Origin of the sequence: Psychrobacter sp. UBA3480 (assembly GCF_002377945.1) — a bacterium.
Classification (GTDB): Bacteria; Pseudomonadota; Gammaproteobacteria; order Pseudomonadales; family Moraxellaceae; genus Psychrobacter.
The window spans coordinates 57,672-115,342 of the sequence record NZ_DFQV01000033.1 but is presented as its reverse complement, the minus strand read 5'-3'; the positions used below and the strand labels follow the sequence as shown (position 1 = coordinate 115,342).

At 39.5% G+C, this 57,671-nt stretch carries 37 protein-coding genes and 1 tRNA gene (2 of these 38 cut by a window edge); 20 read left to right on the top strand and 18 right to left on the bottom strand.

What is annotated here, in order from left to right:
- Both B2863_RS13395 and B2863_RS13390 read right to left on the bottom strand, forming a co-directional pair.
- Positions 1-1,619: the 5' portion of a heme lyase CcmF/NrfE family subunit gene (locus tag B2863_RS13395; RefSeq protein WP_201571266.1), read on the bottom strand. 412 nt of this gene lie to the left of the window's left edge; the window shows 1,619 of its 2,031 coding nt (coding positions 1-1,619); its start codon is at positions 1,617-1,619; its stop codon lies off the left edge, out of view.
- 280 nt (positions 1,620-1,899) lie between these two features.
- Entirely contained in the window at positions 1,900-3,234 is a 1,335-nt protein-coding gene (locus B2863_RS13390) for a hypothetical protein (RefSeq protein WP_296211453.1), read from the bottom strand.
- A 493-nt stretch (positions 3,235-3,727) separates the two neighbouring features.
- Between B2863_RS13390 and mrdA the strand changes: the two genes are divergently transcribed.
- The 8 genes from mrdA to scpB all read left to right on the top strand — a co-directional run bounded on the left by mrdA (position 3,728) and on the right by scpB (position 11,837).
- Positions 3,728-5,713: a penicillin-binding protein 2 gene (gene mrdA / locus B2863_RS13385; protein ID WP_191113959.1), complete on the top strand. Its 1,986-nt coding sequence runs from the start codon at positions 3,728-3,730 to the stop codon at positions 5,711-5,713.
- A 99-nt stretch (positions 5,714-5,812) separates the two neighbouring features.
- Entirely contained in the window at positions 5,813-6,499 is a 687-nt protein-coding gene (gene rsmD / locus B2863_RS13380) for a 16S rRNA (guanine(966)-N(2))-methyltransferase RsmD (RefSeq protein ID WP_296211450.1), read from the top strand.
- A gap of 210 nt (positions 6,500-6,709) precedes the next feature.
- On the top strand, positions 6,710-7,138 hold the full coding sequence (gene rplM, locus B2863_RS13375) for a 50S ribosomal protein L13 (protein WP_057761004.1): 429 nt from the start codon (positions 6,710-6,712) through the stop codon (positions 7,136-7,138).
- Between the two features lie 10 nt (positions 7,139-7,148).
- Complete coding sequence (gene rpsI / locus B2863_RS13370; protein WP_101206364.1) at positions 7,149-7,535, top strand: 30S ribosomal protein S9; 387 nt, start codon at positions 7,149-7,151, stop codon at positions 7,533-7,535.
- A 332-nt stretch (positions 7,536-7,867) separates the two neighbouring features.
- Positions 7,868-8,956 carry a lipid A biosynthesis acyltransferase gene (locus tag B2863_RS13365; RefSeq protein ID WP_296211448.1) on the top strand — a complete coding sequence of 363 codons (1,089 nt, stop codon included), beginning with the start codon at positions 7,868-7,870 and terminating at the stop codon, positions 8,954-8,956.
- A gap of 108 nt (positions 8,957-9,064) precedes the next feature.
- On the top strand, positions 9,065-10,150 hold the full coding sequence (gene trpS, locus B2863_RS13360) for a tryptophan--tRNA ligase (RefSeq protein ID WP_296211446.1): 1,086 nt from the start codon (positions 9,065-9,067) through the stop codon (positions 10,148-10,150).
- A gap of 138 nt (positions 10,151-10,288) precedes the next feature.
- Positions 10,289-11,152 (top strand): segregation and condensation protein A, encoded by an 864-nt coding sequence (locus tag B2863_RS13355; RefSeq protein WP_296211823.1) that lies wholly within the window; start codon positions 10,289-10,291, stop codon positions 11,150-11,152.
- A 124-nt stretch (positions 11,153-11,276) separates the two neighbouring features.
- Positions 11,277-11,837 (top strand): SMC-Scp complex subunit ScpB, encoded by a 561-nt coding sequence (gene scpB, locus B2863_RS13350; RefSeq protein WP_296211444.1) that lies wholly within the window; start codon positions 11,277-11,279, stop codon positions 11,835-11,837.
- A 120-nt stretch (positions 11,838-11,957) separates the two neighbouring features.
- Here the strand turns inward: scpB and lolA are convergent, their stop codons facing one another.
- From lolA to rplU, 4 genes are all read right to left on the bottom strand, one after another.
- Positions 11,958-12,644: an outer membrane lipoprotein chaperone LolA gene (gene lolA, locus B2863_RS13345; RefSeq protein WP_057761010.1), complete on the bottom strand. Its 687-nt coding sequence runs from the start codon at positions 12,642-12,644 to the stop codon at positions 11,958-11,960.
- A 375-nt stretch (positions 12,645-13,019) separates the two neighbouring features.
- A complete protein-coding gene (locus tag B2863_RS13340; protein WP_296211442.1) occupies positions 13,020-13,607 on the bottom strand; it encodes a hypothetical protein in 588 nt (195 codons plus the stop codon).
- A gap of 276 nt (positions 13,608-13,883) precedes the next feature.
- Positions 13,884-14,141, bottom strand: a complete 258-nt coding sequence (gene rpmA / locus B2863_RS13335) for a 50S ribosomal protein L27 (RefSeq protein ID WP_021813611.1) — start codon at positions 14,139-14,141, stop codon at positions 13,884-13,886.
- Between the two features lie 91 nt (positions 14,142-14,232).
- The gene (gene rplU / locus B2863_RS13330; RefSeq protein WP_057761012.1) at positions 14,233-14,544 is read right to left on the bottom strand and encodes a 50S ribosomal protein L21; all 312 of its coding nucleotides are present in this window, start codon (positions 14,542-14,544) and stop codon (positions 14,233-14,235) included.
- A 569-nt stretch (positions 14,545-15,113) separates the two neighbouring features.
- On the opposite strand from rplU, the gene B2863_RS13325 reads away from it, so the two are divergent.
- The 5 genes from B2863_RS13325 (at position 15,114) to hemB (ending at position 24,721) form a co-directional block, all read left to right on the top strand.
- Positions 15,114-16,139, top strand: a complete 1,026-nt coding sequence (locus tag B2863_RS13325) for a polyprenyl synthetase family protein (protein WP_296211439.1) — start codon at positions 15,114-15,116, stop codon at positions 16,137-16,139.
- 826 nt (positions 16,140-16,965) lie between these two features.
- Positions 16,966-18,369 carry an efflux RND transporter periplasmic adaptor subunit gene (locus tag B2863_RS13320; protein WP_296211437.1) on the top strand — a complete coding sequence of 468 codons (1,404 nt, stop codon included), beginning with the start codon at positions 16,966-16,968 and terminating at the stop codon, positions 18,367-18,369.
- Between the two features lie 34 nt (positions 18,370-18,403).
- On the top strand, positions 18,404-21,634 hold the full coding sequence (locus B2863_RS13315; protein ID WP_296211435.1) for an efflux RND transporter permease subunit: 3,231 nt from the start codon (positions 18,404-18,406) through the stop codon (positions 21,632-21,634).
- Entirely contained in the window at positions 21,631-23,445 is a 1,815-nt protein-coding gene (locus B2863_RS13310; RefSeq protein ID WP_296211434.1) for an efflux transporter outer membrane subunit, read from the top strand. Before B2863_RS13315 ends, B2863_RS13310 begins: the two co-directional genes overlap by 4 nt.
- A 268-nt stretch (positions 23,446-23,713) precedes the next feature.
- Positions 23,714-24,721 (top strand): porphobilinogen synthase, encoded by a 1,008-nt coding sequence (hemB, locus tag B2863_RS13305; RefSeq protein WP_101206356.1) that lies wholly within the window; start codon positions 23,714-23,716, stop codon positions 24,719-24,721.
- An 88-nt stretch (positions 24,722-24,809) separates the two neighbouring features.
- On the opposite strand, the gene B2863_RS13300 is transcribed toward hemB, so the two are convergent.
- Positions 24,810-25,787: a glutathione S-transferase family protein gene (locus tag B2863_RS13300; protein WP_296211432.1), complete on the bottom strand. Its 978-nt coding sequence runs from the start codon at positions 25,785-25,787 to the stop codon at positions 24,810-24,812.
- A gap of 311 nt (positions 25,788-26,098) precedes the next feature.
- Here B2863_RS13300 and B2863_RS13295 point away from each other — a divergent pair.
- Positions 26,099-26,175, top strand: a tRNA-Val gene (locus B2863_RS13295).
- A gap of 241 nt (positions 26,176-26,416) precedes the next feature.
- On the opposite strand, the gene B2863_RS13290 is transcribed toward B2863_RS13295, so the two are convergent.
- Positions 26,417-26,641, bottom strand: coding sequence for a helix-turn-helix domain-containing protein (locus B2863_RS13290; protein WP_095570171.1), 225 nt, complete (start codon positions 26,639-26,641; stop codon positions 26,417-26,419).
- Positions 26,642-26,791: 150 nt separating this feature from the next.
- Between B2863_RS13290 and B2863_RS13285 the strand changes: the two genes are divergently transcribed.
- The 6 genes from B2863_RS13285 to B2863_RS14705 all read left to right on the top strand — a co-directional run bounded on the left by B2863_RS13285 (position 26,792) and on the right by B2863_RS14705 (position 30,559).
- On the top strand, positions 26,792-27,007 hold the full coding sequence (locus tag B2863_RS13285) for a hypothetical protein (RefSeq protein ID WP_045447035.1): 216 nt from the start codon (positions 26,792-26,794) through the stop codon (positions 27,005-27,007).
- 11 nt (positions 27,008-27,018) lie between these two features.
- Positions 27,019-28,230, top strand: a complete 1,212-nt coding sequence (locus B2863_RS13280; protein ID WP_296211425.1) for an Arm DNA-binding domain-containing protein — start codon at positions 27,019-27,021, stop codon at positions 28,228-28,230.
- Positions 28,217-28,507, top strand: coding sequence for a hypothetical protein (locus B2863_RS13275; RefSeq protein WP_296211423.1), 291 nt, complete (start codon positions 28,217-28,219; stop codon positions 28,505-28,507). The genes B2863_RS13280 and B2863_RS13275 overlap by 14 nt, the downstream gene beginning before the upstream one ends.
- Before the next feature lie 10 nt (positions 28,508-28,517).
- Positions 28,518-28,838, top strand: a complete 321-nt coding sequence (locus tag B2863_RS13270) for a hypothetical protein (RefSeq protein WP_296211421.1) — start codon at positions 28,518-28,520, stop codon at positions 28,836-28,838.
- A 283-nt stretch (positions 28,839-29,121) separates the two neighbouring features.
- Positions 29,122-29,538 (top strand): TniB family NTP-binding protein, encoded by a 417-nt coding sequence (locus B2863_RS14710; protein WP_414706955.1) that lies wholly within the window; start codon positions 29,122-29,124, stop codon positions 29,536-29,538.
- A 34-nt stretch (positions 29,539-29,572) separates the two neighbouring features.
- The gene (locus tag B2863_RS14705) at positions 29,573-30,559 is read left to right on the top strand and encodes a TniQ family protein (protein WP_414706952.1); all 987 of its coding nucleotides are present in this window, start codon (positions 29,573-29,575) and stop codon (positions 30,557-30,559) included.
- Between the two features lie 71 nt (positions 30,560-30,630).
- Here B2863_RS14705 and B2863_RS13265 read toward each other — a convergent pair whose 3' ends face one another.
- The 10 genes from B2863_RS13265 to B2863_RS13220 all read right to left on the bottom strand — a co-directional run.
- Complete coding sequence (locus B2863_RS13265) at positions 30,631-31,857, bottom strand: hypothetical protein (protein ID WP_296211419.1); 1,227 nt, start codon at positions 31,855-31,857, stop codon at positions 30,631-30,633.
- On the bottom strand, positions 31,838-32,314 hold the full coding sequence (locus tag B2863_RS13260; RefSeq protein WP_296211417.1) for a response regulator: 477 nt from the start codon (positions 32,312-32,314) through the stop codon (positions 31,838-31,840). The genes B2863_RS13265 and B2863_RS13260 overlap by 20 nt, the downstream gene beginning before the upstream one ends.
- Positions 32,311-35,538, bottom strand: coding sequence for a hypothetical protein (locus B2863_RS13255; RefSeq protein ID WP_296211415.1), 3,228 nt, complete (start codon positions 35,536-35,538; stop codon positions 32,311-32,313). The genes B2863_RS13260 and B2863_RS13255 overlap by 4 nt, the downstream gene beginning before the upstream one ends.
- 1,079 nt (positions 35,539-36,617) lie before the next feature.
- Entirely contained in the window at positions 36,618-36,863 is a 246-nt protein-coding gene (locus B2863_RS13250; RefSeq protein ID WP_296211414.1) for a hypothetical protein, read from the bottom strand.
- A gap of 177 nt (positions 36,864-37,040) precedes the next feature.
- Positions 37,041-38,450: a hypothetical protein gene (locus tag B2863_RS13245; protein ID WP_296211411.1), complete on the bottom strand. Its 1,410-nt coding sequence runs from the start codon at positions 38,448-38,450 to the stop codon at positions 37,041-37,043.
- A 219-nt stretch (positions 38,451-38,669) separates the two neighbouring features.
- Complete coding sequence (locus tag B2863_RS13240; protein WP_296211409.1) at positions 38,670-42,026, bottom strand: tyrosine-type recombinase/integrase; 3,357 nt, start codon at positions 42,024-42,026, stop codon at positions 38,670-38,672.
- 2 nt (positions 42,027-42,028) lie between these two features.
- Complete coding sequence (locus B2863_RS13235; protein ID WP_296211407.1) at positions 42,029-44,395, bottom strand: site-specific integrase; 2,367 nt, start codon at positions 44,393-44,395, stop codon at positions 42,029-42,031.
- Positions 44,396-44,478: 83 nt separating this feature from the next.
- On the bottom strand, positions 44,479-44,982 hold the full coding sequence (locus tag B2863_RS13230; protein ID WP_296211404.1) for a hypothetical protein: 504 nt from the start codon (positions 44,980-44,982) through the stop codon (positions 44,479-44,481).
- A 309-nt stretch (positions 44,983-45,291) separates the two neighbouring features.
- The gene (locus tag B2863_RS13225; protein ID WP_296211402.1) at positions 45,292-57,399 is read right to left on the bottom strand and encodes a calcium-binding protein; all 12,108 of its coding nucleotides are present in this window, start codon (positions 57,397-57,399) and stop codon (positions 45,292-45,294) included.
- Positions 57,386-57,671, bottom strand: the 3' end of a protein-coding gene (locus B2863_RS13220) for a hypothetical protein (RefSeq protein WP_296211400.1). Its footprint extends 749 nt past the window's final position; only the last 286 of its 1,035 coding nucleotides appear in the window; its start codon lies beyond the right edge, outside the window; it ends in the stop codon at positions 57,386-57,388. Before B2863_RS13220 ends, B2863_RS13225 begins: the two co-directional genes overlap by 14 nt.

Here is a 57,671-nt window from a genome sequence, read left to right as displayed (position 1 = left end):
AAACCTTTTACCGTAAAGTCATAGCCTTGTACATTGACACTGTCATTAGGCCCTAATGCCACATCACGCTCGATGCTCAACGTACTGGTAAATGCCACACCGATAACTGCAATGATGACACCAATATGAGCGGTTTGCTGACCCCAATAACTCAGACGCAACTGACGTAAACCGTTTAAACGACTTGGTGCATTTTTAGTCTTGTCTTTGAAATCGACAACCATCCATAACAACACCCAAAAGCTCACGGCCAATGTGACACCGATATTTAGCATCGCTGATGGACTGGTGAAATAGGTGATAATGGCGGCCAATACCAAACTGCTCACCGCGATAACCATACCAGCACCCAATAATGGGCGGCTGTCTTGTTTCCAGCGGATATTAGAGCCCATACCCATCGCCACCAGTAGCAGCCATGTCAACGGCACAAATAGGGCGTTGAAGTATGGAGGGCCAACAGATACCTGACCTAAGTTAAAGGCATCAGCAATAATAGGATATAGCGTACCAAGTAGTACCACTAAGGTTGAAATTAGAATAATAACGTTGTTAATCACTAAAAATGATTCACGTGAGATAAGTCGATACTGACTCTCGACCGTCAAACGCCAACCACGTACAGCAAACATCAACAGACCACCACCGACGATAATACCGAGAATGACTAGAATCACTAGACCACGCGTCGGATCAGCGGCAAATGAATGCACTGAGGTAATGACACCTGAACGTACTAAGAACGTACCAAGCAGACTAAGCGCAAAAGCAAAGATCGCGAGCATAATCGTCCATGCTTTAAATACACCGCGTTTTTCGGTGACAGCAAGTGAATGCAGTAGCGCTGTTCCTGCCAACCATGGCATCAATGAGGCGTTCTCTACTGGATCCCAGAACCACCAACCGCCCCAGCCAAGCTCATAATAAGCCCACCACGAGCCAAGCGCGATACCGACTGTTAAGAAACCCCAAGCAGCCAATGCCCATGGACGCGACCAACGTGTCCATACCGCATCCAAACGCCCTTCCCACAGTGCTGCCATACAAAACGCAAATGGCACAACCATACCCACGTAGCCCATATAAAGCATCGGTGGGTGAATAATCAGACCAAAATCTTGCAATACAGGGTTTAGATCCGCGCCATCAACAGGTAGATTGGGTAATGTGCGATCAAATGGCGATGAGGTAAAGATAAGCATCGCCAGCATCATCATCTGCACGCCTGCTAGTATCACCAGCACTCGCGCACGCATAGACAACGGCAACCCACGACTAAAGTAAGAGACCAGCGCACACCAAGTGGCCATGATGGTCATCCAAAGCAGCAGTGAGCCTTCATGCCCGCCCCATGTCGCCGACAGCTTGTAGTACCAAGGCAGCAATGTATTGGAATGCTGAGTGACATAGACGAGACTAAAGTCGTTGTAATAAAAGCCTGCCATCAGCGCTGCAAATGAGGTAATCATTGCCGCAAATTGCGCCCATGCTAGACTTGGCGCCAAACGCTGCCAAGCGACGTGGTCACGCATGACGCCAATGGTTGGTAGTACCACCTGCAAAATCGCCAATATAAAAGCGGCCAGCAAGGCAAAATAACCCAATTCTGTGATTAACATACGGTCTAACCTTGTTTACCTTGGATACAATTAAGGGTTCACCGATGGCATTGCTAGCCACTGGCAAACGCTAATAGTCCTTTATGCGGTCATAGTTTACGGTTAAAAACTGAGGTTTCAATTGCTGTAGAAGCACATAAAACCCGCTACTATCATTGTGACGTATCAATATGAATGATTGATACAAAATGCTTATCTGTTGTTAATTTTACATTTTTTAGTTATTCAAAGCTTATTCGATACAGCCGTTCATGACTAATTAAAAATACTTATTGATGCATTACTGCATCGAGGGGAAAAATACTAACACTAAATGCAACCAACCTGCTAGAAAACCAGTCAAACCGCCCAAAACAATCAACGTCATCTCATCCTCACGGAAAGCTGGACGCAACAGGTTCTGAAACTCATTTGGCGTGAGCGCACGTATTCTATCGCGAAACAGACCGAATATCTTACTGGCTCGGCTTTCATTTAGCTCAGGATCTCGCAGTGGTACCATCGTTGCGACAATAGATTTATCGATAATGGTATTTTTGAGTTGTCCATAATCACGGCGTCCCAATCCCACACGTAATGTCGTGCTAATCACTGGTGACTCTAGCACCGTGTATAGATGCGATTTCATCAAATCACGCGTTTGCGCTGAGCGATCACCGTACATCATTTCATTCATGATGTTTTCTAAAGTGACCAAATCCTTTACCACAATCTCAGCAAAAACCTCAGAAACCTCCTCTTGGCGCTTCATGAAGCCGCCTTGCAAACGATACTTTGCGATATGAGGTATGATGGGTTTGATAAATGGAAAGCGACTCTGCACCGTAAACAGCTTCAAATAAGGGATAAAGTGCGGCTCTACTGGATTAAACACCATCCAAATGGCAATCCAATTGGTGAGAAAACCCCAAATTGCAGCAAAGAACGGTACGGTCCAATGCTGCGGTACCACCAAAAATATAAACATCTGGATAATACCAAATATCAGACCAATCAAAGCACTGATGTGCCAGATAAAGTCGATCTCTTTTTGTCCGACCTTTAGAAACATATTGACCATCAGGCGACGATCGTTTTCCATGGTATTGACAATCATTTTACGCATATCGACCAAGTCTTCGACATGATAAGTCAAATCTGTCACAAGCGACTGCATAATACTAGGTAGCTCTTTATGGGCTTGCGCATAGACACGGCGCTTTAAGGCGTAAGGTAGATTGCCCCACAATGCTGGCGAGTGATCCAGCATAATCTCATCAATCAATGGCTCAAGGTTTTTGTCCACCGTATCAGTGACAAACATCGCCATTTGCTCAGGCTCCATCGCCTTAAAAAACTCATCAAGCGAACCGAGTTTTGAGAGCGTCTGGTCAACGATAACCCCTGATATCTTGCCCGCTTTGCGCGGAACAATACCTTGCCAACCGATACCTGGCAGCCCGAAAAATGGGAAATTAGGAATACGAATACCCCAAAACTTGACCGGATAGAACAGCATCTTGAGCGCCATCCACACATGTACCCAAGTAACGAATGCCGTCACTGGTGGAATGGTCAGCATGGCAAAAAACTCTGGATGTTCAGCTATCGTCTGCCATAATGAATTTACGTCCATGACTTATCTAGTCCCTGACAGGTTGATTGTCGTTGCTAATACTGTCGCTACTGATAACGAGACTTTAGCAAAATGAGAACGTTTCAAAAGACGCTCCGCCCATAATAACTACTATAAAATAAATCGCCTGATTTTAGCATACTTGCCATTTATTAGCACATATAGACCAGCGGCAAGTTGTGACTAAAGATGACATGGTTCATATCGTCTGCTCCCCAACAAAAACCTAAATATAAGCCAGTTCTTGGTCAGTAGATAATCAAGACAAAATATATGACTGAGTACTGCGCCTGCTCATTTGTTCTGTTATAATTTGTAGTGCAATAACAAAGACTACCTGCGTATAAATGACTGCATAACGATTTCACCCCATACCCTTCTATGTGATTGAAACCATTTGCATTATCTTTTAGACTCACCGCACTTTGGTTAACCAACCTGCCCTCTTATTTTTCTTTTATTGACTCACTGACTGTTTGGGCTCTGCTCTTCTATGAATAAACCGATAACTCCCAATACCGAACAGGTCAACAGCACCTTTACCAATCGTATTATCATCTTTGGCATTATAATCTTGATTGGTTTGGGCGGTTTGATAACACGTTATGGGTATTTGCAAGTCTACGCTCATGATCAGTACACAACGCAAGCCGATAACAACCGTATCAAACTGATATCTGCGCCGCCTAGTCGTGGGTATATCTATGATCGTAACGGAGTAATACTGGCAGACAATCAGCCTGTATTTACAGCGATGCTCAGCCCTGATGAAGTCGAAAATCCTGAGCGCACGTTGCATCTGCTTGCGCCGATTTTTGATTTAACCGATACAGATATCACTGATATCTTGGCGCGTCTAAGTAAAAATAAAAATGACCCGGTAACGATTAAGATTGACTTAACAGAAGCACAGTTGGCTCAGTTTAGTGAACGCAAGCCATTCTTCCGCGGGGTCTCTATCCAAAGCAAGCTTACGCGCTCTTATCCTTATGATGAGCTGTTTGCTCATGTCATCGGCTATGTTGGGCGTATCAATGACAAAGAGTCAAAGCGTATCGATAAAGACCGTTACGCTGGTACCGATCTAATTGGTAAGATTGGTATTGAGGACTACTATGAAGATATTTTGCTTGGGCAACCGGGTTATCAATCGGTAGAAACAGACGCACATGGCAATATTTTGCGTCAACTGGATACCAAGCCGCCGATAGCGGGTAACGATATTACGTTGAGCTTGGATTATGGTTTGCAAACCATCGCCCAACAGCAGCTCGATGGACGCCGCGGTGCAATCGTCGCGATAGACCCAAAAAACGGTGACGTCTTGGCATTTGTGAGTAATCCAAGCTACGACCCTAACCCTTTTATATCGGGTATCTCTTTTAAAGATTATGATGATCTGCGTGAAGATTTGGATCAGCCGCTGTATAACCGTGCACTACAAGGTACCTACCCACCTGGCTCTACTATCAAGCCATTTGAGGGTTTGGGCGGTATTCATTATGGTCTACGCGATTGGAATAGCACCATCTATGACCCTGGTTATTTTAGCTTACCTGGTGACACGCATCGATTCCGCGACTGGAAACGTGGCGGTCATGGTACGGTAGATCTAAAAAAATCCATCGCGATGTCGGTCGATACTTATTATTATAAGTTGGCTTATGAGATGGGCATTCAACGTTTGCACGATTGGATGGTGCGTTTCGGTTTTGGTGAGGATACTGGTATTGATTTACCTAATGAAAAATCAGGTATCATGCCGTCACCAAAATGGAAAAAAGACACTTATGATAAAGACTGGCTACCGGGCGAAACCATCTCTGTCAGTATTGGACAAGGGTATTTCTTGGCAACGCCGCTACAGATTGCTAATGCTACAGCCATGACTGCCAGTAAAGGACAGCACATTACACCGCATTTATTAAAGAGCAGTGACGGCGCCGCGGACGTCAAAATCATTACTAAGCCAGATGGCAAAATCGACTATAACGGTAAACCGTCTGACTGGTTGCGCATGCATGATGCGATGGAAAGCGTGGTAGAAAACGGTACAGGACGCGGTATCTATACCCCGCGCTATCGTATCGCTGGTAAAACAGGTACTGCACAGGTGAAATCTATTGCGCAGGGCAAACGCTACGACAAGTCGGCGATTGATAAGCGCCATTGGGATCACGCTTGGTTTAATGGTTTTGCGCCAGTAGAAGACCCGCAGATTGCCCTTGCGGTATTGGTCGAAAATGGCGGCGGTGGTAGTGCTGTTGCAGCACCTATTGGCCGTGCTCTATTTGATTACTGGGTATTACAACGCAAGACAGATCCTGTGCTGCCACCTTCTGCTGATGAGCTAAAAGTCATTAAACGCCAAAAGGCTTTTGAAAAAGCGATGCGTGATGCCATTCGCGATAAAGAAGCAAAAGCGTTAGAAGAAAAAGAAGCCGCGGAAGCCGAAGCGGCAGCAGCGACATCTGAGTAACTAGACGTTTAAGTAACTAATAGTATAAAAAGCAAAACCTAGCAAAGAAAAGCCTAGTAAAGTAAAACCTAGCATAGAATTGGTAAGCGAGATACGATAATGAAAAAAGCCTCAAATGGACGCGCACCAAAGAATAACCGTAAGGCGAAAAGTGCGGCAGCGGGTGATGTGCGCATTATCGGTGGTCAGTTTAAGCGCCGTATTGTAAGTTTCATCGATGCAGATGGCCTGCGCCCGACCCCAGATCGCTTGCGGGAAACTTTATTTAACTGGCTACTCGCTGACATTCATGATGCCCATGTGCTCGATAGCTGTGCTGGCAGTGGCGTACTGGGGTTTGAAGCGCTATCTCGCGGCGCTGCCCACACGACATTTATCGAAATCAATCCAGCACAAAGTAACATGCTATGTCAGAGCGCTGAGCAATTACGTCTTGAGTCTACTGCTTATCAAATCATCACTGGCACTGCTGAGCAAGTATTGCGTCAAGAGCATCTGACTGCACGCCCTTTTGATATCGTATTTATCGATCCACCTTATGATCAGGATTTATGGCAGCCTATTTTGACTGCGCTTATTACCAATACCTTAATAAATACTGAAACACTAATTTATTTAGAGGCTGATAAAGATTTGTCAGCACAGCTTAAGCAATTGGAAGCGTCGCTAAATGAGAATTTAGACCCTCAATTAAGCGTTACTCAGCAACCAATCGCTTTTGAATGCTTGAAACAAACCAAAGTCGGACAAGTTGTTGCTGGACTTTATCGTCTATCATCGTCATAATTGTCGGGTTAATGAAAGCCGTTAACGTATTTTACAAATGTTTAGAACCGCTAAAAACTGGCCGACGCTGCAGTTTAATGTATATAAGGCGAAAATAAACCCCAATGCAGCTTGCAAGCGTAGGCGCTACTGCTTATAATGTGCAGTCTGTTTTTTGAGAGCCCCGTTCCCAGCTAAACTCTCAACGAATTCTAATTTTAAGGTTTTATCATGAAAACACTTAGTGCAAAACCAGCTGAAGTGACCCATGACTGGTATGTCGTAGATGCTGACGGCAAAACCCTTGGTCGCTTAGCCACTCAAATCGCAACTCGCTTACGTGGCAAGCACAAGCCTTCTTTTACTCCGCACGTTGATACTGGTGACTTTATTGTTGTCATCAATGCTGACAAAATCACGGTAACGGGTAAAAAAGCACAAGACAAAAAGTACTATCGTCACAGTGGCTACCCAGGTGGTATTAAAGAAACCAACTTCAATAAGTTGCTTGCACATAAGCCTGAAGATGTTCTACACAAAGCAGTTAAGGGTATGCTTCCAAAGGGCCCTCTTGGCTATGCGATGATCAAGAAGCTGAAACTTTATGCGGGTACTGATCATCCACATACTGCACAGCAACCTAAAGAACTAGACATCTAAGGATATACTTATGGAACGCAATTACGGAACTGGTCGCCGCAAGACGTCTACTGCTCGTGTATTTTTATCAAAAGGTACTGGTAGTATCGTTGTTAACGGTAAGCCACTTGACGAATACTTCAGCCGTGAAACTTCACGCATGGTTGTACGTCAGCCATTAGAACTACTAGACTCTGTTAACGCATATGACTTATATGTAACTGTTGCAGGCGGTGGTATTAGTGGTCAAGCTGGCGCAATCCGCCACGGCATCACACGTGCATTAATCGAAGCTGACGAAACTTTAAAGCCTGCCCTAAAAGCAGCTGGTTTTGTTACTCGTGATTCACGTCAAGTTGAACGTAAGAAACTGGGTCTACGTAAAGCACGTAAACGTCCACAGTTCTCAAAACGTTAATCAAAACTCTCTCTTATCTTTTTGCTGCTGTTGTCTTTTTCTCAGAGCTTCAGTAGCAAAGTTAAATAAGAGTCTGGTTTTGCAAAACCTTATAAGCTGGTCACAGCTTATAAGGTTTTTTTATGCCTACTGATAGCGGGTTGATTATCTGATTGTCTTCATCAAACTAGCTTTGTTTTACAGCAATAACTAACATGAGTGCCTTGTTTCAACGCTGCAAAGTAGAGCGTCTGTAGAAATTCTAACTTGCAAAGCATTAAACGCTACCCCATCATATCAGTAACTTTTTATTATTTGCCATGATGCCTCAAACCGTGCTGCAGAAGGATATTATGAAAGCGCCAGAACAATTCGACCCTAGCAAGCCATCTGCCAATAGCAGTGTGCCGCCTAGCATGAAACAGTCGGCTAAGTCGCCTGCGATACCTGCTGGCACACCGACAATTACCCAAAATCATAAGCGTACAGCGCAAGCAGATAACAAGCCATTTCAGTGGCAGTTTTTATCACCAAAGAATTGGGGCATTTGGTTATTATTCTTAATAATGCTACCGATGATATATCTGCCATTACGCTGGCAGTTTTGGCTAGGTCGTAAGCTTGGTATATTGATTTATAAAGCTGCTAGCTCACGTAGACGCGATACGCTAATCAATCTTAAGTTGGCTTTTCCAGAGAAGCCTGAAGCTGAACGTGAATTAATGGCCAAGCAAGTCTTTGTAAATCAAGGCATTGGTGTGTTTGAAACGTTATGCGCTTGGTTCAGGCCAGATATATTTACTAGAACTGTATCCATCTCAGGGTTACAGCATATTGTTAATGCGCAAAATGAGCAGCGACCAGTTATCCTGCTCGGTGCACATTATACGATGCTAGATTTGGGTGGCCTATTATGTGCACAGTTTTTCCCAGTAGATTGTATGTATCGTACACAGAACAACCCTCTATTAGACTGGTTTATTTATAATGGTCGTACCAATATTTTTGGTAAGCAAATCTCTAGTCGTGATATGCGAAGCTTAGTTACCTCTATCAAAGCGGGACACGTCATCTGGTACTCTCCTGATCAAGATTATGGTCTCAAGCAAGGTGTCATGGCGCCATTCTTCGGTGTGCCAGCCGCAACGATTACTGCATCGCGTCGCATGGCGAAACTGGGTAGCAAAGCACAGCCGCCAGCTGTCATGGCACTGCATACTTATCGGCAAACGCCTGACAACTTGCCGCGCGGTAAACGTCCCCATTATCATTTAACAATTACGCCAGAATTAGACAATTATCCAAGTAAAGATGAAGTCGCTGATGCTACTCGGGTTAATGAAGTTTTAGAAGGACTCATTCGTATTGATCCCACTCAGTGGATGTGGTTTCATCGCCGCTTCAAACATGGGCCAAACGGTCGTACCGATATCTATAAGTAAGCCTTTATTCCCAAAAATACTGGTGAAGTTTGCTATACTTTGCGGCTAATATTTTGCATTTTAGCTATGCACTGATAATAATTTAATAAACAAAATAACGGATTTTCCATGAGCAATAACAGTACTCCTGACAATCAAACTTCTGATACTTCAACTGAAGCCAAGCGCATCCTGACTGGTATCAAACCGACTGGTATTCCGCATTTAGGTAACTATGTTGGTGCGATTCGTCCAGCTATTGAGTCTATTCAAAACAGTGATCATGAAGCGTTTTTCTTTTTGGCAGACTACCATGGCATCATTGGTTGTTATGACCCTGCTATCATTCATGAATCGACGAGAGCCATTGCCGCTACGTGGATTGCTTGTGGTCTAGACCCTGAGCGTGTGACGTTCTACCGTCAGTCAGACGTGCCTGAAATTCCAGAACTTGCTTGGATTTTGAACTGCTCATGTGCCAAAGGTTTGATGAACCGCGCCCATGCCTATAAAGCAGCCGTTGATATCAATACAGAAAAAGCCGATGTCGATCCTGATCAAGGTGTCACCATGGGGCTGTTTGGTTATCCAGTACTAATGGCGGCTGATATCTTGATGTTTAATGCGACCCATGTACCTGTTGGGCGTGACCAAGTGCAGCATATCGAGATGGCGCGTGATATCGCAGGTACTTTTAATCATCGTTATAAGTCGCTTTTCACGCTACCGTCAGCAGTCGTTGATAACGATATACCGCTGCTTACTGGGCTTGATGGCCGCAAGATGAGTAAGAGCTATAGCAATACTATCCCCCTATTCGGTGAGCCAAATCCACAGGTTAGTCCTGAAAAACAGATGCATAAAGCCATCATGAAAATTGTGACTAACTCACAGCTACCTGATGAGCCAAAAGATCCTGATGATTCAGCTATCTTTGAGATTTATAAAGCATTTGCTACCACTGAAGAGATTGCTGCTATGCGTGCGCGTTATGCCGCTGGTATTGGTTGGGGCGACGCTAAGCAAGCCCTGTTTGACAAGATTAATGATGAAATCGCGCCATTCCGTGCACGTTACGAAGAGCTGATGGCCAATCCAAAAGAGCTGGAAGAAATCTTGCAGATGGGTGCGAATAAAGCCCGTCGTCATAGTCGTAAGCAACTAGACAAAGCTCGCCGTGCTATCGGCATCCGTCCGCTTGCTAAGCTTAAATAATCGTTGCTGGAATAGTCGTTTCACTGACGCAATTTATGATCAAAGCGGGTGCTAAACGTGCAAACTGAACCAAACACCAAACAGGCGGCTTTGTCTAATGCCGCCTTATCTGCTATGGCTGATTCAACTTCTGAGCCTATGGACAATCAGAGCGATCATGATAAATCAGTCAACCATGATATGTCGCTACGTATCTATCAGACGCCTGTACAGCATTTGCCAGAAGATCTATATGTACCGCCGCAAGCCTTTGCTATTTGGTTAGAGCAGTTTGCTGGTCCATTGGATTTTCTATTGTATTTGGTCAAAAAGAACAACGTCGATTTGACCCAAATGCCTATTCTGCCTATCACTGAACAGTACTTAGCTTATATCGGTGAATTGGATACCGAGCACTTTGAATTAGCAGGTGATTATCTGTTAATGGCATCAACGCTCATCGCTATCAAAACCGAACTGCTATTGCCTGCCCCTGATGCTCCAACCGACGAGCGTGATCCAAAAGCAGAACTTATCGAACGCCTCGAAGAGTACGCGCAAATCAAAGTGGTCAGTCAGCGCCTAGACAATCTAGTACGTCTAGAGCGCGATGTGTTTTTGGCCATGGTTAGTATGCCTGGTCAAGACGTTATGAATGCGGAACTGCCAAGCTACTCACCTAACTTGCTGATTGATAGCTTATTTAAAATGCAGTTACAGCCTGACTATCAAATGCATACGATCAAAGTTGATGCAGTACCCCTTGCCGATCGTATTGCCAGTATTAGCAGACAATTAAGTACAGATGGGGCGCGCTCCTTTTATGAGCTACTGGATAAGGCACAAGGTAAAATAGGCGTGGTCGTGAGTTTTGTCGCCGTACTTGAGCTTATAAAGCGGCAGTTAGTTGGTGTGGTCAATATTGAGACAGATAGCGGTATCGTCAACTCTGTTTCCAATAATTCTGATCAGAATAATATGAATAATGAATCCACAAATCTCACATTACAGTGGTTAGCCTAGTAGGCTCTAAGACTGTCTCTTAGACTACTCTCTATTAAAATCACAATATTGAAATAAGAGCATACTTTAGATGGTAGATATTGAAGACCCAAAGCAACATGACGAGACCCAAGAACCAATAACTATGACTACATCTCCATCGGTTGAGGCACAGCATGATTCTTTGGAAGAGTTGAGTAAATGTATTGAAGTACTGTTGCATGCATCAGAAGCACCGCTGACCGCTCACGCGTTAAAGAAACATTTGTCATTATCTACTAAAGAATTAAATCAAACCCTAGAGGTGCTGCAACAACGCTTAGGTACAGGTGTGCTTAGGCTACATGAGACAGCCAGCGGTTATCGCTTACAGATATCTGATGACTATAGCAGTCTAATTCAGCGTACTTTTCCCCAACGTCAGGAACGCCTTAGCCAAGCTTTACTTGAAACCCTAAGTGTCATTGCATATAAGCAACCTGTGACACGCAGTGATATCGAGCATGTGCGCGGAGTGACATTATCGAGCAATATACTGCGTCAGTTGTTTGATAAAGGATGGATTGTGGAGAAAGGTTTTAAAGATACTCTAGGTCGTCCTGCATTGCTGCATACTACTGCGCAATTTTTAGATGCGTTTGGATTAAGCCATCTAGATGAACTACCGCCTATGCCAGATATGGAAACCATACGAGTCATGTCTTAAAATTTCTGCTGAACAAACTATAGTTACTCACATAAAAAAGGACAGACCGCATAGGGTCTGTCCTTTTTATTACGTTGCTGATTTTGAACTGACATCCAAACCTAGCAATATATCGATTAATTACTGATTGATAACGTCAACACCCTTTGGTGGTGTAAATTTAAACTGACTGCTACCAATACTTGGGTTCATCTTGATACCGCTAAATTTAATAGAGGTTGTTTGACCCAAAGTATCATTCAATACCATCATAACAGGTTTGCCACCACTAAAGCTTATTGAAAGACTTTTAAAACTTGCGCTGTCTGACTTAGGATAGAGTACATAGTAGTTTTTGTTGTCATATGGCTGAGTGATTTTGAAGTTTTGATCAATTTTGCTTGGATCACCTGATAGTAGCAAAGCTGGTGTATTACCTACTTGGCTGTCGACGTTTTGCTTAGTCGCTTGCTCTAAATCCTTGTCATAAACCCACATAGAATTACCATTGGCAACGATCAGTTGCTCTGATGGTGACTTGGTTTCCCAGCGGAAGTTATTTGGACGTTGGACACTCATAGAGCCTTTAAACGTACCACTACTCGCGCCTTTAGTCGTTTGACTGAAATTAGCCGTCATACTCTTGGTATTAGTCAGCAATTTGTTCAGACGTTTAGCAGCTGTTAGGTTGTCAGCAGGAGCTGCTGTAGCCGTTTGAGTCAATGCCATCATTGGCGCTGCGATACCTAGCGATGTCATTAATACACCTGCTAAAGCGCCACTCATCATTTTTTGTTTGGTTGATTTTTTCGTAGATAAGTTCATCATAAATCCTCTCTAAAAAAGCATAATCGCTTTAAAGTTGTTGCTAAAAATAAAATGTTCTATTGAAATTTTTGTTTTCTATAAATACTGATTTTACCAAGCTAAAACTGGTAACCATCAGCAATAGCAACAGTGTGCCAGTTTTTTTATTACGCGCCTAGTCATGATTTGCAATCTTTACTACGGCTGCCATACACGCTTGTAACCAATGCAGTTACACGGTAAAAGTTTGCATTTAGCATCGTTAGTTGGCAAAACCGAGGTAATGAATACAGCTAAACCTTTAAGTAGGTAAGTTAACAGTATAAAAGAGCAAGAAATATGTCTGCTATAACCGAATGCTCATCTCAATTTTAGTAAGCAATTTCATTATTATGACTAATGGTTTCCTTGAAAGATGACGTGCTTCCTGCCTTCCATCATTAATAATGCATAAAGTAATAGATAAAAATTTGCTAGAAATCCTAAAAAAATAGCCATGATGATGAAAGTTTCAGTTCCCTCTAAATAACTTCTCATTACTTTAGAGCTACCCGCTGATGTAAAACCAAAAAACCAAATCCAGCCTAAGTTGATAGCGATAAGTAGCGATGCAGTTATAAAAATAGATCTTTTGGGATTTTCTCCCACTTCATGATTCAACTTATCTGAGTTTCTTGCAGCCAGTTTAAATTCTCTGACAACCTCGAATGACAACCCTTTTAAAAAATAAGCAGCTGTTATAGCAATAAAAATCATTATGAAATACAAGACTGTAAGGTCACTCAAAAGTCTTATTCTACCCGGTGCTAGCTCCATGGATTGAGCGAAGGGTGTTATTCCCGTAAAATCCGAGAAATAACTTCCAAACATTAACGGCGTAAAAAACACGAGCACGAATCCATAAAGATAGATGTATTTGAAAGGTGATAAGTCATTAAGGATATTTAGCATGGTCTTATGAGAAATATAGTGCTGTTTTTTCATTTTTCCTTCAAACCTATCTACGATTCATTTACTATCTCATCAAATCTTTTATTCAAACTATCCGTCTTTCATAAAAAGATATTAGTTAAGATTGTTGAAATAGTATATTTTAAGAGCTAGCGTTGAGTGATATTGTTCAAAATACCATTTCTTAATTCTTATCATTAACTTACGATACCCTACAAACGTAAAAAGCCCCTACTACCATAAGGCAGTAAGGGCTTTTTTAATTATCTGATCATTTTATCCAAAGAATGAAACGATCTAAATAGATAATTATGCGTTTTCAACCGTAACATAACGACGGTTAAATTTACCTTTGGTCGCAAACTTTACAACACCGTCATTCAGTGCAAATAAAGTATGGTCACGACCCATGCCAACGCCTTCGCCTGCATGGAATTCTGTACCACGTTGACGAACGATGATGTTACCAGCTGTGATAGCTTGGCCACCAAAGATTTTTACGCCTAGCATTTTTGGGTTTGAATCACGACCGTTACGGCTCGAACCGGCAGCTTTTTTATGTGCCATGAGAAAATCTCCTTGTTAATTTGACTTATCGCTGATGCGATAACTCTTAAGCATTTAGTGCGCTATTTAGCAATAATTGCTAAATGGATAATTAGGCATTAATCGCTTTGATTTTTAACAAGGTGTACCATTGGCGGTGACCTTGTTCTTTGTGATAATGCTTACGACGGTTGTGCTTGATGATACGGATTTTTTCGCCGCGACCATGCTCAACAACTTCAACTTCTACGCTAGCGCCGTCAACAACAGGCTGACCGATTTTGACGTTATCGCCGTCAACAACCATCAACACGTCTTCAAATTTGATTGTTTCGCCTTTTTCTGCTTTTAGTAGTTCAACTTTAAGCAATTCATCGACGACTACACGGTGCTGTTTACCACCAGTTTTGATTACTGCGTACATTGTATGACTCCGTTTAACCCGTGTGCCGTGGCTGATGTTATACCAACGCTTTTACGACGAACACGACAGGGAAAAATTAAAGGCAAGATTTTACGGCTTTTTGCTCATAAAAGCAAGCCGCGCCTCTTGTTTTTGCAAGGTGGTTACACTAATGACCATCTCTCATTTAACTATAACGGCTGCTCATCAAGGAAAGTCGATAAACGACAATGCGAATATAAACATGAGAAATAGTAATGATAAGTGATAGATTAAGCCCAACAGCGGCCATTATAACTTATGTAATCAGTTACTTACAGCCTTTTGTGAATCATTTATGTGACCAATAAGCTTAAAATGCGCTAGAGGATATATTTTTAAAACATAAGACATTTCTTATCGTTTTTATTCTATTCAATAGGCATAGTAAGCCCTATATATCATACGCTTGACCTACTTGTGCTATATACTTTAACCAACAATTTAAGCAGATAGCTATGCTATCATAAGCGAAATAACACCTTACCTATAGATAGATAAAGTCAAGGTTATACCAACTCTCTTTACTCTTATTAATATGACTATTTATTATGACTAGTACCTCTTTAAATAATACCGTGCCTGCCTCTCAATCGACGCCTAGCTATGCTGATATTCAAAGTATTGTAGCCAATGACTTTAAGGTAATGGACAAGCAAGTGTTTGGCAGTTTGAACTCAAAAGTACAACTCGTCATGAGCGTTTCGCAACACGTGATCAACGCTGGTGGCAAGCGTATGCGCCCACTGATTACCTTGCTCTGCGCACGTATGTTTGATGACAATCCATCAGAAAAAGCCATGCATCTAGCTGCTATCACTGAAATGCTACATACCGCTACCCTAGTCCATGACGATGTCATCGATGAGTCAGGGCAACGCCGTGGAAAGCCGACGGCAAATGCAACGTGGGACAACGCCACTGCAGTGTTAGTCGGTGACTATTTGATTGCGCGCGCGTTCAATCTGTTGGTTGGTTTTCAGAGCTTGCCGTTGTTGCAAGTGTTCTCTGATGGGACTTGTGACATTGCTGAAGGCGAAGTGTTACAACTACAGCACCAACATAACCCTACCGCGACAGAGGAAGATTACTTACGCATTATCGATGGCAAAACTTCACGCCTTTTCATGATGGCGACCCAAGGTGCTGCTATATTACAAGACAAGACAGAATATATGACGGCATTGGGCGATTTCGGACAGCATTTTGGTAATGCGTTTCAAATTATCGATGATGTGCTCGACTATAGTGGCGATAGTGAGGTGATGGGCAAAAACTTAGGCGATGATCTTGCTGAAGGCAAACCTACCCTACCGACTATCAAAGCACTCGAGCTACTCAAAGACAGCGACATTGAAGGCTATGAGCAGTTACGTATCGCCGTTCAAACGGGTAAGACACCAAACGCTGAGCAGCTGATTGAATTGGTACGTAGTTCTGGCTCATTGGCTTATTGTAAGCAGCGCGCGTTGGAAGAAACCAAACTGGCACAAGATGCACTGAGCATGCTACCTGACAACCGTTATCGTACAGGCTTATATCAATTGACTGAACTCGCTAGCGCCCGATTACTATAATTAAAACTGAGTCGTCTGTGTTATTAACTGATTAAGACGACTCTTTTTTTGACAGAATTTTTTAGCATGGATTTTTATCAATTTCTTTAGCAATTGATAAATAAAAGCCCATAAATTAAAAACTACCCTCTTAAAAACTAGCATGTCAGCCAAATCGTTACCTTTCTTTAAGTTTCATACATCCTTGCAGTACTATAATCGTATAAGGCTTTTTGGCAGTCGGTTAAAGTTTGACAACGCTTGGTAGAGAGATACTGATAGTTATTTTTTATGACTGTAATTAGGGGTTGCTAAAATTGTCATTTTGTTGACAAAGTCGATTTTCTATCGTTTAAAAACCTTAGTTACTATAGGGTTTTAGATTTATAACAAAAGTTTACAATATATTTTGATACTAGGTTGTGCATGGTTCTATTAGCTGTTAATAGAGACGACGCTTACTATGACGGTAATCTATTAATTCGTAAACTGTAATATTACCGCTTTTCGGTCCAGCTTGTATCGCAAACTACTTGACTGTGGGGTTACCCCAATAGTTTATAATGACTCATTAAATTTATTAATCCATTCTGTGGTTTGCTTAAACAGTTAATGCTAAATAATTCTTTCGATACTTAATCCATATCGATGTCAGACTTTCTATTAGTCATATTTCACTGACGGAATAATCTGAAACTGGAATAAATAATACTAGCTTAGGCTATTTATTCTCTTTCTTCAGCATTAGCAAGTTATTTAGCATTAGCAAGACCCTTATATTCAGTACGCCAAACTTATTGATCGATTTTTATACTGTCACTATTTATATATATTGCCGAGGACATTGATGAAGCACTCTTATCTTTCGCTTGTAATAGCATCTGTACTATCTGGAGCTGTACTGGTTGGCTGTGACAACAACGAGGACGCCGCTGGTGAGCAAGCTGCACAGCAGCAAATGCCGCCTGCGGTTGTCAACGTTCAGACAGTCACTCTCGATACCGTCCCTCAAGTACAAACTTTTTCTGGTCGTACTGCAGCTTATCAAACTGCTGACGTCCGCCCGCAGGTCAACGGCGTGATTGACGAAGTACTATTCCGTGAAGGAAGCAACGTCAAAAAAGGTCAGCCACTGTATCGTATCAACACCGACAACTATGCCTCATCTGTAACGAGTGGCCAAGCCGCCGTACAGCAGTCACAAGCTAACTATCAAACTGCTGTGGCAAACAATGCCAATGCAAAAGCTGAATTGGTCAGCCGTCAAGCGTCATTAGCACAAGCGCAAAATGACTTACAACGTCTGCAGGGTCTGGTCAGTATTGATGCCATCTCAAAGCAGCAGTACGATCAAGCACAAACAGCCGTACGTACAGCACAAGCAGCAGTACAAAGTGCCGCCGCCGCTGTCGGTCAAACTCAAGCAGGTATTGAGAGTGCAAAAGCAGGCATCCAGACTGCAAAAGCAGGTTTAGAGGCCAGTACATTAGATCTAAACCGTACAATCGTACGCGCACCGCTTACTGGCCGTACTGATCGCTCTAGCGTTACTGCTGGTACTCTGGTCAGTGCTGGCCAAGCAGATCCATTGGTGACTATTTCACGCTTAGACCCTATCTACGTTGATATTAGCCAGTCTTCTTCTGAGTTGCTAAAGCTTCGTCAGCAGATAGCAGATGGTACTGCTCAGCCAGGTATGAACTCAGTTGAATTGGTACTAGAAGATGGTTCTGTCTATCCAGTACGCGGTAAGCTTGCACTGTCTGAAGCCAAAGTTGACGAGTCAACAGGCGCTGTCACCTTGCGTGCTATTTTCCCAAACAGCAATAACATCCTGCTACCAGGTATGTATGTCACGGCACGTTTGACACAGAGTGTTATTACCAACGCAGCCCTTGTCCCGCAAAGTGCGGTCACTCGTACGCCTAAGAGTGAGACGCAAGTCTATATCGTTGACGAAAATAACAAAATCCAAGTACGTCCGGTCACCATTAATGGTACTTACGATGGACAATGGGTCGTTACTGAAGGCTTGAAAGCGGGTGACAAAGTGGTTGTAATTGGCGGTGCTAAGGTCAAGCCTGACCAAGAGGTGGTCGCCAAACCACTAGAAAGTGCAAATCCAGCACCAGCTGCTGCAAAGAATGCGCCTAATACCAAAACGCCGCAGCAAGCCGCAAAAACGATGGATAAAGAGCCAGCTGGCGATGAGACTTCTACCAAAAAACCAACAGAAGCCGCTGCCAACTAATTCCATTCAAGACAGGAAGACTTAGGGATACACTATGTCACGTTTTTTTATTAATCGCCCTATTTTTGCATGGGTGCTGGCTGTTTTGGTCATGCTCATCGGGGTGATATCCGTTCTTAATCTACCGATTGAACAATATCCACGTATCGCACCACCAACGATTTCAGTCAGTGCAAGCTATCCTGGTGCCAATGCGCAAACCGTAGAAAACTCAGTGGTACAGATCATTGAGCAGCGTATGAAAGGCCTAGATGGTCTGATGTATATGTCGTCATCGAGCTCGTCAAATGGTAGCGCTTCAGTGACGCTTACCTTTGAAAACGGCACAGATCCTGACACAGCTCAAGTACAAGTACAGAACAAACTGCAAGCAGCGATGAGCTCCTTGCCTGAGTCTGTTCAGCGTCAAGGTGTCAACGTCAATAAATCGTCTAGCAGCTTTTTGATGGTGCAAGCATTTATTTCTGAAGATGGCACCATGGATCGGGCAGATATTGCCGATTATATTAACTCTAATGTCGTCGATTCGATCAGTCGTGTAGAGGGTGTGGGTGAAGTTCAAGTCTTTGGCTCTACCTATGCGATGCGTGTTTGGTTAGACCCATCACGCCTACGTAGCTACAACATGATACCTTCAGATGTCGTCAATGCGATACGAGCACAGAATGCTCAGGTATCTGCTGGTCAATTGGGTCAAGCACCTGCCGACACAGACAAACAAGTTATCAACGCCACTGTTACTGTACAAAGCTATCTTCAAACGCCTGAAGAATTTAAAAACATTCTACTAAAAACAGATACCTCAGGCGCACAAGTGCGCTTAGGCGATGTGGCAGATGTCGAGATTGGCAGTGAAAACTATAGCGTTGTCTCTCTCTACAATGGTCAAGAAGCAGCCGGTTTAGGTATTTCACTCGCTGGTGGCGCAAACGCCCTTGAGACTCGTGAAGCCGTCGGCGCACGTATGGCTGAGCTGGAAAAAAACTTCCCAATTGGTCTAGCCTCAGTCGTTCCGTATGACACCACACCATTTGTACGCTTGTCTATCGAACAAGTCGTTATGACCCTCATTGAAGCGATTGTGTTGGTATTTATCGTTATGTTCATTTTCTTACAGAACTGGCGTGCCACCATTATCCCGACCCTTGCCGTACCTGTCGTACTCTTGGGTACCTTTGCAGTGTTGTATATTGCAGGCTTTAGTATCAACGTCTTGACCATGTTTGCCATGGTATTGTCCATCGGTCTGTTGGTCGATGATGCGATCGTCGTCGTAGAGAACGTCGAGCGAATACTAGAAGAAGATCCTCACATCTCTATCAAAGATGCAACTATCCAGTCGATGGGTGAAATCAGTAAAATCGTTATTGGTATTGCGCTTATCTTGTCTGCAGTATTCGTACCGATGGCCTTCTTTGGTGGCTCAACAGGTGTGATTTATCGTCAGTTCTCTATTACGCTGATTACCAGCATGGTGCTCTCTGCCATGGTCGCGCTTGTATTCACCCCTGCCCTATGTGTGACCTTGCTAAAACGTGGCAAAAGTCATGAAAAAGGCAGTACCGAAAAGCAAAAAGGCTTCTTCGGTTGGTTCAACCGCGGCTTCTTCAAACTTAGCCGTTCGTACGAAAACTTTGTCGGCAAAAGTATTCGTTTTAAATGGTTATACATGATTGGCTACGCAGCCATTATCGGTATCATGGCGGTCGTATTCTTACGTATTCCAGGCTCGTTTTTACCAGAAGAAGATCAAGGCATTATGTTTACCTTGGTTCAGCTTCCGGCTGGCTCTACGTTAGATGAGACGCAAGACGTATTGGATAAAGTTAGAAACTATTACGATACCCAAGAAACTGATAATATCGCTTCGGTCTTTACCATTGCAGGCTTTAGTTTTGCAGGTCAAGGTCAGAATATGGGTCTAGCGTTTGTGCGCTTATCAGACTGGGAGGAACGCTCGGGCGATGAAAATACCGCTCAGGCTGTCGCTGGTCGAGCGATGGGGTACTTCTTTACTCAGCTAAACGAAGCACAAGTATTTGCCATCGTACCACCAGCAATTACCGAGCTTGGTAATGCCAGTGGTTTTGACTTAATGATTCAGGACAGTGGCAACCTCGGACATGATGGGCTACTTGAAGCTCGAAATATGCTCTTAGGTATGGCTGCACAGAACGACCAAGTAGCTGGTGTACGTCCTAACGGTCAAGAAGATTCGCCACAACTTAAAGTAAACATCAATCAAGAACAAGCGGCGGCTTATGGCCTGTCACTAAGCAATATCAATAGTGTCATTTCAACAGCGTGGGGCTCAAGCTACGTTAACGACTTTATCGATCGTGGCCGTATCAAACGCGTCTATGTACAAGGTGAAGCCAGCAGCCGTACCAACCCTGATGATATTGGTAAATGGTATGTAAGAAATGACATGAACGATATGATTTCGTTCGATGCATTCTCTAGTAGTGAGTGGCAGTCAGGCTCACCGCGTCTTACTCGTTACAACAGCCTACCGTCCATGAACATCCAAGGTAGCGCCGCACCAGGACTAAGTACTGGTGAAGCAATGAGCTCGATGGAAGCGATGATAGACAAGTTACCTGAAGGTATCAGTTATGAGTGGACAGGCATGTCATTGGAAGAGCAAAAATCAGGTGCCCAAGCGCCGATGCTCTATGCGCTTTCAATCCTAGTTGTATTCTTATGTTTGGCAGCGTTGTATGAGAGCTGGTCTATTCCTGTCTCTGTGCTACTAGTGATTCCACTTGGGGTATTGGGTGCAGTGATATTTACCTGGCTACGTGGTTTTGCCAATGATATCTACTTGCAAGTTGGTCTACTGACTGTCGTTGGTCTATCCGCCAAAAACGCCATTTTGATTATTGAATTTGCGAAAGAACACCAAGAGGAAGGTTACAGTCTCAGAGAGGCCGTCATGACCGCAGCACGCCAGCGTTTGCGTCCGATTATCATGACCTCACTTGCCTTTGGTCTGGGTGTTGTGCCATTATTCTTGGCGAATGGGCCAGGTTCAGGCAGTCAAAATGCTATTGGTACTAGTGTTGTTGGTGGGGTAATCACAGCAACCCTCTTAGGTATCTTCTTTATCCCAATGTTCTATATCTGGGTGCGTAGTGCGTTCCCGCATAAATATGAGAACAACACACCCAATGATAAAGATGGTGGCAATGGTACGCCTAACTCGCATAACCCAACACCTTCTGAGAGTTATCAGCCTGCAAGTCTTGGAGACAATACACAATGAGTGCTCAAAAAACATCTATCACTAACTCGTCATCGGTAGCTATTACAGCTATTGATGCGCAGCCAGCACTATCTCGTTTGCGCAAAAACAGTGGCCGTCTGTTAGGGCTGACTGCATTGGCAATCAGCATGGCCGCTTGTAACACCATTCCAAAAGCGGATATGCGTCCTGTGCTAGCAGAGCCAAATATTCCTATGCAGCAATCTTACGGTGCATTTGATAAAGAGACTGTCAGTAGTGCTGACCAAGCAAGCATTGCCAGTCAACGCTGGCAGAATTTTTATAGCGATGAGCGCCTAAAAGGTCTGATTGCTCTCGGTCTTGAAAATAACAAAGACTTTGAGAGTGCGCGCCTAGCCATTGAAAAAGCACGTGCACAGTATCAGATTACCGATATTAATGACTTGCCCGCTATCAACGGCAGTGCTGGTTATACTCGTTCAGCACAGAATCGTACTGATCGAAACGCTAATAGTAGCTACAGCGTTAACTTAGGTCTTGCCAATTATGAGCTCGACTTTTGGGGTAAAATCTCAAGCTTAAAAGATCAAGCATTGCAGAATTTCTTGGCGACGACAGCAGCCAAAGATGCGACCCAAATCAGCTTGATTAGTAATATTGCCCAAAGCTACGCTAATCTAAGCTACAGCTTAGCGCAATTAAAACTGGCTGAAGCTACAGTCGAGAGTCGTGAGCGTTCATTATTTATCGCGGATAAACGTTTTGAAGCAGGTATTGATCCTAAGCTACCTTCACTACAGTCTTCTGCCTCATTAGAGAATGCCAAGCTTGCCGTATTACGTGCACAGACCAGCGTTCTTCAATCACGCAATGCATTGCAGTACTTGGTTGGTGGCGCGATTCCAAACGAGCTTATCCCAACACCTGCTGTCAGTAATATCACCAGCCAGCAGATATTCAATGCAGGTCTACCAAGTGAATTACTGCGCTATCGCCCTGACGTGCTACAGGCAGAATATAACCTAAAAGCGGCTGGTGCGAATATCGAAGTGGCTCGTGCCTCTTACTTCCCTTCTATTAGCTTGACCAGTAGTGTGGGCGTCAGTAGCGGCAGCCTAAATGACTTGTTCAAAAATGGTGCCGTTGGCTGGTCGTTTGGACCTAGCGTGAGCGTCCCTATCTTTGATGCAGGCCGTTTAGACGCCAATTACGATGTGGCTCAAATCGAACGTGAGCAAACGCTTGCTAGTTATGAGAGCTCTATTCAGACGGCATTCCGTGAAGTATCAGATGTACTTGCTACACGTGCAACACTTGGTGAGCAGTTAGAGGCGCAGTATCGTCTGCAGGATAATTTTGAACAGACATATCAGATAGCAGATGCGCGCTTTAAAGCAGGTATCTCGAACTATCTGGACGTACTTGACGCGCAGCGTTCACTGTTCTCTACTCAGCAAGGTATCCTAGATTTAGAGCTACAGAAAATCGTTAGCCAGATTGAGTTGTACCAAGCACTTGGTGGCGGTGCGAACCTTGATGTACCGTCTGTCATTCCTGTACCGCAGCACACCAACTTGGCGCAGATTGTCACTGGAACTGCTACTAGTGCAAAAACCAAAGCGACAAATGCCATCAAAGCAGCTGGTTCAGCGCGTGTGACTACCCCGCAAGAAGCTGTTGCCATTAAGCAGTCGCAAGCGGTAGAAACGACTACTTTCAAACCGACTGCTATCGTCGATGTGAATGACGATGGTAAGAAGGATGCCGCTGTCGGCATAGTCACTGAAGAGACTCGCTTCAATAACAATAGTGTTGAGCAAGTTCCTGTGACCCAGATTGTTGAACCTTAAATGACCCAGCCTTGATCTGATGACGTAGCTCTATCATCACATTGACAGTCGATACGTACTATCAGCCCTACCGACTTAATGTGGTGGGGCTTTTTGCTTTTATTGACATCTTTTGGTTATAGCAGGCTCACTTTATACAAGCTCTCTTTATATAAAGCCACTTATAAAGCACAGATTTTGATAAGCTGATTCTATAAAATACCGCTTATAGCGATATTATTTTAACCATGTAACATGATAACTATTAAAACAATCATAAGGAATTATTATGAGCTATACTTTTAACCGTCAATACCCTGCTACTCGCTTACGTCGTCTACGCTACAACGACAATGTACGTTCAATGATTCGTGAAGTGGAGCTGCACCCTAAACACTTTATTGCCCCTGTCTTTGTATTAGAGGGTGAAAACCAGCGCGAAACCATCGCTAGTATGCCGGGCGTTGAACGCTTATCGATTGATTTGCTAATCAACTATGCCAAAGAGCTGTTAGCAGAAGGTGTGACAACTATTGATCTTTTTCCTGTGATCGATAACGCTTTGAAAACACCGGATGGTAGCGCCGCTTATGACGAAAACGCCCTGACTGCACGTACAATAAAAGCGGTCAAAGATGCTGTGCCAGAAATGGTCGTCATGACTGATGTAGCCCTAGACCCTTATACCTCACATGGTCAAGATGGTCTACTTGATGACAGTGGTTACGTCATCAATGATGCAACCATCGAAGTATTGGTCAAGCAGGCGTTGGTACATGCGCGCGCCGGTGCAGATATCATATCTCCTAGTGACATGATGGATGGCCGTATCAAAGCCATGCGTGATGCGTTTGAAGCAGAAGGTTTTGTGAATACGGCTATTATGGCTTACTCAGCCAAATATGCGTCTGCTTACTACGGTCCATTCCGTGATGCCGTTGGCAGTGCTGGCAACCTAAAAGGTGGCCATAAGAAACAGTATCAGATGGACTTTGGCAATCGTGCTGAGGCGCTACATGAAGTGGCTATGGATATCAACGAAGGCGCAGATATGGTCATGATCAAACCAGGTCAGCCTTATCTTGATTTGATTCGTGAAGTCAAAGATACCTTTGGCGTACCCACCTTTGCGTATCAAGTATCTGGCGAATATGCCATGCATATGGCAGCCATTCAAAACGGCTGGTTAAGTGATGCAGTGATCTTAGAGTCGCTGATTGGATTCCGCCGTGCTGGTGCTGATGGCATCTTGACCTACTTTGCTCTAGAAGCGGCTCGTCAGCTAAACAATGCCTAATAGTAATTACACTAACTTTTATAATGTAAAAACCCCAGTTACCTATTAGTAGCTGGGGCTTTTTTTGAATATTTTTTGATGAATAAAACTATAGACGTGCACGGTCATGGGGCTCAATAAAATCAATCACTGGGCCAGCAGGGACAATACGCGTGGGATTGATATTGGCATGACTGGTGTAATAATGCTGCTTGATATGATTCATATTTACTGTCTCTGCGATACCAGGTACCTGATATAAATCACGCAGATAGCCCCAAAGGTTTGGATAGTCAACGATACGACGCAGATTGCATTTAAAGTGCCCAACATAGACAGCATCGAAACGAACCAACGTCGTAAATAGTCGCCAATCGGCCTCAGTTATAGTGCTACCTGTTAGATAACGCTGATGTGCTAAGCGCATCTCAAGTGTATCTAATGCCGCAAACAGCTCAATCACGGCCTCTTCGTAAGCCTCTTGTGTGGTAGAGAATCCTGTCTTATACACGCCATTGTTAATAGTTGAATAGACAAAGGTATTGATATCATCAATTTCTCGTAATAACTCTGAAGGCACGAAATCACCTGCTAGCGCACCAACCTCATCAAAAGCAGAGTTAAACATGCGGATAATTTCAGATGATTCATTACTCACGATTGTGTTTGTTTTTTTATCCCACAAGATAGGTACGGTGACACGGCCTGTATAGTCTGGCTTGGCCTTGGTATACAGCTCATAGGCATAGTCTGCATTGATAACTGGGTCAGCAACGACGCCTGCACCTTCTGCAAACGTCCAACCATACTCACCCATATATGGATGTACTACAGATAGCGGAATGATGTCTTCTAAGCCTTTAAGCTTGCGATAGATAAGGGTACGGTGTGCCCAAGGACAGGCTAGCGACACGTATAAATGATAGCGGTCAGATTCGGCTTTAAAGCCCTCAATACCTGCAGGCCCTGCGCTACCATCTACCGTTACCCAGTTTCTAAAACCAGCATCTTCACGCTGAAAGCGGCCGCCACTCTCTTTTGTCTCATACCACTTGTCTTGCCACTGCCCGTCTACCAAGAGACCCATGTTATTCTCCAACTGTTTTTAATATTTGTTTAACGCTTAGTCAGCATGACTGACTTTAAGCCATTATGATCATGACGATTACGTTGTTTAGGGAGATATCATACCAGTTATAAAGGTTTAATCATTAGCATTGCCCCATTTATTAACAATAAAAACTAAACCTTTTAAATTTAATGTTTAGTAAATATACATAAAAATATATCCAGATAACTAATATAAGCCTGAATAGCAGATATTATGATAATAAAAGAGGTTTAAGCTAAAAAAGACTTGCAAAGTCTGGGAAACTTGCTAAAATGCTCAACCTAAATAGGCGTATAGCTCAGTTGGTTAGAGCGCTACCTTGACATGGTAGAGGTCGTTGGTTCGAATCCGATTACGCCTACCAGATTCGAAAAGCCCCAATCTTAAGATTGGGGCTTTTTTTTGTCCGTGAAATATGGGCTGTAGCGGAAAAGGAAACTATACGTCGATCCAAACTACCTCTTTTCTCACTTTCAGCAAACATCATCAAAAAACGTGTGTGCCCAAATTGTGCCTAAGTTGCGCCTGCTATCTATTTCGCCTTTCTTTCAGAGTAGCACTTTTGACCTCTACCCTAAACTATCTAAAGCACTCTCAAACTTAATTTACTTTTCTTTATCTAGCGACTCGTTAGGTACATAAGTAAATAAATCACCTACTTCAATATCTAGTGCCTCACAAATTTTATCCATAGTGTCAAAATCTATTCTTGAAGTCTGTTCGTTATAGATCTTGTGCACTGTCGACTTACTAATTCCTGTCATCCTTATTAGATCTGCCACCTTCATACGTCGTTCAGCTAGTAGCACTGGTAAATTACATAAAATCATTAATAATTCCTTAATAGACTAAAAAAGTACTTGCATCGACTAACGATAGTTAGTAAAGTACTTCTATCGAATAACAAATTACTTTTATAAAAATATTTGTTATCTCGATAAAACAACATAGTTATTTAATTGGCTTACAAGGAACATATTATGTCACATACCTACCTAACTACCCAAGAGCTTTCTGAGCTCATCAAATATAACCCTCGTACTATTCGTAATGAGCTCAAAGATAGCGTGCTTATCGAGGGTATTCATTATATACGCCCGTTCGGTGGTCGTAAAATTTTGTACATTTGGGAAGAGATTGAAAAAGATATGCGCACTGGCATCGCCGGTAGCATCAACGCCATGGCACTACAATAAGGAGGAATAGGATGGCTAGTATTAGAACCCGTAGAGGGAGCAATATGCTATTTGTAGATTTTTATTACATGGGTATACGCTGTCGGGAGACGACAAACCTAACAGACACACCAACGAATCGTAAGAAGCTTGAAAAAGTGATCGAGAAGATGGAAGCAGAAATCATCTTAGGACTGTTCAACTACGCTAAGTACTTTCCAAAAAGTGATAAAGCGGCACAGATGGTAGCGTTAAATGATCGCAAGGAATGCATTAGTACCGATACGCCCTCTTTTGAACAGTTTGCAAAATTATGGTTCTCTGAAAAAGAAATTGAATGGCGTGATACTTACAAGCGCAAAATAAAGGAGATTATTGATATGTACTTGATTGCTAAGTTTGGGACTAAGCCCATTCATCTCATAAAAAAGACAGATGTATTAGCCTTCCGTTCATCCCTCGCCAAAGTGACTTACGGAAAAGCTAACAAACATCTGTCAGCGGCACGCATCAATTCGATAATGGTACCTTTAGGTATGATACTAAAAGAAGCAGCTAAACGCTATAAGTTTGATAATCCTTACTACGATATCAATGCGCTCAAGCAACCTAAAACGGATATCCAACCATTCACACTAAATGAGGTTTGGACGTTTATTAATGGTGTGAGAACAGACTATCGCAATTATTATCTGGTACGTTTTTTTACAGGTATGCGTACGAGTGAAATTGATGGGTTAACGTGGGAGAACATTGACTTTAATCGACGTGAGATTGTGATCAAACAAGCTTATGTTAAAGGCAAAATTGTTCCTCCTAAGACTCAGGAGTCTTACCGTGCGATTCAAATGTCACCTTGGGTCTACGATGCTCTGAAGGAACAGCAGGCCATCACTTATAAGCGATCTGACTATGTGTTTTGCGCGCATACGGGTGAGCCACTTGATTACAACAACGTGAATAAACGTGTTTGGCACCCTACTCTTAAGATTTTAGGTCTGAAAAAGCGCAATGCTTATCAGACTCGTCATACTGCAGCGACGCTATGGTTAGCTGCTGGCGAAAGTCCTGAATGGATTGCCAGTCAAATGGGACACTCTACGACCAAGATGCTATTCAACACGTATAGCCATTACGTACCGAATATGACTCGGCAGGATGGTAGTGCATTTGAAGCATTGGTCAATCGCAGTCAGATTGCTCAAGTATCTACCGATAAGGGGCCTCACAATGAAAATGATTGATTACGATAAGCTGCATGCGACGTTTAAACCTAGTGGCTATATCAGTAATGGTGCAGATAATATTGCTAACTACCTTATCTGTGAGCTCTGTATTCAGTCGGGTACTGGTTTGGCTAGGTTCCTGAGTATTGATAGCTGCTTTGATAATCATATGGCGCTGCGCATATGGGTTCAGACGCGCTTAGATGTCAATCCTGACTATGTCGTTGATGATATGTGTAGTCAGCTACAGAGTGAGCTTTACGAGCTACTACCTCAAACTGGCTATGAATACTAAGGAGAATGTTATGAGTTTGAACTTCGTCTTTGATTCAGCTCTAGAGGATGCAGCAAAGCGTTTGTGCCATGAATATTGGTCCTATGTGTCGCCCAGCAATTATATAGCGCATTTGGAACTGCTTTTTTACGACCACAACATAGAGTTTGATGAATTGTTTGCTACGCTTGCAAAATGTCAGGTTTATTTAGATGACGTACACTGTGAGTACTGTGGTCGTCCCTATCAACTAGATGTCCCAGCAGATGTACCTTATGCAAGGAGGTTAAATTCTTGGTTTTGTGATGGGTGTATTAGCTTTTCTGGTGGACAGCTTATTGTAGGTAGATAGGTTTTTGGAGATAATTTATTGCCAGATAACTTGGGTTGTCTGGTTTTTTATTGCCTATCAAATTCTTTGCGACAACAACTGTCGCAAATGTTTTATTTCTGTGTTGTTACCATTAACAAATTAGGCTATTGTTTATTCAATAAATTAAAAACTCTTGTTTGGATTTTAAATCATGGAAGATATAAAAATTCAAAAAAAATCAATCAAATACTGATGGACAAAAACTTATTGCATATGTGCGTAAGAGTGAGAATGTGGAGCGGCTTATTCATAATTTGTTTTAATATTTCGAAGAAGTAGGCAGAATAGTAAGCTTCAGATCCCAATTGTAGGTGCTGGTATCGAAGATGATTTTCATGCTATACAAGTGGATAGTCAATTGGCTAATCGCTTTCAAGTAGAAGTACTACAACGCTGGAAAATAAATACATCTGCCAATAAGAAAGACTTTGCTCGACTCATTGCATCTATCGAACAAAGCTTAATTCTACCAGAAGCTTCCTACCTTTATAAAAAGCCATACCTTGATCAGATTCACTATTTAAGTGAGGGTCTGATTGGTGAGGCATTCCAAGTACTAAGGCAGCTGGCTATATTTTCTATTAGGAATGATGAACCTTCTATTAATCAGGATACATTTGAGTCATTAAAACTATTGCCGCCTTCAAGCAGACGTAACCTGCTGAACCGACTAAGGTGAAAAAAAGTATCAGGGTCTAGAACTATCTTATAAGTTGCAATTGCTTCCAATATGCAAGGATGAGCTTATAAGGTCTTGGTTGGTTCGTAACGCACTATTTTTCAACATGAAGCCATCACAGTTATCCACTATAATTTTTCAAAATACTGATATTTGGAAGTCAGATATTGATGTCCAACTCTCTAAGAAAAGTGTTCAATCATTTCTGAATGCTATTGAAATAAAAGAAGAAGACTTACTAAAAAACTTGCTACCTTCAAAATACGAACACTTTTATCCTCATTTAAACAAGTCTAAGCAAGTTAAGTGGTTACTACAGATTGGTGTTCATCAAAGAGGACAGAAAAACAGTCTACAGTACTGTCCAGATTGTATTGCTTCAGATAGAGTACCCTACTTTAGAACATATTGGCGCTTAGGATTTCTTACAGCTTGCCACATTCATGAAATATGCTTTTTGGATAGCTGTACCAACTGTAGTTATCCAATAGACTTAGTTCGCTACAATAAGACTGATAGCACACTTTTCGAGCCACTAGATTACTTGAAGTGTAATCAGTGTTCTTTTGATTTAAGAGAAGCACCACGAATAAAGCCTAGTCATTATGAACTTGAAGCCAATAAACTACACTTCAAGTTGTTAGTCGAAGGGCACGGTAGTATAGGTAACTTAACTTTCAACTACTCACACATATACTATGAAGGTCTCAGACGAGTTATGTCATTCGTTTTATGCAGTAAAAAAGGGATAGATATGTTTGAATATATTGCTAATGAACATGGCTTCGATTCTAAGTATATTGAAAGTAGAATGAAAGTATCACGTCACTCAGAACCTGAACACCTATCTATTAACATAAGAAAAATTGGTGTTATATTTTCATACTATATAATGAAAGACTGGCCTATAAGCTTTATAGGAATATGTAAGAAGTTTGGGGTTACTAAACGGTTTGTATACTCTCCACATCTAAACTATCCCTTCTGGCTTCAAAAGACACTGGACTTAGAGTTAAATTAAAATAGGCACCATATCCACTGGATCATGAGAGTTTTTTATGTAGCCACAGATCTCAATAGTGAAAACAGAGTTTAGACAAAACTATGGTTCTCTTTAATATATTTTTCGATAAATTTGGCACTTGTAAAAGAAGCATATTCTTGATAATAGTCATTTTTTTCACCATCACCAAAATCAGATATTGATTTTACAGCGAAGAAGTCTAAGTTGTTGTAATCAGCTGCTTCGCAAGAGACATAGAAAGCTGAGACTTCCATATCTATGCCTTTTAGTCTCTTATTTTTTTGATATGTTTCTAAGATAGTCTGCCCGTCATTCAGTACCGCGCTTCCAGTAGCTATTCCTCCTTTACTAATCTTGAGGGCACTGTTAATAACATCTTTATCATCAAACTCAGTATTTATTTGATTTATACTTTTCATACAATTATTTATGAAAGCTTGCAAGTTATCACTTAAAACTCTTTTAATATTTGAGTGTAGAGGAGAAGGATGAAAACGTATATTCCCATTAATTCTTTCTGTTTTTCCTTCATTGTAGTTCCATGCCGACTGAGCAATCACTATATCTCCGTATTGGCTTTGATCTTTTATACCTGCACAAATGCCAGCCATCACCATAAGCTTGGGACTGAAAAGCTGAATTAGTTTAGTTGTAGTGATAGAAGTATGTACCATTCCCTTTTCTGAAACAGCACATAAAACAACATCTCTTTTGTGACCTTCCTTATCAGTAAAGCAACCTTTATACCCAAATAGTCTACTTCCTAAAGGTGTCTGCTGACTCCATTCCCAGTCAATATACTTCATAAAAGTGGTGGCTTCTGGATCGTATAGAGCTGTTACTATACAAACATCAACCGTATTAATAGGTTTAAGATACTCTGTATAGGACAAAATATCTGACAAGGTCTGCTTCCAAGAATCTTCGGTATCACTGTATTTTATAATAGTCCATGCACATCTTTGAAACTGTTGCTTAGCCACAATCTCTAATTCGTCATAAGCGGTAAGTCCAATACTTACCCTAGGTAAATTATAGATGTTATCTTGATTATTAATCTCTTTAACAAACTTTAGTGTTGTGTCTAAATCTGGGGTGGAATCAAAATTCAATGGCAGGTTTAGATCTAATATCATCAAATCATATAATACATTTTTGTCTTTTAACTTCTTTTTTGCCTCTATGATAGTCAGTACGCTATCAATCGTTACCTCACTCTCATCATACTTTCCCTGAATGACGCTACAGATCGATCGAGTCTTTTCACCACTATCATCAACTATTAATATTTTCATCTACTTCCTGTAAAAACTCTATTAATTTTTCTTTCCAGTCATCTATTAGACCGCTATATTTAATAACACTAATTGTCAATTTTGAGGAGTACTTATTTAACTGTTTTTTTAGCTCATCTAATGACATACTTTCGTCAGACGCTTCCAGGTTACTGAAGAAATCATAAGCAGTGACTACAACAATTGGTATACATCTGTTATCCCTAAAAAGCTGACGAATAACCTCCTTACCTCCAAAGCCTTGAGGTCTACCACCAAACTCATTCCTACCAATATCAAAAGTTGGTAATGACATATCAAGAATAATACAATCAAAACCTTCTTTATTCTTTAATAGAATTTTGGCTGATTTTACTGAATGCGCTTCTAGCAGAGTTGACTTTGGAAAGTTCTCATTAACTAAGCTTATGATATTTTCCTTTTTTGACAACTCATCTTCAACAACTAGGATTCTCATAATTTATACCCGCTGTTAGGATTGAACCGTTGCTGTAAATCTAGTATAAAATAATTGTTCTCATAGCCAAACTCTATAGCTCCGTCAGTATCTTTGTCTAAAACCATTGCTGCAATTTTGTACAGACCTGAATTACCCTCAGATGCTATCTTATCAAGATATTTATGCTGCTTTATATTTTCTCTAATTTCACTAAGTATTATCTTATTCTTAGCCTCCATCCCATATACTACTTTGTTCCTAAATCTATAATTAATTAACTTGTTATGATGATCTAATTTAACTTCAATATCTAAAGTTACTACAGACATATGTACATGATCGTTAATATTACCAATAATTATTTGGATAATATCTGCTAAAGAAAGTAGATTTGTGATCAATATTTCCATATCGTTTTCCACAACGATATTACACACTATTTGAGTAGAAGAGTGTCTAGCTTTAGCTGCCTCAATAGCGATGTCCAACCATTCTTCTATCTTAAAGAAAGGTCTAGATGTCAGTCTATGTTTAAAGAACCAATCAGATGCCTTCTTCAGATTTTCAGAAGACATTCTGTTTGAATCATTGACGAAACGACTTATCGACTCATAGTACTCTTTATCTGATACTGTAAAGATATCATTAAGATTACTAGCTAACTTGTGATGAATATCAGAAACTTTAACAGAAAACTCATTCTGAAATTTCTTTCTAATACTTTCTAAAGATGGATCTAAAATATCCCAAAATGAGTTTAAACATGAAACTACAAACTCTTCTAGATTATAGTTTTGTACCAAAAGACGAAAGAAAACGAGAGTTGTTTTCTCAATATTTAACTTCAGAAGACCCTCAGGATATTTACTACTTTCGATCTGAATATACTTGCTTTTTATATCCTCTAAGTAGGTGTCGAGGTCATCTGTAAACTGTCTCAATACTTTATTTATATCGCTATGATACCTTTCAGGTGTCTTTGACATCCAAAATTCATTTAATTTATAATCTTCATCTTTAGATGGCTGATTTGTTACTAAATGACATTTTTCGGGAGCAGCCCTTACGAAACCAACAATTGAGTTATGTCTTATTCTTAAACTTAAAAACCCATCCAAACCAAACTTTGGATGATGTAGGAACAAGTTCTTCATATCATCGATAATTTCAAGTAGCAGGTTATCAGCTTCATTGTTAGGTGTGTCTAATAAACTTTGAATCTTAGTATTATCTTTACTCTCCAAAAAAGCATCTATCACTTCGTTAAAATCTTCTGAAACACCAATTCCAGCTTCTACAAGGTTTTTATACCTTATAAAACTACTTTGATAGTCATCAATAATTAAATTCTTAAGCGCTTCTTCATCTACATGGATACGACTACCATCTAAAAACTCTATACCTGATTTGACTTTTAACTCTGAAGTAATCGTGAGTATTTCTTGATGATAATCTTCCGAATTTTCAGGATCTATTTTGATAAGATTACTTAATATCCTTCTACGTTCTTCACTTAAATCTTTAGAGCTTTCGAAGCTATCACAGTTATCTAATATATTGTATACACATACTTGAGAGAAGAAATAAATGAACTGTTCTTTGCTAGACTCGATGGACGAAATGTCAATTTCAGAAGGAGCATTAATATCTAATAATTCAAGTTGAGTATTAAGAATATATGATATTTCGCTTTGAAGATCATCAGAAAACAAAATGGAATTATACTTATGAAGTACAATTAGAACAGGTATTAAGTTAATTCCTAAACTAGAAAAGTTATTTGCTACATCAAAAGGGTTATCAAGTATGAACGTGATTAACCTATCTTCAAACTCCTCGTCAAGTATGAACTTACTTAAAAAATCTACTTTATTAAAAGTTATCTCTTTTGTAAAATCATATTTAAGCTTTAATAAGCTAAATAAATTTTGAAAATCATCATCAATATTATCTTGATTAGGTAATGTAGAACTAACTAAATTGAATAATCGATCATAAAGGTTTGTAACCCTATCAGAATTATGAATATAATGAGTGAATTGCTTATCACCTTGAGAGTTTTGATAGTTTTGTATAGGAATAATATAACTATTGTCAAAAGCTTCAAAAAATAATACCAAACTCTTTAGATAGTAAAAACTATCATTCTTTGATAGGAGTTCACATAATTGACTAAGAGTATTTAAGCTCAGTTCATAGTTCTTGTTAAATAGTAATAAGTCTTGTAGGAGCTCACTAACTTGGCTCAAGATATTTATTTTATCTTTATTAATATCCTGTTTTTGGTCAAAAACTTTACTGAAGATATGAGGTAGAATATTTTTGTCGTAGTCTTTAAGTACTAATTCTTCAATAGTGTTAATTTCTTTCTCTGTCAAAAAATATGTGAATGGTAACGATCTCGATATAAGGTTTCTTCTAAGTGTAGTACTTATGGTTTCAAACTGATCAACAATATTGAACTTCATCTCATAGTATAATATTTCATTTAGATTATACTTTTCGCTTATAGTTTCTGAATTTAACTTATAAGATAAATAGTTTCTTAAACTAGAATCAATTAGATTGCTATTATCATCAAAATGTTTATCCAAAGACGCTCTAAACCTATTAACATCTGTTCCTTGCTCATTTTTTGTACTCAACCTGTGTATAATAAAGGGTTGTAATCCAGAACTAGATCGACCTCTTATTTCACTCAAATACCTTTTTTGTTTCTCTAGACCAAAATACAACTGATAGATTGTTAATCTAAGCGATATAGACCAAAGGCTCTCGTTACATCTTTCGTCCATAAGATCTAAATTCTTTAACAATGCATCTATGTTGTTCTCTAGTAGGCACTTGTATATTTCTTTCTTTAGAGTAATGAACTCACATATTATTTTTCTGTTAGCATCTATCATCTTAATCGATAGACCTATATTTAAGAGCTTCCTACTCTTAAGTCTTTTTTCATTCTGTTTAAATACTCCATAAGGTCTTGGATACCGACGTAACTGATAGTCTATAGATCTTTTTGTCCATACTACAAAGTCTAGATAAGTATTACTATCCAATGTGGCTCTAGCTTCTTCCAAAATGTCTATTATAGAGAGTTCGATGTCAACTGAGCGTTGCAGCTTAAAACCTCTAGAAAACGTATATGAGTTTTTTCCTGAAAAAGAAGGAGTATTATTGTTATTCGCAATTACTCCTCTAACCTTCTTTTTAAGCCTTCTTAGCTTATGATCTATAGACATTTTGATACTCTTTGAAATAGTAGATAACCTATCAGGATTATACTTAGTAAACTAATTACGATAAAAACGCCTCGAAATATTTGTCCATAAGTAAAAATTTTATTCAATTTCCTATTAGTATTTCTACTTGTTAAATCGTCATTATCATTAATGAACAAATTTATACTAGTAGTGTTAAATTGATTTTCGAAATCAGCCAAAGCTCTTTCACTTCGTTTGATTAAGAAAGAAGTACGTTGATCTAATTTATAGAATAAAAAACTAAATAAGATTAATAATATACATAAGATAATTTCTAAGGATATGGTATCTTCCGTTGATTTGATACTATATCCTATAGCAGAGCTAATAACGCCGCATATTACGATATAGAAATTAAATAGCATCATTCTTTGCTGTGAATGTATTGTAAAATACTTCCACAGATGATCAATTACAGCTTTCGAATCCATTTTAGGTTTCCTAAGTCGCCTTCACTCTAATTTCATATCAAGTGTAGTGTTCAAATATGTATGGTCTTACGATAGACTACATGATCCAGATGAGTGCAACTCAAGCCTCAATACATTCCAAAAAACAAGTAAGACTGATTCTTTTGCAGTAAAAGAACAAACGGAACTTATCTGAAGGGATAACGTTCTCGTATCTGCTAGTTTCCTTCAAGAGGAGATGTAATCGTTGAATACTTGGTTTGTCGACTAGATCTCTTTCACTTCTTATATCAGTGTATAAGTAAATAGCTCCAAAAATGATACCTAACGCATTAGTAACAATAGCGCTTTTAAACAGAGTTAGCTGATTACTTTGTATGAGCAACGATTGACTATCGAGCACTGATGGAGTTCTTATAATGTGAGACATTATGATTGAGAATACTTCAGCAGCAATAGCAATTAATCACTTCGTCCATTCATAGTCTTTTTCATTGGCTGCGTTTCGACGCTCTGCATATGCTCGCTGAATTTCATCAAGTGTAGGTTTAAATGTTTCATGATGATGATAAAAATATACTGTTGCCTCTTCTCTATACATTTTGTTTGATAGCAGATTTTGAAAATTTTTTAGTTCTTGTTTACTTATTAGCTCATAACTCTTTTAATGAACCATTTTAGAGTTAACATGCCTAGTAGTATTAAGTACCCAAACCACCAGTAACCTTGTATGGTATTGATAACTATTAAAGGCGCTTGCTCGATAGCTCCAATACTACTATTCACATTGGAGATGTGTCTTCTTGCTATGAGATCAAGCACAAAGTATCCAACTAAAGCGGCAACAGTAAATATCATTACTGCCATCAAGAACTTTTCATCAATTTTTCGCATGATACTTCACCTCAGTCCTTCTTGTTTGGTAAATAGTTAGTAGACTACAACCACTAAGATTTAAAACAAAGCAAAAGTGTTGCAATCGAGATTGCTAGCATAAGAAATATAAAAAATACAGCAATATAATTACTAATCACTTATGAAAATAGATAATTGTGCACTTATTATAAATTACTAGAAGCTTTTAGTCATTTCATATATTTTATTAATGATTCTATCTTTGATAGACTCATTAACGCTCGTATGATTCAATCTATTAACTATTTCAAATTTGGATTTTAAGATTTTTCCAATTCCCTTACCTTTATTCTTGCTGATTTTATCGATAATTTTCTCTAACTCAGTCTCACTTATACTCAATGCATATTTAGGAACAGTAAATAGATATAACCCGTATGTTCTACCTTCTTTAGGTTCAATATCTAAGCAGTACACAGTAAAATTGTCTGTATCATCTGTGATTTCTACTTTCAACAATAGTCCTCTTCTGTTTCTAGAGGAAATCATAGACCATTTGATTCCTTTGAAAGAGAATTCACCGTAGGGTTCAGCTGCATTTATTCTATTTGTAGGTAATGCCTTGATTCTCCAGTCGTCCTGCTCTAACTCAATTTCATGAAATATCGTAGAAATATCAGTGAATGACTTAATTTCAGCTGCATCTTTATTAGTTTCAAGCTGAACAGGACTAATTGTATTATCTTGACTGTAGTTCTCTTCTCCTGAAGAACCTTGATTTATTTCATGGTTTTTTTGAATCTGCTCTAGTTGGGTAATGCCGACAGCGTTATAGATCAACTCTTCGCTGTTTCCTTTTTCTTGTTTCTTCTTTACTGGTAACTCATCGAGAAACGGAAAGCGTCCTTCTTGACGAACGTCAATTCTTAATTCAGTCTCTTCTGCGTTGGGAGGACTATCAATCATCAAATCTATGTCCTCTTGCTCAACTGAACTTTGTTCTTTTGGTATTCTGACCTCATATTCCTCCCTATCACGATCTGGGAAAGTCTCAGCACTAATAATCTCTAACTTATTAAATGGCCAAGAATGATGACAGGTCTGTATTTTTCGGATTAGAAAATATTTATGAATACTATCTTCTTTACTTACGTAGTGACCTATGACTTCAAGCTTTGATCCATCCACAAAAGGTAGGTTCGTTGTTAAAGGTAGTTCAGTAACATTGTCATAGTAACCACCGATTTTTGATTTTTTTAAGTACCTATAAGCATGGCTGTAAACTTCTCGCATGGCATTCATTGCCTCATCGTCTAGTAAACCTCTTGCTAAGAATGGAACATCACTATCAAGAAAATGCCTACTATTTAATTTTATCGAACATATATCTTTATTGTCTTCTATACTTCCTATCAATGTAACTAATTCAGCAATTAAGTCTTCACTGAATAAACGACGAATAAAGTATTTAGAAGCGGCAAAATAATGTCTGATAATTTCAGAATGTGGTATTAGAACCGTGACGGATTCGCCTTTGAGAGTAGAGTTAGGTATACATAGTAAAGATAAATTATTGTTGTTCTTAAGAAATTTAAACTGCGCAGAGCCGTCTAACTCATTTATCATTTCTTTGTAACTAGTGTCTTCTCTTTCATCACCTAATTCGATAGTTTCAGCTTCCTTAGGCTCAGATACTTGAGTGGCGGTAGGATGGTTATGTAAACACTACTTACCTCGACTAACCACTTATTACTTAGATTGTTGTACGAAGCTTTATTTAATTTTAACATTCAAGTATTTGAGCTAGTATAAGACGCTACTTGGAATTTTCCAAATTATGGAACGCTATTTGATTTTTAACTGTTCATCACTGATCATCATTATATGTATAAAAAATCGTAATAACGGCGAGTACTTCCATCTGCCTTGGTTGTCCCTGACATCAGGACTTACGATCCCAATCTGAACCGTGGTCATACTTTCCTTATAGTGGATTTTTATACCTTCAGCTTCCTCATTGAGGTATTCGGCAAGTAGACATCTATTGCTAGTAATAAGCCAATTTTTTGCTGGCAGTAAATGTGTCGCTACAGTTATAAAACGTAGCAACTCATTATTTTTGCTTCTCTTAAATGATATTGAAGAATTGGTAGTAGTTAAGCTTTGACTACAGATATTGGTAAACCACTGCCAATCATTTGAATTATGGTCACGTAGTTTGCGAGCGCTATATTGCAAAATTGATAACATTCTAAAATCGCTTTGATGCTGCAAACTTAGTGGACTAAAAAATATCTTATCCGTTTCTCTTACTTTTACAAATCTTGGTCGACTGTGTTTAGTCATTAATGTACTAACCTGATATGCTCTCTTTATCAAAATCTCGGCATCATCTTCACTTATTTGAGCCAAGTGTGCTGCTTCTTTCAGCGATGATAATGTATCAGATCCGTTTAAGAAAAGCTCAAGCTTATTAATACCATAACGCATAAATAGATCAGCTTTTTTATTGGATAGCTGATAATCCAATGGTTGCTCTTCAGAGTTTTGAATAGTAAAATTCGGTGACTTTCTTATCTTTTTTATAGTGTTTTTGAAAAGTAATTTACGGATACTGGTTAACACTAATTGATTACCCTCAATTAAAGCTGCGTTTTCTGCAAGCTTCTTATTAGTTATGCTTGTAATATTGTTTACCGTCTTTAGTGATAGGCATATCTTTGCAAAGCTCAGCTCATAAGTCGCCATTAGAGTTGCAATATGATTGTAATATTCAAAACTACGTTTTGGTGATAGGTGACCCATTACCCCAGACAGAGCATACCAACTATCAGAACCTTCAGTCTGTATACCTAACAAACCATTCTTAATATGTAATATATCATCTTCATTATAGTCTGTTAGTGCCTGTATTAGATCCTGCCTGCCATTCAGTACTAAAGAAAGATTACTGACAGCAGTATGTCTGAATGCGTGAAAAGTAAAATTGCATAATTCGTCTGATACGGATATGTCTGTCAATACTTTTTTAAGCAATTGTAGTGGGACATGATCGTCAATCGGCTGATGAGCACTTGATAACGTAAAGATAAATTTATTAGAGTTACTGCCTATATTGCTTTCTACAAAATTAATGAAAAATTCGAGTTCTTGTGGCTTTAGTAGTGCAAATATAGCTATCCTTCTGATACTCCCCTGAGTCTTGGTAGATCGATATTTATTAGGACGCACAATGATAGAGGGCTGACCATGAGACAAGCCTTCTATATCTATATAACGTAGACCTAACAACTCCTTCTTACGCATACCAGTTCGATATACCAATATGAACAGTAACGCGAACATCTCCCTTTCCAAAACATCGACGGATTTGAGTATTTGTCTGATAATGGCATGGTACGCTTGTGGTGGAATAAGCTCGGAGCGGACACGACGTTTATTTTTCGCCTGTTCGATAATCACTGGAGCTAAATTAAACTCCTTGACTGCGAGGTTATGCATTTTTTGAAATAATCTAGCCGAATAGCTAAGATCTGTTACTTTTCTTTCGAATTCTTTATATTCAAAAATATCATCATACATCTCTTCAAAATCTTCTGATGTCCAATCTTTTAATGCCTGGCCTTCTGTAAAGTAGAGCCACTCATAACCTATATTTTTGACATAATGTATAATAGAGGTGTCACTAAGTGGTCTTTTTTGGCTCAATAGACTCAGAACCCATTGAATGATAATTTTTTCATTCATAGCATTGTACTGCTTATATCTTTTTCTTACTCTTTGAATCAATGTTGGAGGAGTATAAGCAAGCTTTTTATTCTTATTCTTTTCATGTAGCTTAAAGTCTTTAGCTAAGGTTTGTATTAGATCTGACTTACGAACGAGGGTTTTGCAGGTACTATATTTTTCTTGAGTATTAATAATGGCTTTTGTAGACTTGATTTTAAGTTTTAATATCCCGCTTAGATCATACTGAGCGGGCATATTACTATTCTTATACTGTCTACTCAAATATCTTTCAAAATCTGTAGTACTCAATCCGGTATGGTTGTGTTTGCCTCGTAGGATAGATGCTGAAGCTTGATCTATAGCTACTTTGTCTAACATCTCCCAATAGTAGCTTGCATTCACTAGTAACTTGCTAAGTGTCGTTAGCTCTATAGATAGAGGGTTTAATATGGGCAATAACACTTTGAAAATATAGTTTTTGATTTGCTTTTGAGAGTACTGTCTTAAGGAACTTTGAATATTTTTAGTACTACTTTGAGCGTTATATCGTATTAGCCAACATTGGCTAACCAAATCGACAACAATTTGTTTGGTATTGTAAATATCACTACAGCCCTCCATACGTTCATTACCGTAATTCCCTGACTTGTATCGAATAGACAAATAAACTCGCTCATTTATGAATGGACGAGCTTGACCATCTATAAGTGCTTTCAGCCAACCACCTAGCAGATCAAGATCATTGATGCCTCCATATATGATGCCTGAATATAATAGCCATCCCAAAACCTCATCATGGCTATACTTGGCGGTACGTTCCCAATGCGCGTTTACCGCATTAATGATTTTAGTTAATTTTTTTCCTTCCGTAACCCAGTTTGTACTAATAACTAAAGGGTTGAGCTTTACTTTTTTGGGTGGTATCAACGCAGAATAATAATGTTTAGCTAACATGTAATGTTTATTTTGATAGCTGATAAAATCCGCTATCGTCGTCCAAGCTCGCTTAACTTCTTTCTCTGTTTTGCATTGTTTTCGTACCAATTCAATTGCAAAAGTCCTAAATTTCTCAAAGCCTTTTTGAGAGATAGGTTGGATACTTAATTTAAGCTGTTGTCGGAACTTATCAAGACCGCAGCCCCAATAGTTGTAATGAGAACCAAGATAATTGACTGGTATACTTCTGAAAGTAAACTGCCTATTATGCAAATTAAGAGCTTTGCGGTAATATTTAGTAGTAGATTGTAGCCATTTCATATTACCTGGCATTTGATGCTGTAAGTGCTTCCACTTCGTTTGTAGATCTGCAAGGAGCTGATACCTACTAATTTCTAATGCTTGATTTTCAGTTAGTGCACTGGTTGACTCACTAGGTATACTCAGTAAAACGTATTTTTTACGCCTGCCATCGTATTTAGCAAATTGATTTACTATCTTAGGTAGGTTTACCGGGTTAAGAACCTCATTTATCATAATTAAAATCCTTGAGCTGACCAATTAGGTAACTCAATCTCATCACTTAAACCTAATTGCCTAGCAATTTTTTCGAATGACTTACCCACTGATTTAATTTGATCTTTACTTAAAGATGAGAATTTACCTAATGCTTCTTGGCGGTTTTTTTCATGCCCAATGACACCATTTATTAACGCAATATCTACTCCTTGTCTTTCTAGCTGCGTTCTGACGAAATGACGTGTCCAGTACGGACTTATATCTATCATCTCTTTTGTCATCTCATATACTGCACCGCGTTTTATAGGAATCAGCTTATCGTGCTTCTTGGACAAAAGCCTTAGGAGCGAGACTTCATCCCCAGAAATAATTTGATCAACAGTTTCATTAATATCAAGACTTAATGGATGCTCCAATTGATAGTCTATTAAATAGCGCTGATATTTTTTGAGATAATTTGTAAGTGTGAAACACAGTGGTATAAGTCTATGATTTCTAAAACTCTTACTAGGTTTGTCATCAATTAACAACCAACCCATATTTAAATCTATATCGCTGTTTCTTCCTATACCATTATTCGGTCTAACGCCTGTCAGTAAACAAAAGACAAACCATGTATAAATACTGACTCTATCGAAGTGCATCTCTTCATTTGAGCTAGCTCTAACCCACTGGAATAAAGTCTCCATAAAATCGCGTACGTATTCAATCTTTAGAGCAAACCCTGAGCCAGTTGTATATTTATGCCAAGGCGTGACATAAGATAAGTCATATTTGCCCTCAGCATTTAATACAGACAGCGCGGTCTTGTAGTGAGCTATTAGTTCTTCACTACTGTGACTACTGTAGTACATTGCTGGTGCCTGAGGTGCCGGTATACGGCAAATAATATTAGCTATATGTGAGTGACTATGTGCGGTATAACGTGATAAAACAACGTGAAGAGCTGATTCAATTCTAGCAATCGACAAATAAGGAAAAGCACAGTTTTTACGTAGTGATTTCAGATAAATTGTAATATCAGTTTTTGAAGGAAGGTCGTTACCTATTAGTTTTTGAATCAGCCAAACCGGAACAGGAATTTTTATCACATCTAGTTTATTCTCGTACTTTTTATCATCAAAAACATCTAACCTTTCAGTTATTCCTAGATGATGATGAATATAAGCTCTACTGTCTCCAATACGAAAAGTTCTTGAGTGTTTTATATAATTCTTGGTTGTTAGTGACTCTACTGGTAGAGCTGTCAGCATAGATAAAAGTAGAATACCAGCTGGTACGGCCTCTTTATCAAACTTTATCGGATATTTCTGGGCATCATGGACTAAAGTTGCGAATAATATTTGATAAGCAGGAAGTGATAACAAACGAGTATTAGAGTTGAGCGCTAACTCACGTTGAGAGATATAGTTTTGCTGTAGTGAGAGATCAATAGTCTGTAGCGGTACTGAATATCTAATAAATGCATTGGGCAGTTGTTCATAGTTAATATATGGTGAATCATAAGAATCTAATACCTCTTCGAAACTAGGTGTAAAACCATCACATATTTCGGTTTCAGCCTCTAAATAATCAACATTATAGTTAGCGCTGTATTGCTCTATATCTTCTTTTGGTGTGTCCCAGTAATAAGGTCTTAATTCATTAGTAGGACCAAAGTTTGATAATTCGTCTGACAGATTTAGAGGCTTGTCAGAAAATTCTTTTACCTTATCTTCTTCATCTTTCTTAGATTTTATCTTCTCTTTAGCATTCGGATAATGCGCACATACATAAGCAGTTAATATTTTACTTATTTGACTTTGTTTCTCAGGTAAATATGGATCTACATTTTTTTCGATCGAATCAAACGCAGAATAATTGGCAACTGTATTAAGCGTTTTTTCGGTCCGCTCTATAATATCAACGAGTACCGATAGTATCTTTTTGACATTTAATCTATTGTTAGAGTTAGGCCTGTAACTATAGTCTGGTAGCTCCCTCCATATCCAACGCCTATTTTTTGTAGTAAAAAATATTGCTAACTTAAACTGCATTAGCATCTGATTAGCCTGCGTTATCTTATCGTAGTAATAAAGCATAACGCCTGTATGTATCGCTATCGCCAACCATAAAACCCGTTTATTTACATGCTCACCGCCATGTTTGCACATATTTTGCATAAGTATAAGAAGCTGAATGATAAGAGGCTTCCCAGCTAGTCCTGATTTCGAGGTATCCATATCACAAAGAGATACTGGGTTGCTTTTTATAGTCTGTAGTATCTGTCCTATGGCATCTGCCTCATCTCCACCATATTCGTCGTAATTGTTGTGGATGATCATTACAATATCGGTGATTGCAATAACGATAGATGGCTGAGCAACAAAACTATGATCGGAGCTCATCCTGTAAACCACATTGCTTAGGTCTTGAACTGAGAGATGTGATGGGCGCTTTTTTTCAGATATCATATATCTAGAAATCATAACTATTGCATCTTAGTTCGGTTGTGGTAAGTTCTTTCAGGTAAATTTATCAGATTACAAAATAAAACTATGGAGAAGTTATTTTTAACGAAGAGCCTTTGACTAATCTTAGTATCTAACAACTCACTAAGTGCTAGATATATACTCTCTAATTTTATTGTGCTGTGATATCTAGAAACCATGTTTATCAGCTCATAAAATGCTAAATCGAATCTAAATAAATCAGCATTAATTTCTACAAGTAATACTTCTTGGTCTAATGCCTCATTAACTTTGTTAACGCTTTTTAAAATATTGAAAAGAGAGAAACTGTTCACTAGGAATAAGGTACTGCCATCTTTAACACATACTAACGGTCTAGATAGTGCGCTTCTTTCTTCAAATTTCAGTTGATACTTATTCAGATGAGGATAGATTAATTTGTTATAAATCTTGTAGAGAGACACAGCCTGCGGGTATAGTGCTAAAGTTTGCTTCTGTATTTTTCCTATTGTGATGATCTGCATATTGTCGTACCTGATAGTAGTTATAAATATTCAACTCCTATAGACTATATTTTGATCAAAAGAAATATGCTACATCATTTTCAAGGTTTTTTTATCTAATTTCAGGAAAATAAGCAAATACTCCTATTTATTCCTATGTTTAATTTTCCTATTAAAAAATAGAGTTGCACTTACAACACTAACTAATGTCTTTTATAAAAAACCATACCTCTTTATAAAAAAACAAAAAGCCAGATACTTGCAGTATCTGGCTTTTTATAAGGTTCTAAATTATTTTAGAATAAAGAGTAAAAAGGTAAATCAATCGACTTAGACAATGTCTCCATATCCATTATTCATACTATTCTCATCGAACTGCTGCATCATATCTAACATAGAGCCTAATGTACTTTGATGCTGCGAGCTAGAGACATTAGTAGGATTTGGATTATTGATACCATAAGCACCAAATATTTGATCAGCGCTGATACTACCGCCTGATGCAAAGCTGATATTACCTACTGCTGACTCACCACCTTCAAAGAAATCAGCAATTGTTAATTGGTCTGTAGTGCCGCTCACTTTGAGAATAAGATCGTCATTGCTGCGCATAAGTCCACTGGCTATGTCATTAAATCTAACACCATCAAAATAGATGTTATCAATGCCGCCACCAGTATTGTCTATGGTATCCTGGCCGAACCCTGCTTCGAAGTAATAGAGGTCGTTGCCTTTACCACCTTTTAATAGATCATTGCCAGTACCACCAATGAGGATGTCATTACCCAGTTCACCATCCAGATGATCGTTGCCGATTAGGCCTTGGAGTCTGTTATCGACGTCCGTACCTTGAAGCTGGTCATCACCATCTGTACCGATAATATCAGCACCTGCATCATTATTAGATACATTAGGCGTTGTATTATCGATAGGTGTGGCCTCTGGTATGGCTTTACCAAATAGTCCGAAGATTTGCTCATGTGACATACTACCACCAGTCTCAAAGCTAATAGTTTCAATGATACTATCGCCGTTACTAAAGTAGTTTTTGATAGTGACTTGATTGTTGGCATCGCCATTCACTCGCAAGATAAGATCGTTACCTGAACTCATCAATCCTGAGCCCACTTGGTTAAAAGTGATACCATTGCTAAAGATAATCTCGTCTATCCCATGCGTATCAACAATAGTGTCTTTACCAGCGGTATAGATATAAGTGTCGTTACCACGGCCACCTTCTAATCGATCGTTACCAGCCGTATCCTTTATCGTGTTGTCACCTGACAGGTCTACGTTATCGGCAGGCTCTTCTGGAGTGGTTGGGGTTGATGGTGTGGTAGTATCATCACCGTTACCACCTGTATCGCTATCATCTGACTCTGGCAATGCCGTCAGTTGACCAGCAATCCTCTGCGCTGATACCATCATGCCGTCACTAGCAACAATATAATCAATCGCTTGATCATTACCTAAAAAGTGGTCTGTAACTTTGACTTGCTGATTCAAGTCACCATCTACTAGGATGATAAGATCATTCCCTTCCTTATGATACGTTAACTGAGTCTTATCGATTTTCTGGAAGAAAATAACGTCAGTACCACCACCAGAGTTATCAATGACATCGATACCTTTGTTGGCTTTATATACATAACTGTCATTACCAGCGCCCCCATTCAGAATATCGTTACCATCTTCACCAGATAACGTATCGTCACCTGCGCCGCCGTTGATAATATCGTTACCTGAATTGGTACCTGAACCATTACCGCCTGCTAGATAGTCGTTGCCTGCCCCGCCGTTTAAGGTGTCATTACCAGCAAAACCGAAAATCTGATCATCACCTGCGTAGCCATTGATAAGGTCATTACCATTTGTACCCAGTAGCTGCTCACTGCTATCAGTGCCTTCTACTACATTATCGGGCGTTGTCTCTACAGGCACATCAACGGGTTGGCTCGAATTGACGGTAAGAGTGAGATAAGTGCCTGCACTAGTGCCAAAAAGGTCGCCCGCCCATAGTATGAAGGAATAGTTGCCAATATTATCGACAGTTGGGCTACCCGTAAGCGTACGAGTATCGGCATCGAAACTTAGCCAATCAGGAATATCTTGGTAACTACCATCAGCATTTTGACTGTCTAAAGTAATGCGGTAGTTGAGGCTTGAGTCCCAAGTATCCGTATCCACAATGGTATCGGCATCGAACTGAACGCTTAAAGCTTCGTCATCATTGATGGTAATAGCCTGTGCGTGTTTATTGACAGTAGGCGCATGATTGTCTGCTCTATCGATGATGGCGGCTTCAATGTCTTGCTGAGTAAGGATGACTTCTGCGCCGTTGTTGTCAAAGATAATGCGGTCGATTTTGTTGTCTATGGTTGGTATGGGTTGGTCGTCAATAAGCAGATCGTCTGATGATGATTCACCCAATGGTATTAGCTCGTTCCCTTCTGAATCTTCAAATTGAGAGGGTTCAAAGTAGCTTTTAAAAAAGTTTTGGTCTGTTGAAAAGTCAAACACATCAGCAGACGCTTGAGGAGTAAAGTAATCGAAGAAAGTAATACTATCCCCACTACCTTTGAGCCTAACAACCAGCATATCATGTACACTTAAAGTGTTTTCAACACGGGTAAATATAGCATCATTGAGATCGTAACCTTCTATGACAAGGGTGTCTTGAGACGATATATCATTAGTAGCACTGACTGTATCTTTGCCACCACCTTTTTTATAAATGATAGTATCATTACCCGTCTGACCGCTCACAAAGTTATCTTGAGAATTCAAAGTAATCGTATTGTCTAGCTCGTTACCAAACGCTGTTTTAGCGCCACCTTTTAAGATAAGGTTTTCGACATTCCGTTGTAATATATGGTATTTGCCAGTATCTTGCCATATGTTCTGCTCATTCATCTGATAATAGTGATGATCTACCCACTGCTCTACAGTATCAATACCACCGCTATCGCCTATAATATAGTTAAATTCATTCAATTCGCCCTCAGCAACTTTGTCACCCTCTATTAAGGTAATAGAACCATTATCGTTAGTCACAAGCGTTTCATACTGGTCAACCACATAGTAGTCATCGCCAGCACCTCCTGACATGATATCAGCTCCTGCCTTACCATCCAGAAAATTATTTCCTGAATTACCGTAAATTTCATTATTGAATTCACTACCTATACCATTGAGATCACTCGTGCCTCTTAGGTGTAACTCTTCAATATTAGTATTGGATAAATCAAAGGAGTCATCGATAAATATACGATCATACCCTTCATCCTCGTTCTCAACGATAGTGTCCTGATTGTCAGCAAAATAGTTATCGTCACCTTCGCCACCAATCAAGGTATCAGCACCTTCGCCACCCTCAAGCCAATCTTGTCCTTGACCACCTTGGAGCTCATCATCACCTTGGTGACCAAACATAGTATCATCACCTTCACCCGCGATAATAATATCGTTAGCATTGCCTCCATTGATGATATCGTCACCTGTTTCGCCATCAATATGGTTTGATTCGGTCCAGCTACCCTGCAATTCATCATTTCCTTCTAGACCATAGATATGATGGTTCGATGTGACATAAATATCATTAACTTGATCATCTTTGTCAGAACCTATGATATAGGCATCTCTTAAGATACTATCAATACTGGTTTTTGGACTATCAATAAAACTGATATCAATATTGGCTAAATCATTATTATCTACTTCTCGAAGTATCAGTTGGTTATCTACTCCATATAAAAGGTAAAGATCACCATCTTGATAATAAGCTTCTTTGAGTAATGATTTTTCAAAGTTAAATTGTAAGTATGACCCATCTTTCTGTGACCAATCTTCAATTATTTCATCATTTCCAGAATTAGAATCGAAGATGTAAGTGTCATAACCAGTGTGTCCAAATAATTTATCGTTACCAGCTTTGCCGTCAAGTATGTCGTTTGACTCAAATGTGTGAAGCTGGTTGTCTCTACTATTACCAGTTAAGTAGTCATCACCCTCCCAACCACTAAAATAGTCAGAATCAGAATTTTCGATATTTTCAATAGGCTGACTTATGATTGTTTCAAAGCTTACGATCTCATCGTCAAACACAAACTCTAAAGTACGATCAGTATCTAAGAATAACCCGTTAGTGATTGTAAACTCTTGCTCTTCATATCCAATAATTAGGTTTTTACCCTGAGACTTAAATGAGACCATGCTTAATGGAATGCTTTCAAAGATTAATTTATCCGTACCAGTTGAGCCATAATCAAAATCGACAATATCCGATCCAGTATCTAAACTAAAGATGTAAGTATTATCTCCACCTTGACCGATAAGAGTGTCATTACCTAAGCCGCTGACAAATACCTCGTCAGCATCAGAGCCAGTAACTTTTTTATCATTTACTCCTGATAAATAAATAGTGTTTTCACCGCTAGATACCTCAAACTCTGTTACTGAATCATCGATAAATATAGAGTTTACAATGTCTCCATGTTCTACGATGTATTGATCTATAACGACATTATTAGTGGTATACCAATTTGCTAGAGTTAGATAACCTTCACCAAAATTGTATTCCGAGAATTCGTCAGTGTTAATACCTAACAGGTTAAGTAAGTGAATACTGGTTTTACCGGCATCTGCTAGATAATTTGTATCTAATAGTGCTTCTAACTTAAAAAAGTTAGTAAAATTTAATTGATTAAATTGGTACACTTCAATACTGTCAAAATAAGGCTTAAGTATCGTCTGGTTGATAATATCAGACTCTACAGCAGTCTTAATATCTTGATAGACATTAAGAAATTCAGATGTCTGATCAGAAGTAGCTTGGTTAATATAATCGGTTGGATTAATGCCAGTAATCGCATCAATGAGTTTAACCATTTGCTTATCATTTTGGTTCAAATAACTATAGTTAGTAACCGTATTCGTTTCACTAACATATTCTGGTAGATCTTGATTTGGTCTTATTCGAATCACATGTTCAGCATTTTCGTTTTCAGTCCATTTAATATTATTGTTATTAACGATAGCCACTTCACTATCATTATTCTTACTGTCTGTGCCAGCCCATAACTCTAATAATTTATCAGACTGGTCGAAAATATTTTCAATATCTTTGTTTTCATCTAAATATTTAGCTAATATCGATAATTCATTAGTACCCTTGGCAGCGTCTGCTAGGTCATCTAAGCGGCCAAATCCAGAAAGGTTCAGACCTTCAGTTTTTTCATCAGGTGTCGATATAAAGTCACTATGAATCAAATCTTGGTCAAAGTTAATATCCGCCATCAATAATGTGTTACCGTCATTATCTACATAACTTCCTTGTTCTTTTACAGTGCCGCCGCTTGTCTCTACCTCGTTGCTTGAATCGAAGCTTAGATTTAATTCGGATATACCTATCTGTTCAAGAGTTTTAAGTTCATCTTGAGAAGTGACACCATCAATATTAGTATCTTGCCAAACTCTTAATTCACTAAAACTGGTATCGTCTTTATTGATCACACCATCAGCATTGGTATCTAAATCCGCCAATGCTTCAAAACCATGTTTGGCAATCAATCCACTATTTAGTTCAGTTTGATCTCCGAACATCTCCTTACCATTGTTAATGACACCATCTTTATTAATATCTCTAACTAAAAATCCATCCTCACTCGATAACCAACCTGTAGCAGTTTTGATGCCGTCACCGTCGTTATCAAACATGACACCTTGCTTATTGTTTTCAGCAACTGTGTTAATAACTCCATCTTTATTAAGATCTAATACCAGAGGATCATAATATTCTATTTGATATTCTGATTCAAAATTACCATCTTGATCTTTTTGTAAGTTTGGAAGAAGAGAGTTTAGTAATAGTGAGTTGCCACTGAGGTTAAACATCGTTTGATCGGTCACCATATGAGAAAATGGCTCATCCGACTTCTCATTAGAGTCTACAACAAACTGACCACCAGCCTTTCTTTCTACACTATAGCCTTCAGCAACTATCTTTGAAGTGAAGTTGTCACTAGTGATAATGATATTATTTGCGTTGTATTCCATATAATTGCCAAGCCCGTCCTGCCACTTGACTACAACATCCGACTTATCCTCGTTATTACTTATAGATAATATTTGCCAATCATTGTCTAGTAGGTTGTCATCTCCTAATAGGATTTGACCTTTCCTATCTGTATCAACAATATAATTGGTTTTACCATCTTGAAGTGTGGCAAGTTCAAAGAAATAAGCATCTTCACCTTCGCCACCATAAAGATAATCCTCACCTTGTCCTGCCATTAAAAAGTCATCACCTTCATCACCATAGAGCTTATCATCACCCGATCCGCCATAGATGAGATCAGAACCTTTTCCACCTTTGATAATGTCATTACCAGACTGAAGACCTATCGGATTATTGTAATCTGCATCATCACCATAAAGGTTATCTGCTCCATCTCCTCCATTAATAGTGTCGTTACCTCCGCCACCGTAAACAGTATCATCACCGCTACCAGCATTTATAGTGTCATCACCATGGAACGATCCACCTATTGACTGCGAATCGCCCTCAATATAGTCATCACCTTCTCCACCTTCAATGATATCGTTACCACCGTTACCCCAAATACTATCGTCACCTGCCCCACCATACAAAGTATCATTGCCGTGATATTGACCTTTGATTTCTTCTGTATCACCAATTATTTGATCATTGCCTTCACCACCGCTAATAGTATCTCTACCACCATTACCAATTAATATATTGTTGTTATCGTTACCAATAATAACGTTATCACTGTCATCACCTATGCCATTTGTCGCATCAGCCAAAAGTGTAACGTTTTCTACATTATTACCATCGATCAAAGTGTAATTAATAGTTGAATAAACAGTATCTATACCTTCATCATCTTGCTCTAGAACTTCATCTTTTTCGTTATCAACATAATAGATATCATCTCCCTTTTGGCCCGCCATCTGATCAGCACCTTGCTCACCATTTAGGGTATTATCATTGTTATTACCAATGAGAATGTTATCTTTATCATTACCTTTGATAGAGGAGTTCAATGTGTCGATCAATATAGCGTTATCTGCATCTGAAGTCAGTTCAGCTTCACCAGATACTTCTATAATATCCTTGGCTAATACTTTAATGTCATTAGAAGTATAGTTTTCACCATTTATCTCCCACGCCTCAATATCGTCTACATTGACAATTAGACCATCACCTAACGCACTGTAATAAATATTACCTTTGTAATTGTATAAATGATTAGTATTGATCTCTTCAAGCACTATTTTACTATTGTTATCTGAGTCAACTATTGTATTAAGCCCATTACCTTGCTTAAACACATAAGTGTCCTGTCCTTGGCCACCAGATAATATGTTATCGAGTTCATTACTCACTAATGTATCATCGCCACTACCGCCAATAGCGTTCTCAATATGAGTATTATATCCAATGAAGCTTTGGTTAGGCGCAAGGATACTGTCATTTTTCTCAGCAATATATGACCAGCCACCTTGGTTAATATCTATATATGTACTTTCGGTTTGGACTGAGGCATCAAATGTGTCAACGCCTGCCCCATCCCATATATATTTGTTTTCAAAGCCATATATATCGTTCCCTATAGCATTGTCTATATTTACACCATGAAGATATTGCAGTGCAGCTATGTCAAATAGTTTTAAATCAGTATCGTTTTCGCCATTTGAGGAGTAGGTCATAATAGAATTATTTTGATTATTCTCATCACTTGGCAAATATGGCATTTCAAAAGGATGTTTTAGTCCAAATATATGTCCTAGCTCATGAAGTAGTACTTCAAATCCATACTCTCCTGACTGTAATAAGCCCTCTCCTCCATACATTTTGGAGTTGAGATGTACCTCCCCTGTAGCTAAATCTCCATAACCAGCAAATGTACTGCTACCCGTTGTAGACAAGTCGTCCAAATATAGCTTTAAGTCTGGTGCTTCGGTAGTATTATCTTCTTTGATAGTAAGACCAAGAACCTCAGCATATTTCGAAAGTGCATCCCTTACAGCACCTTTTTGTTCTTCAGTAAAGGCTTGATAGCCACTTAGCTTGTCGCTTGGGTTATCTAAGAATCCATAAGTAATACTTGTCTTACCTTTGAAAGGAATTTCTGCGCGATCCACTAAAGCATCTATAAAATAAGGCATACCTTCTTCTAATGATGAAGGCGTTTGTAGTGAATCTGCTCGTAATGGTGCCATCTCAAAAATATCGTCTACATTCCAAGATATACCATCATTGAATTTGAATTGGGAAATCTCTATGTTGTTAGTATATGGGTCTATTTCTGAGACGTATACCCCATCCTCACTAGCCTCTACCATATGATTTGAGACGTTGTTAGCAACATAATAATCTTTTATTGTGACACTATTTTTTTGAGAACTTTCACTTTCTGAATAGGTAATTTTAAGATCTTTATCATCAATGTTTTCCATACTTCGGATTTTTGATGATTCAAAATTAAATTGAACAATATTGAGAGCATTTTGCGATTTCAGGTTACTAAGACTCTCTATAATAGTATCATTACCGTCATTCATATCGAATATATAGATATCTTCTCCGAATCCACCCTTTAGCGTGTCATTGTCAGCTCCACCTATAAGAATGTCGTTACCTGAATTACCATCTAAAATATCCATACCGGCTTTACCCATGAGGATATCATCGCCTATACCACCATCAATTTCATCTACATCTTTTCCACCTTCAAGAACATCATCACCGACACCACCAAATATAGCATTATGACCATCACCACCAAATATTCGATCATTTCCCTCATTACCAGAAAGCTTTTCAGGTTCTTCACCTTCATTACTACCTCCCCAGATATAATCGTCACCTAAACCGCCAGATATTGTGTCTGTTCCATCGTCTCCATGTAGATAGTCATTACCTGTACCCCCTAGGATTGTATCGTTATCATCGCCTCCGTGGATGATATCATCACCGCCATTCCCTTCAATTTCATCGTCACCTTTACCGCCATAAATCAAATCTGCCCCTTCTTCCTCAGTATTGTAAAATGAAGGATTTCTATCATATTGATCTAATAAACTATCTCCATATATCCTGTCGTCTCCGGCACCACCATATACAACATCGTTACCATAGCCTGCTTTAATGTAGTCATCACCTTCACCACCATCTATATAATCATTGCCTCTGCCTCCTCTAATACCATCTTCTCCTGAACCTCCGTAGATTTTGTCATTACCATCTTTGCCAAATAGAAAGTCATCACCACCTTCACCATAAATAATATCGGCATCTGATGATCCAAAGACAATATCACCCCCATCTCCTGATTTTATTAAATCATTATCAGGATTAGCATTTCTAACTTCAGGTACATATGACCAAGTTGCACTTTCAGGGTCAAGATTAGAACCTACAGACAATCCCGCTGTCATATAGCTCTTAACACTACCATCATAAAAGACACTAAATTCCTCACCATAAATATTTACTGTTGTTTTATACCCTACGTCATAATACAGCTCATTACTCTGCTCGGTACTAAACTCTAAAGAGCTTGAAATATAATCATGACCGCTACCCCCTTTTATGACATCATGACCTTCACCTGTGTGGATAGTGTTTCTACCTGTGGTATTGCTTGCATCTACATGCACCGAACCTGTTGTAGAGATTATTTTGTTCTCACCTTTCCCATATAGTTCAGGCGAGGTTTGTGACTCAATAGCTTGCCACTGCTGTTGCTCAACCGACTCACTAAAGCTTAGACCAAAATGGCCTTGCTCAAAATCTTCAATATATATGGTGTTCTTGTAGTCGCCTAGCTTATTGATGGTAACGGTACCATTTGTACCGTCTTCTGAAGCAAACTTTCTAATCTCATACTGACCGTCGCCACTTAACCAATATTGTTTTTCTGAATCAAACTCGCCTAGCGTCAAGACTTCTTCATCAATCTCAATGGTTCCTGTACCATCGTTGTCTTTAATACTGTCCGTACCAAGCTCACTGCTCTTAAACGCATAAGTTTCATTACCTGCGCCACCGACCAAACGATCACTACCTGCACCACCTCGCAGAGTTCCTGAGTTATTTTCCCCACTTATCAGTAGATCACTATCTGCACCACCGTCTAAGTTGTCCATGCCTTCTTTACTGGCGTACAGTACATCGTTACCTGCATCGCCTTCTAGATAGTCAGCAGATTGATCATCGCCTGCATAAATAGTGTCATTACCCTCTCCACCACGGGCATCATCACTGCCGCCGCCAGCATAGATAATATCGTTGCCTGAACCGCCTAATAGATTGCCACCCAGTAATTGACTATCATCTTCATTCCCTGAGACAATAAAATCATTACCCTCACCGCCATCGGCTATTAATACACCTGTGCCACCGATAATCGTATCGTTACCTTTACCACCTTTTAAGTTATCAAGCTCACTACCACCATGCAGATAGTCATGACCTTCACCGCCTAGTAGAATATCTGTACCACTGCCACCAAATAAAGTGTCATTGCCTTCACCACCAACTAAGTTGTCATTCCCACTCCCACCTAAAAGGGTATCATCACCATCACTACCAATTAAGGTATCGTTACCTTGATTACCTTCTAGATAGTCATTACCCTTGCCGCCATCTAAGGTGTCGTCGCCTCTGCCACCGAATAGGTAGTCACCTTTATCATCTCCAGTATTACTGGAGGTAATTTTATCGTTACTCTCATCTCCAAAAATCACCTGTGGTAAGTACTCACGAATACCATTATTTCCACTACTAAAATCTTGATAATAATTAGCTATTGTTGTATCTAGCTCTATATCTTCATAACCATATTGCTTAGCAGCATTGCCAATGCCGTAAATGTCTTCTGCTAACAATATCTTTAGCATCTCAGCACGTTTTTCTAAGTAGACTGTTGTGATACCATTTTCAAAGGTATTAGGATTCTCAGAATCGTATAAATCGTACTTATAATTGCTGGCCTCATTCTTATTGGTATAGTCATAATCTGTCAAAACAAAAGGGTTTAGCTCTACTAATGCATAGCGATACGCTATTCCTTCAGACCCTTCTATCAAAGCCTTCGCTAATAAATCATTCCAGTCTTCAGCAGACTGTGGGATGACAAGCTCTTTTCCACGCACATGTTTGAACATCTCATAGTATTGCTCTATATGATCAATTAAGTCTTGAGCAGTGATGATAGAATCAGTATCATCTCTACCTGAGACCAGCTCGTAGATTTTTTTATAATTGAGCAACGCTTTGTCAAAGTTCATATCCTTATATTCATCGCTTGCCAATAAGCTTGCCGTATCTTCTATAACAACAGACTCACCTTCTGCATTGATGAAATTGCCCAGTACCATTGTATTAAATGCTATGACTGCACTTAAGTCATCACCTGTTAGATCATTTAGTATGCTAGCGTAAAAAGCATCAAACTCTTCTGCGTAGTACTCATATGCCGTTTCATCATACAATTCTGTGAATAAGTTATCCCATATCAACTCCCCAGCTATATATCCCCCTTTATAGGCCAAATCTGTGGCAATACCAACGATGATCCCTCTGGCAGCGGCTGATAGGATTGCCTTAGTCGAAAGATGAGGAATCTGAGCGAGCAGTTTATTATCAAGAAAGTTATCTAGTGACCGAGATACAAAGCCCACCGCTTGAGCTTCAACTACTGTTGCCGTATAGTTGACCCAACCAGCTGTATAAGCAAATAAACTCTCTGCACTGTCAGACTCAACGTCTGCAGCATCCAAGGTCAGACGCGCAAAGTTAGCATAGTTAAATATCTTGGTAATATGATCAAAATACGATTTGCCATATCCCTCTCCGACCACTTTATCCAAAATAGTTTCAGGGCTATCCAATCTGTTAATATCAAGGCTATGCTGCCTAGCAGTATCAGCGACGGTGTCGTTAATTTTCTCTAGTTCTATTAGCTGAAAGCTTTTAGCATTTTGCCAATAGTCTTTTTTTACTTGGGTTGACGCTGCTGTAATTTTTTCGTTCATATAGTCTATATTTATTTGAACGTTATGTTTAGATTCTGCCAGTCCCTGAAAGGTATCGGCTGCTTGCGCATTAAGGGTGATGGCTTTACCTTCTTCTATTTTTTCAGCGGCATTAAGTACTATGGTTTCATACTTTACTGTCTGTCTTAAAGCCATCAACACTTTGACATTATTACTGTATATATTGGCTGTTGCGTTTTCAGGTGAGTTAGTGATTTCACCCTCATCTCCGTTTATCAGGGCTTTTAAGTACTGCTCAGGGGTATTGTTACCAAAAATATTAGATCCTGCTGAACTTGCGGTAAAAGACAGTGCCTTAAAGATAGCGTTATCATCAAAACCAGTATTTGTTTGATCGTTATCAGAACTGCTCATTATTCATTCCTTTCAAATATCTATTGTTAAATTTTAAAAAATTATTTTTCCAAAAAACGAACCAGCCATAAAAAAATCGAATACCAAAAACGATAAATAGATATAAACCGTTGATATATAAATTATGAAACCATGCGCCTTGATCTATCAGTCCTAAAGTAAACCAGTTTGCATTAGTCAAAAATCCCCATGTACCAATCGCCATGAAAAAAGCAAAGATAAGCGACCAAGCACAACTACGTAAAAAAGACATGACGCTGTGAATATTTCTA

Excerpts from the sequence above, each read along its gene's own strand:
- B2863_RS13325 (WP_296211439.1), top strand. The coding sequence starts at position 15,114 with ATGACTAGTACCTCTTTAAATAATACCGTGCCTGCCTCTCAATCGACG.
- B2863_RS13275 (WP_296211423.1), top strand. The coding sequence starts at position 28,217 with ATGAAAATGATTGATTACGATAAGCTGCATGCGACGTTTAAACCTAGT.
- rpsI (WP_101206364.1), top strand. The coding sequence starts at position 7,149 with ATGGAACGCAATTACGGAACTGGTCGCCGCAAGACGTCTACTGCTCGT.
- B2863_RS13390 (WP_296211453.1), bottom strand. The coding sequence starts at position 3,234 with ATGGACGTAAATTCATTATGGCAGACGATAGCTGAACATCCAGAGTTT.
- rplM (WP_057761004.1), top strand. The coding sequence starts at position 6,710 with ATGAAAACACTTAGTGCAAAACCAGCTGAAGTGACCCATGACTGGTAT.
- scpB (WP_296211444.1), top strand. The coding sequence starts at position 11,277 with ATGACTACATCTCCATCGGTTGAGGCACAGCATGATTCTTTGGAAGAG.
- B2863_RS13280 (WP_296211425.1), top strand. The coding sequence starts at position 27,019 with ATGGCTAGTATTAGAACCCGTAGAGGGAGCAATATGCTATTTGTAGAT.
- rplU (WP_057761012.1), bottom strand. The coding sequence starts at position 14,544 with ATGTACGCAGTAATCAAAACTGGTGGTAAACAGCACCGTGTAGTCGTC.
- B2863_RS13340 (WP_296211442.1), bottom strand. The coding sequence starts at position 13,607 with ATGAAAAAACAGCACTATATTTCTCATAAGACCATGCTAAATATCCTT.
- mrdA (WP_191113959.1), top strand. The coding sequence starts at position 3,728 with ATGAATAAACCGATAACTCCCAATACCGAACAGGTCAACAGCACCTTT.
- B2863_RS13265 (WP_296211419.1), bottom strand. The coding sequence starts at position 31,857 with ATGAAAATATTAATAGTTGATGATAGTGGTGAAAAGACTCGATCGATC.
- hemB (WP_101206356.1), top strand. The coding sequence starts at position 23,714 with ATGAGCTATACTTTTAACCGTCAATACCCTGCTACTCGCTTACGTCGT.
- B2863_RS13230 (WP_296211404.1), bottom strand. The coding sequence starts at position 44,982 with ATGCAGATCATCACAATAGGAAAAATACAGAAGCAAACTTTAGCACTA.
- B2863_RS13315 (WP_296211435.1), top strand. The coding sequence starts at position 18,404 with ATGTCACGTTTTTTTATTAATCGCCCTATTTTTGCATGGGTGCTGGCT.
- B2863_RS13245 (WP_296211411.1), bottom strand. The coding sequence starts at position 38,450 with ATGATAAATGAGTTAGACGGCTCTGCGCAGTTTAAATTTCTTAAGAAC.
- rsmD (WP_296211450.1), top strand. The coding sequence starts at position 5,813 with ATGAAAAAAGCCTCAAATGGACGCGCACCAAAGAATAACCGTAAGGCG.
- B2863_RS13240 (WP_296211409.1), bottom strand. The coding sequence starts at position 42,026 with ATGATAAATGAGGTTCTTAACCCGGTAAACCTACCTAAGATAGTAAAT.
- B2863_RS13235 (WP_296211407.1), bottom strand. The coding sequence starts at position 44,395 with ATGAGCTCCGATCATAGTTTTGTTGCTCAGCCATCTATCGTTATTGCA.
- B2863_RS13310 (WP_296211434.1), top strand. The coding sequence starts at position 21,631 with ATGAGTGCTCAAAAAACATCTATCACTAACTCGTCATCGGTAGCTATT.
- B2863_RS13250 (WP_296211414.1), bottom strand. The coding sequence starts at position 36,863 with ATGCGAAAAATTGATGAAAAGTTCTTGATGGCAGTAATGATATTTACT.
- B2863_RS13290 (WP_095570171.1), bottom strand. The coding sequence starts at position 26,641 with ATGATTTTATGTAATTTACCAGTGCTACTAGCTGAACGACGTATGAAG.
- B2863_RS13285 (WP_045447035.1), top strand. The coding sequence starts at position 26,792 with ATGTCACATACCTACCTAACTACCCAAGAGCTTTCTGAGCTCATCAAA.
- B2863_RS13255 (WP_296211415.1), bottom strand. The coding sequence starts at position 35,538 with ATGTCTATAGATCATAAGCTAAGAAGGCTTAAAAAGAAGGTTAGAGGA.
- B2863_RS13260 (WP_296211417.1), bottom strand. The coding sequence starts at position 32,314 with ATGAGAATCCTAGTTGTTGAAGATGAGTTGTCAAAAAAGGAAAATATC.
- rpmA (WP_021813611.1), bottom strand. The coding sequence starts at position 14,141 with ATGGCACATAAAAAAGCTGCCGGTTCGAGCCGTAACGGTCGTGATTCA.
- B2863_RS13320 (WP_296211437.1), top strand. The coding sequence starts at position 16,966 with ATGAAGCACTCTTATCTTTCGCTTGTAATAGCATCTGTACTATCTGGA.
- B2863_RS13225 (WP_296211402.1), bottom strand. The coding sequence starts at position 57,399 with ATGAGCAGTTCTGATAACGATCAAACAAATACTGGTTTTGATGATAAC.
- lolA (WP_057761010.1), bottom strand. The coding sequence starts at position 12,644 with ATGATGAACTTATCTACGAAAAAATCAACCAAACAAAAAATGATGAGT.
- trpS (WP_296211446.1), top strand. The coding sequence starts at position 9,065 with ATGAGCAATAACAGTACTCCTGACAATCAAACTTCTGATACTTCAACT.
- B2863_RS13355 (WP_296211823.1), top strand. The coding sequence starts at position 10,289 with ATGGACAATCAGAGCGATCATGATAAATCAGTCAACCATGATATGTCG.
- B2863_RS13270 (WP_296211421.1), top strand. The coding sequence starts at position 28,518 with ATGAGTTTGAACTTCGTCTTTGATTCAGCTCTAGAGGATGCAGCAAAG.
- B2863_RS13300 (WP_296211432.1), bottom strand. The coding sequence starts at position 25,787 with ATGGGTCTCTTGGTAGACGGGCAGTGGCAAGACAAGTGGTATGAGACA.
- B2863_RS13365 (WP_296211448.1), top strand. The coding sequence starts at position 7,868 with ATGAAAGCGCCAGAACAATTCGACCCTAGCAAGCCATCTGCCAATAGC.